General features: G+C 65.0%; 48 protein-coding genes, 3 pseudogenes and 1 riboswitch (1 of these 52 only partly in view). Of the genes and pseudogenes, 28 read left to right on the top strand and 23 right to left on the bottom strand.

Translation table 11 applies throughout. The features are described from left to right. Positions 1–1,026 carry the 3' portion of a serine hydrolase gene (locus tag ASF16_RS20260; RefSeq protein WP_056171522.1) on the top strand. It extends 297 nt beyond the left edge of the window, so the window shows 1,026 of its 1,323 coding nt (coding positions 298–1,323); its start codon lies beyond the left edge, outside the window; its stop codon occupies positions 1,024–1,026. A gap of 158 nt (positions 1,027–1,184) precedes the next feature. On the opposite strand, the gene ASF16_RS20255 is transcribed toward ASF16_RS20260, so the two are convergent. After that, the gene (locus ASF16_RS20255; protein ID WP_056171519.1) at positions 1,185–1,622 is read right to left on the bottom strand and encodes an OsmC family protein; all 438 of its coding nucleotides are present in this window, start codon (positions 1,620–1,622) and stop codon (positions 1,185–1,187) included. A 131-nt stretch (positions 1,623–1,753) separates the two neighbouring features. Continuing rightward, on the bottom strand, positions 1,754–2,005 hold the full coding sequence (locus ASF16_RS20250) for an ATP-binding protein (protein WP_056171757.1): 252 nt from the start codon (positions 2,003–2,005) through the stop codon (positions 1,754–1,756). A 220-nt stretch (positions 2,006–2,225) separates the two neighbouring features. Between ASF16_RS20250 and ASF16_RS20245 the strand changes: the two genes are divergently transcribed. After that, positions 2,226–2,537: an acylphosphatase gene (locus tag ASF16_RS20245; RefSeq protein ID WP_056171755.1), complete on the top strand. Its 312-nt coding sequence runs from the start codon at positions 2,226–2,228 to the stop codon at positions 2,535–2,537. Positions 2,538–2,642: 105 nt separating this feature from the next. Here ASF16_RS20245 and ASF16_RS20240 read toward each other — a convergent pair whose 3' ends face one another. Beyond that, on the bottom strand, positions 2,643–3,059 hold the full coding sequence (locus ASF16_RS20240; protein WP_056171517.1) for a YkgJ family cysteine cluster protein: 417 nt from the start codon (positions 3,057–3,059) through the stop codon (positions 2,643–2,645). A gap of 194 nt (positions 3,060–3,253) precedes the next feature. Between ASF16_RS20240 and ASF16_RS20235 the strand changes: the two are divergent. Beyond that, positions 3,254–3,578, top strand: a pseudogene (locus ASF16_RS20235) (hypothetical protein); the annotation flags it as partial. Positions 3,579–3,837: 259 nt separating this feature from the next. Here ASF16_RS20235 and ASF16_RS20230 read toward each other — a convergent pair. From ASF16_RS20230 to dnaA, 10 genes are all read right to left on the bottom strand, one after another. Beyond that, on the bottom strand, positions 3,838–4,941 hold the full coding sequence (locus tag ASF16_RS20230; protein ID WP_056171515.1) for a suppressor of fused domain protein: 1,104 nt from the start codon (positions 4,939–4,941) through the stop codon (positions 3,838–3,840). Between the two features lie 67 nt (positions 4,942–5,008). Beyond that, complete coding sequence (locus ASF16_RS20225) at positions 5,009–8,047, bottom strand: type I restriction endonuclease subunit R (protein ID WP_056171514.1); 3,039 nt, start codon at positions 8,045–8,047, stop codon at positions 5,009–5,011. Between the two features lie 34 nt (positions 8,048–8,081). Beyond that, positions 8,082–8,684 (bottom strand): hypothetical protein, encoded by a 603-nt coding sequence (locus ASF16_RS20220; RefSeq protein WP_056171511.1) that lies wholly within the window; start codon positions 8,682–8,684, stop codon positions 8,082–8,084. Positions 8,685–8,703: 19 nt separating this feature from the next. Continuing rightward, positions 8,704–10,011, bottom strand: coding sequence for a restriction endonuclease subunit S (locus ASF16_RS20215; protein WP_056171509.1), 1,308 nt, complete (start codon positions 10,009–10,011; stop codon positions 8,704–8,706). Beyond that, entirely contained in the window at positions 10,011–12,230 is a 2,220-nt protein-coding gene (locus ASF16_RS20210) for a class I SAM-dependent DNA methyltransferase (protein ID WP_056171508.1), read from the bottom strand. The genes ASF16_RS20215 and ASF16_RS20210 overlap by 1 nt, the downstream gene beginning before the upstream one ends. A 192-nt stretch (positions 12,231–12,422) precedes the next feature. After that, positions 12,423–12,809, bottom strand: a complete 387-nt coding sequence (locus ASF16_RS20205; RefSeq protein WP_235507453.1) for a nucleotide pyrophosphohydrolase — start codon at positions 12,807–12,809, stop codon at positions 12,423–12,425. An 11-nt stretch (positions 12,810–12,820) separates the two neighbouring features. Further along, positions 12,821–13,072 (bottom strand): hypothetical protein, encoded by a 252-nt coding sequence (locus ASF16_RS20200; protein WP_056171506.1) that lies wholly within the window; start codon positions 13,070–13,072, stop codon positions 12,821–12,823. Positions 13,073–13,150: 78 nt separating this feature from the next. After that, positions 13,151–15,766: a DNA topoisomerase (ATP-hydrolyzing) subunit B gene (gene gyrB, locus ASF16_RS20195; RefSeq protein WP_056171504.1), complete on the bottom strand. Its 2,616-nt coding sequence runs from the start codon at positions 15,764–15,766 to the stop codon at positions 13,151–13,153. 181 nt (positions 15,767–15,947) lie between these two features. Next, positions 15,948–17,066 carry a DNA polymerase III subunit beta gene (gene dnaN / locus ASF16_RS20190; RefSeq protein WP_056171502.1) on the bottom strand — a complete coding sequence of 373 codons (1,119 nt, stop codon included), beginning with the start codon at positions 17,064–17,066 and terminating at the stop codon, positions 15,948–15,950. A gap of 166 nt (positions 17,067–17,232) precedes the next feature. Next, a complete protein-coding gene (gene dnaA, locus ASF16_RS20185) occupies positions 17,233–18,657 on the bottom strand; it encodes a chromosomal replication initiator protein DnaA (RefSeq protein WP_056171500.1) in 1,425 nt (474 codons plus the stop codon). A 488-nt stretch (positions 18,658–19,145) separates the two neighbouring features. Here dnaA and rpmH point away from each other — a divergent pair, with 488 nt between their 5' ends. The 7 genes from rpmH (at position 19,146) to ASF16_RS20150 (ending at position 25,355) form a co-directional block, all read left to right on the top strand. After that, complete coding sequence (rpmH, locus tag ASF16_RS20180) at positions 19,146–19,280, top strand: 50S ribosomal protein L34 (protein WP_005798102.1); 135 nt, start codon at positions 19,146–19,148, stop codon at positions 19,278–19,280. A 73-nt stretch (positions 19,281–19,353) separates the two neighbouring features. After that, positions 19,354–19,932, top strand: a complete 579-nt coding sequence (locus tag ASF16_RS20175) for a ribonuclease P protein component (protein ID WP_082517059.1) — start codon at positions 19,354–19,356, stop codon at positions 19,930–19,932. Next, a complete protein-coding gene (gene yidD, locus ASF16_RS20170; protein ID WP_056171749.1) occupies positions 19,929–20,231 on the top strand; it encodes a membrane protein insertion efficiency factor YidD in 303 nt (100 codons plus the stop codon). Before ASF16_RS20175 ends, yidD begins: the two co-directional genes overlap by 4 nt. After that, positions 20,228–21,943 (top strand): membrane protein insertase YidC, encoded by a 1,716-nt coding sequence (yidC, locus tag ASF16_RS20165; RefSeq protein ID WP_056171498.1) that lies wholly within the window; start codon positions 20,228–20,230, stop codon positions 21,941–21,943. Before yidD ends, yidC begins: the two co-directional genes overlap by 4 nt. 90 nt (positions 21,944–22,033) lie before the next feature. Next, positions 22,034–23,515, top strand: coding sequence for a tRNA uridine-5-carboxymethylaminomethyl(34) synthesis GTPase MnmE (gene mnmE, locus ASF16_RS20160; protein WP_056171497.1), 1,482 nt, complete (start codon positions 22,034–22,036; stop codon positions 23,513–23,515). 188 nt (positions 23,516–23,703) lie between these two features. Further along, entirely contained in the window at positions 23,704–24,195 is a 492-nt protein-coding gene (locus tag ASF16_RS20155) for a Crp/Fnr family transcriptional regulator (RefSeq protein WP_056171495.1), read from the top strand. A 110-nt stretch (positions 24,196–24,305) separates the two neighbouring features. Next, entirely contained in the window at positions 24,306–25,355 is a 1,050-nt protein-coding gene (locus ASF16_RS20150; RefSeq protein ID WP_056171493.1) for a hypothetical protein, read from the top strand. Between the two features lie 204 nt (positions 25,356–25,559). Here the strand turns inward: ASF16_RS20150 and ASF16_RS20145 are convergent, their stop codons facing one another. Continuing rightward, positions 25,560–26,114, bottom strand: coding sequence for an adenine phosphoribosyltransferase (locus ASF16_RS20145; protein WP_056171491.1), 555 nt, complete (start codon positions 26,112–26,114; stop codon positions 25,560–25,562). Positions 26,115–26,403: 289 nt separating this feature from the next. Here ASF16_RS20145 and ASF16_RS20140 point away from each other — a divergent pair, with 289 nt between their 5' ends. After that, entirely contained in the window at positions 26,404–29,457 is a 3,054-nt protein-coding gene (locus ASF16_RS20140) for an EAL domain-containing protein (protein WP_056171489.1), read from the top strand. A gap of 67 nt (positions 29,458–29,524) precedes the next feature. Here ASF16_RS20140 and ASF16_RS20135 read toward each other — a convergent pair whose 3' ends face one another. Further along, positions 29,525–31,510, bottom strand: a complete 1,986-nt coding sequence (locus tag ASF16_RS20135; RefSeq protein ID WP_056171487.1) for a monovalent cation:proton antiporter-2 (CPA2) family protein — start codon at positions 31,508–31,510, stop codon at positions 29,525–29,527. A gap of 128 nt (positions 31,511–31,638) precedes the next feature. Here ASF16_RS20135 and ASF16_RS20130 point away from each other — a divergent pair, with 128 nt between their 5' ends. The 4 genes from ASF16_RS20130 to ASF16_RS20115 all read left to right on the top strand — a co-directional run bounded on the left by ASF16_RS20130 (position 31,639) and on the right by ASF16_RS20115 (position 34,833). Then, positions 31,639–32,640, top strand: coding sequence for an SIS domain-containing protein (locus ASF16_RS20130; RefSeq protein ID WP_056171484.1), 1,002 nt, complete (start codon positions 31,639–31,641; stop codon positions 32,638–32,640). A 109-nt stretch (positions 32,641–32,749) separates the two neighbouring features. Then, positions 32,750–33,310: an HAD family hydrolase gene (locus ASF16_RS20125; protein WP_056171482.1), complete on the top strand. Its 561-nt coding sequence runs from the start codon at positions 32,750–32,752 to the stop codon at positions 33,308–33,310. 22 nt (positions 33,311–33,332) lie between these two features. Further along, on the top strand, positions 33,333–33,995 hold the full coding sequence (lptC, locus tag ASF16_RS20120; protein WP_056171480.1) for an LPS export ABC transporter periplasmic protein LptC: 663 nt from the start codon (positions 33,333–33,335) through the stop codon (positions 33,993–33,995). 61 nt (positions 33,996–34,056) lie between these two features. Continuing rightward, positions 34,057–34,833, top strand: a complete 777-nt coding sequence (locus ASF16_RS20115; protein WP_056171478.1) for an SDR family oxidoreductase — start codon at positions 34,057–34,059, stop codon at positions 34,831–34,833. A 257-nt stretch (positions 34,834–35,090) separates the two neighbouring features. Here ASF16_RS20115 and ASF16_RS20110 read toward each other — a convergent pair whose 3' ends face one another. Together ASF16_RS20110 and ASF16_RS20105 are read right to left on the bottom strand one after the other, a co-directional pair. Beyond that, positions 35,091–35,627, bottom strand: a complete 537-nt coding sequence (locus ASF16_RS20110; RefSeq protein ID WP_056171475.1) for an RNA-binding protein — start codon at positions 35,625–35,627, stop codon at positions 35,091–35,093. 369 nt (positions 35,628–35,996) lie between these two features. Beyond that, a complete protein-coding gene (locus ASF16_RS20105; protein WP_056171747.1) occupies positions 35,997–36,425 on the bottom strand; it encodes an RNA-binding protein in 429 nt (142 codons plus the stop codon). A 329-nt stretch (positions 36,426–36,754) separates the two neighbouring features. Beyond that, positions 36,755–36,928: riboswitch (yybP-ykoY riboswitch) on the top strand. Between the two features lie 22 nt (positions 36,929–36,950). On the opposite strand from ASF16_RS20105, the gene ASF16_RS20100 reads away from it, so the two are divergent. From ASF16_RS20100 to ASF16_RS20085, 4 genes are all read left to right on the top strand, one after another. After that, positions 36,951–37,520, top strand: a complete 570-nt coding sequence (locus tag ASF16_RS20100; protein ID WP_056171473.1) for a TMEM165/GDT1 family protein — start codon at positions 36,951–36,953, stop codon at positions 37,518–37,520. A 239-nt stretch (positions 37,521–37,759) separates the two neighbouring features. After that, positions 37,760–38,890, top strand: coding sequence for a homoserine O-acetyltransferase (locus ASF16_RS20095; protein WP_056171471.1), 1,131 nt, complete (start codon positions 37,760–37,762; stop codon positions 38,888–38,890). Next, positions 38,887–39,471 carry a methionine biosynthesis protein MetW gene (gene metW, locus ASF16_RS20090; protein WP_056171469.1) on the top strand — a complete coding sequence of 195 codons (585 nt, stop codon included), beginning with the start codon at positions 38,887–38,889 and terminating at the stop codon, positions 39,469–39,471. The genes ASF16_RS20095 and metW overlap by 4 nt, the downstream gene beginning before the upstream one ends. Positions 39,472–39,678: 207 nt before the next feature. Then, positions 39,679–40,818: a glycerophosphodiester phosphodiesterase gene (locus ASF16_RS20085; protein WP_056171467.1), complete on the top strand. Its 1,140-nt coding sequence runs from the start codon at positions 39,679–39,681 to the stop codon at positions 40,816–40,818. Here ASF16_RS20085 and ASF16_RS20080 read toward each other — a convergent pair. Together ASF16_RS20080 and ASF16_RS20075 are read right to left on the bottom strand one after the other, a co-directional pair. Beyond that, on the bottom strand, positions 40,799–41,500 hold the full coding sequence (locus tag ASF16_RS20080) for an NAD(P)H-dependent oxidoreductase (RefSeq protein WP_082517076.1): 702 nt from the start codon (positions 41,498–41,500) through the stop codon (positions 40,799–40,801). The genes ASF16_RS20085 and ASF16_RS20080 overlap by 20 nt on opposite strands. Before the next feature lie 102 nt (positions 41,501–41,602). Next, positions 41,603–42,073 carry a MerR family transcriptional regulator gene (locus tag ASF16_RS20075; RefSeq protein WP_056171465.1) on the bottom strand — a complete coding sequence of 157 codons (471 nt, stop codon included), beginning with the start codon at positions 42,071–42,073 and terminating at the stop codon, positions 41,603–41,605. 172 nt (positions 42,074–42,245) lie between these two features. Between ASF16_RS20075 and otnI the strand changes: the two genes are divergently transcribed. The 4 genes from otnI (at position 42,246) to ASF16_RS20055 (ending at position 47,193) form a co-directional block, all read left to right on the top strand. Further along, on the top strand, positions 42,246–43,094 hold the full coding sequence (gene otnI, locus ASF16_RS20070) for a 2-oxo-tetronate isomerase (RefSeq protein WP_056171463.1): 849 nt from the start codon (positions 42,246–42,248) through the stop codon (positions 43,092–43,094). Positions 43,095–43,295: 201 nt separating this feature from the next. Then, positions 43,296–44,537: a GGDEF domain-containing protein gene (locus ASF16_RS20065; protein ID WP_056171461.1), complete on the top strand. Its 1,242-nt coding sequence runs from the start codon at positions 43,296–43,298 to the stop codon at positions 44,535–44,537. 118 nt (positions 44,538–44,655) lie between these two features. After that, positions 44,656–46,128: a M20 family metallopeptidase gene (locus ASF16_RS20060; RefSeq protein ID WP_056171745.1), complete on the top strand. Its 1,473-nt coding sequence runs from the start codon at positions 44,656–44,658 to the stop codon at positions 46,126–46,128. A 198-nt stretch (positions 46,129–46,326) separates the two neighbouring features. Beyond that, positions 46,327–47,193, top strand: a complete 867-nt coding sequence (locus ASF16_RS20055) for an alpha/beta hydrolase (protein ID WP_056171459.1) — start codon at positions 46,327–46,329, stop codon at positions 47,191–47,193. Between the two features lie 67 nt (positions 47,194–47,260). Here the strand turns inward: ASF16_RS20055 and ASF16_RS20050 are convergent, their stop codons facing one another. The 4 genes from ASF16_RS20050 to ASF16_RS20035 all read right to left on the bottom strand — a co-directional run bounded on the left by ASF16_RS20050 (position 47,261) and on the right by ASF16_RS20035 (position 50,557). Continuing rightward, entirely contained in the window at positions 47,261–47,629 is a 369-nt protein-coding gene (locus ASF16_RS20050; protein WP_156372147.1) for a hypothetical protein, read from the bottom strand. A 136-nt stretch (positions 47,630–47,765) separates the two neighbouring features. Beyond that, positions 47,766–48,200, bottom strand: coding sequence for a DUF2628 domain-containing protein (locus ASF16_RS20045; protein ID WP_056171455.1), 435 nt, complete (start codon positions 48,198–48,200; stop codon positions 47,766–47,768). Between the two features lie 214 nt (positions 48,201–48,414). Beyond that, a complete protein-coding gene (locus ASF16_RS20040; RefSeq protein ID WP_056171454.1) occupies positions 48,415–48,897 on the bottom strand; it encodes a YidB family protein in 483 nt (160 codons plus the stop codon). Positions 48,898–49,192: 295 nt separating this feature from the next. Next, a complete protein-coding gene (locus ASF16_RS20035) occupies positions 49,193–50,557 on the bottom strand; it encodes a M20/M25/M40 family metallo-hydrolase (protein WP_056171452.1) in 1,365 nt (454 codons plus the stop codon). 160 nt (positions 50,558–50,717) lie between these two features. Here ASF16_RS20035 and ASF16_RS20030 point away from each other — a divergent pair, with 160 nt between their 5' ends. From ASF16_RS20030 to ASF16_RS20025, 5 genes and pseudogenes are all read left to right on the top strand, one after another. Continuing rightward, a complete protein-coding gene (locus tag ASF16_RS20030) occupies positions 50,718–51,623 on the top strand; it encodes a LysR family transcriptional regulator (protein WP_056171449.1) in 906 nt (301 codons plus the stop codon). Between the two features lie 479 nt (positions 51,624–52,102). Beyond that, a complete protein-coding gene (locus ASF16_RS27210) occupies positions 52,103–53,626 on the top strand; it encodes an RHS repeat protein (RefSeq protein ID WP_156372145.1) in 1,524 nt (507 codons plus the stop codon). Continuing rightward, positions 53,529–53,845 (top strand): annotated as a pseudogene (locus ASF16_RS27205) (hypothetical protein); the annotation flags it as partial. The gene ASF16_RS27210 and the pseudogene ASF16_RS27205, both read left to right, overlap by 98 nt. 29 nt (positions 53,846–53,874) lie before the next feature. Next, positions 53,875–54,170: pseudogene (locus ASF16_RS27200) on the top strand (hypothetical protein); the annotation flags it as partial. A 1-nt stretch (position 54,171) separates the two neighbouring features. Further along, positions 54,172–57,121: RHS repeat-associated core domain-containing protein (locus ASF16_RS20025; RefSeq protein ID WP_369817181.1), on the top strand; the 2,950-nt coding region annotated here is incomplete at its 5' end. Positions 57,122–57,390 lie beyond the last annotated feature (269 nt).

Here is a 57,390-nt window from a genome sequence, read left to right as displayed (position 1 = left end):
CGCCCGCTGAACGACACACTGCCCCTGCCCGACGGCCAGGGCGGCACCACCACGCTGGCCGACTGGCAAAAGGCCACCTACACCGACGGCCTGCTGGTGCTGCACCGCGGCCAGGTGGTGTACGAGCGCCACCACACCGGCATGCAGCCCCACCAGCCGCACGTGCTGTGGTCCATGAGCAAATCGCTCACCGGCCTGCTGGTGACCGAGCTCATCCACGAAGGCGTGATCGACCCCACAGCGCTGATCCCCCGCTACCTGCCCGAGCTGGCCACCAGCGCCTGGGCCGACGCCACCGTGCAGCAGACGCTGGACATGACCACCGCCGTGCAGTACGCCGAGAACTTTGCCGACCCCGCGTCCGGCGTCTTTCAGTATCTGGCCGCTGCAGGCCTGCAGCCCGCGCCGCCCGGCAGCAGCGCGCCCAAAAGCATGGCCGAGTTCTTGCCCACGCTGAAGAAGGACGGCGAGCACGGGGCCGCGTTCGCCTACAAGTCGGTGGACACGGAAGTGCTGGGCTGGCTGCTGCAGCGCGTGACGGGCCAGAGCTACGCCACGCTGCTGTCCGAGCGCATCTGGTCGCGCCTGGGCGCGCAGGAAGATGGGTATGTGTTTGCCGACCCCAACGGCGGCCAGTCCACCAGCGTGGGCGTGAACGCCACGCTGCGCGACCTGGGCCGCCTGGCAGAAATGCTGCGCGCCAACGGCCGCTACAACGGCCAGCAGATCATCGCGCCGGCCACCATCGCAGAGCTGCGCAAGGGTGCGGAGCCGGCCCGCTTCAGCAAGGCGCCCGGCACAGCCATGCGCGCGGGCTACTCGTACCACAACCAGTGGTGGGTGCCGCACGATGCGGACGGCACGCTGGAAGCCAAAGGCCTGATGGGCCAGCACATCCACATCAACCCGGCGGCGGAGCTGGTGGTGGTGAAGCTGTCCACCCACCCGGTACCCAACACCGCCTTCACGCATGCGGTGGACCGGCAGGCGTTTGCCGCGCTGGCCGCAGCGGTGCGGGCGCGGTGACGAAGACGATCGGGAGTGCTGCGTAGACGGCAAAACGCAGCGACAGGCGTGTGCACCTGCGCTGCGTTGTGGTCCGATCACCGCGTGGGCGTCGGATGCATGTCGCGGGCCGGGGCTGGTGTGCAGACCGCGCTGCACGCTCCCCCCGCCCGGCGCAGTTATTCCACCAGCTTGGCGGTCAGCGTGATCTCTGGCACCGAAGCCAGGGCCTTGGACAGCGGGCAGTTGGCCTTGGCATCGGCTGCCAGCTTTTGAAACGCCGCATCGTCCAGGCCCGGCACCTTGGCCGTCAGCGTGAGCGCAATGCGGTCGATGACGAAGCCGTCGCCATCCTTGGACAGGCGCACGCTGGCCGTGGTGTCCACGGTTTCGGTGGCAATGCCTGCCTTGTCGGCAGCGAATGAAAACGCCATGGTGAAACAGGCCGCATGCGCCGCGCCCACGATCTCTTCGGGGTTGGTGCCCTTGCGGTCGTCGCCGAAGCGGCTGGCAAAGCCGTAGGGGTACTTGTTCAGCGCGCCGGTTTCGGTGCTGATCTGGCCTTGGCCGGCCTTGCCGGCGCCCTCCCAGTGAACGCTGGCTTTCTTTTCAGACATGGCGTGGCTCCTTGTGCATGGTGCATGCAGTGGTGGTGGGTGAACGGCCGGGCCAAAACCCGGGGCCCTGAATCACACCACAGGCACAGTGCCCCGGCTGTGGGACAAAACCGCTTCGTCCTCTGCCCCTGTCAACCGTTGTGCACGCCAGGCGCAGCACCCGTGCGCACCATGCGGATCGCATCGAACGGGCAGCGCACGGCGCACAGCGCGCACCCGGTGCAGCCCGCCGCATCGTGCAGCGCAGACCGCTTGGGCCCCCAGCTGGCATCGCCCTGCACCTGCAGCGACAGCACATGCGGCGCACACACCGCCACGCACCAGCCGCAGCCCGTGCAGCGGTCGGTGTCGATGGCGGGCAGGGCTTTGCGGGGTGGGGTCATGCGGTGGGGCATTCAGGGCGTGGTTGGGGGCCTGGGCCTGTGTACAAGGCGCGTAGGGTGTGCAGGGTGTGCAGGGTGTGCAGGGTGTGCAGGTTGTGCAGAGGCGGGGCAGAGTCCACGGCTGCGCCACAGCTTACCGCGCTGCACCGCCCGGGTCGAGCACCGACACGCCAGGCCTGTCTGTGGCCTACCGCGCCCGGCTGGCGGTACAGTGCCGCCCATGCAACCCCACAGCGACCATCCTCACGCCGACGTCACCCAGCACCTCTTCATCCGCGGCCACGTGCAGGGCGTGGGCTACCGCTGGTCCCTGGTGCAGGCTGCCCAGCAACGCGGCCTGCAAGGCTGGGTGCGCAACCGCCGCGACGGCAGCGTCGAAGCCCTGGCCACCGGCCCTGCAGACGCTGTGCAGTCCCTCATCGAGTGGGCCCACCACGGGCCGCCGCAGGCGCGGGTGGATGCGGTGGAGGCGCGCAGCGTGCCTGCCCCTTCGGAGCCTGTGTCAGGGTTTGTGCAGCGCGATACCGTGTAGCCAGCGGGGCTGTGGCGTAGGCATGCCTGCAAGCCTTGTCGCAACATCGGCCCACCTGCTGCCTGTGCGGGCCAACAGCCCGCATGCAGGCCAGGCCCAGCGCTCTCACCAGCCCTTGCGCTTCAAGTCCCGCGCCCCGTAGGCGCAGTACCCCGGCTTGGGGCTCTTCGTCTGCGGGTGCAGGCGGCACGTCTCGGGCCGCTTGTCGTATACCGTGCACCGCCGTGTGGCCGGGTCCAGAAAATTGCAGTCCCCACTGGCCCGCCGCGCCATCGTGAACACCGCGTTCTTGTGGTTGAAGTGGTCGATCAGCCGCGCCTTCTGAAGCCGCTTGGCAATGTGCCGCAGCTCTTCATGCTCGGCCTCGAAAGGGTCCACCAGCTCCAGCCGCACCAGGTCTGGCAGTTGCACCTCCAGCGGCATCGTGCAGCAGTTGGCCGCACAGGTATCGCACAGGCCCGCGCGGTAGCGGGTCCAGGTGTCCAGACGGTCAACGTCGACGATGGCAATGGGGGAACGCATGGGGCTGCAATTGTGCCTGGGCGGCTGGCCCCACGCAGCCATCGCGGTCACCCGCCCGCGCTGGGTGCAGCGACTATCCGCGCCACGGTCTCCAAACCTGTCGCCGCCTGTGGCGCTTGGCCTACGCCAGCGTGGCGCATTGCTGTGGAACATGGAGTTCTGGACGTATGCACATCTACCAACAGGAGACCACCATGACCCATCCCCAAGACCCCACCCGCGACATGAACCTGGACCCCATCACCAAAGAACCCGGCGCCCATCCCATCGGCACGGGCATCGGTGCCGCAGGCGGCGCCGTCACGGGCGCAGCCGCTGGCTCCATCGGCGGCCCCATCGGCGCGGCAGTGGGTGCCGTGGTCGGTGCCGTCGTGGGCGGCCTGGCCGGCAAGGGCGCGGCCGAAGCCGTCAACCCCACGGATGAAGACGCCTACTGGCGCGACGCGTATGGCCGGGAGCCGTACTACTCGGATGCCTTTACCTACGACGACTACGCCCCTGCGTACCGCCATGGATATCAGAGCGTGATCGACGGACGCCACCGCGACTGGAACGACGCCCGCGACCATCTGCAGACGCGCTGGGACACTGAACGCGAGAGCAGCCGTTTGAACTGGAAGGATGCGGAGCCTGCAGCCAAGGCGGCTTGGGAACGGGCGGATCGGATTTGGAAGCAGACGAAGCAAGAATAAGAGAGCGGCACACGCTTGCGGTTAGCGGGATGTGTGGTGCCTCAGCAGCGGCCACACCGCTGCCCGCATTACAAGCCGGCATTTAATCAGCCGATGACATCGACCACCTTGCCGGCCGAATCCTTGATCGTCGTTTTTTCCACCACCCACTCCACCTGCGGCAGCAGCGGCATTACATAGCTGCCCTGATGCGGCCGCAGCGTCTGCGCCAGTTGCTGCACGGTGGCATCGGTCAGGCGCATTACCACGACATGGTCGCCCTCGCCCTGCCACTCCACCGCATTGTTGCCGTAGGCGCCAGCAGGCTCCAGCACCAACTGCCACTCATGCCCCGCCACGCGCAGCGGGCGGCCAAACGGCAGGCGCAGCGGCAGCAGGGTCACCAACTCGTCTACCTGGCGAGCGCCCACCGTGACCTGCGTGATCGGCTTGCGCAGCAGCCGCTTCACTTGCTTGAGGCCCAGCACATCGGTGAAAAGGACCCCGCTGGCAGACCCATCGCGCCTCAAGCCCTCGGCCACCTGCTGCTTCACCGCCGGGTGGGCCAGTAACGACGCGCGGCCCAGGTCGGTCACCCACAGCGGCATGTGCGGCAGCAGCACCTCCAGCAGATTGCGCGTGCGCCACTGCTTGGCTGCGCGCTCCTCCTCCACCGTCAGGCCCACCACCTGCAAGAACTCCACAGAGCCATTGGGCGTGGCCAGCGGCTCGGCCAGCTCCGGGTCAGTCACAAAACCCATTGAGCAGATCTGCGTGGTCCGCCCCAGCGCAATCGGGCCGTTGGCGGTCATCCAGTGCCCATCGCGAAACACATTGCCGCTCTGGAACACATAGCGCGCCAAATTCTGCAAAAAGTTCAGCGCCCATGTTGGCGGCTCGGCATTGGCATCGGACAACTCGCTGGGCTCCATGGCCAGCCGAAAGGTCAGCTCGAAGCCATAGCCGCTCACTTCCGGGTCATCGGACTCCTTGGCATACAGCTCGCTGAACCCATAGGTCACAAAGTGCCAGTGCGGCACCGGGTCCGTGCGCCGCCATGCACTGATGCCGTCCAGCGAGTCCGGCCCGCCCAGCATGTGCGAGATCAGCGTGCCAAAGTGCTTGGGCTCCTGGCCGGGGTAAAGCTGGGCCAGGCGGGCGGAGATGGAGTCCCAGCCGGGGGAGGGGGCGTCGTCAGCATCGGTGTTCATAGAACTAATGTCTTGGATGGCAGGGTCGCGCTGCTTCTCAGTCCAGCACATCGAAAATTGATGCGATTTACTTTGTCTCTGAACTTGCTTTTACTTGTTGGTATACCGTCCGCATCAGGTGGCCAGCTGCAACATTCCTGAACGCTTCATCATTCATCAACCTAACAAAGATCTCTTCATTGCCATCCATCCGTTCCACCAGTAGGTTTTCAAGCTGCTTATTGAATACGGGTTCGAAGTTCTCAATGCTGTTCGCCATGACGGCTTGCCGCAATTGATCATTGGCGACCGCAGTTTCTCGGACTTGATCGAAAAAGAGCTGGTCTGCGGGTGCAAATTCAGTTCCGAATCGCTCATTGAGCTTCCCCACCAAAGTTGACAGCTGAACATCCTCGTCAGCTTGACCTGTACCCACGTTGACCGGGCCATACAGAGTTTCAGGTTCGCCGACCATAAGGTTTATGGCTCCCTCACTAATTTTTTGTAGCCGGTAGTACTTAAGTTCAACTTCATCATCGACCTGTACTGTCCGCTTGTCCGTGGTGCGCGGCATCTTGGTAAGCAGGAAACGAGCGTAGGTGTACAGCTTCTCGTGATCGGAGTCTTGATAAGGCACGATCTGGGAAACAAAGCCATACAGATTGCGGAAGCTAACCAGCTGCCCCTTGAACAGGTTCTGGTCTTCCTCCCCGAACTTCTTGAATCGCTCAATCGCCAGATCAAGCAGGCCATTCAATTTCTTGTGCTCGCCGCCAGTGGGGTTCAGCCGATTGCGGAACCAGATTTCGCACCAAGCACTGACCTCGGCTTCGGTATAGATTTTCCAATTGGCGAGTGTGTGCGCCAGCGTGTTGAGTTGTTGTGGGTCGGTATCGTCGCCCTTGTCTGTCGCTTCGTAATAGGGCTTGAAGGCGGTGTAGATGTCCGCAGGCTCGTTGACAAAATCGAGTACAAAGGTGTCGGTCTTGCCTCGTGTCGTTCGATTCAGGCGCGAGAGTGTCTGTACTGCCTGGATGCCAGACAAGCGCTTGTCGACGTACATGCTGTGCAACAGCGGCTGGTCAAAACCCGTCTGGTACTTCTCAGCCACCAGCAAGATTTGGTATTCCTCGGTATTGAACTTCTCCGGCAGCTCGGATTCCTTGATGCCGTTGTTCATGCTCACTTCGGTGAACTTCTTGTCGGCGAATTCTTTGAGCGTGATTTCACCGGAGAAGGCCACCAGCGATTTAACGTCGGTGTAGCCCTTGTCCTTGATGTACTTGTCGAACCCCAGCTTGTAACGCACGGCGTGCTCACGCGAGCCGGTTACCACCATCGCTTTGGCCCGGCCGCCAATCTTGTGACGGGTATGGGTGCGGAAGTGCTCTACGATCACTTCGACCTTTTGCGCGATCTCGTAGTCGTGAAACTCGACGAAGCGAGCCAGTGCGCGGGCGGCCTTGCGGCGTGGCACTTCCGGGTCTGCCTCCACCTTCTGGATCAACTTGTAGTAGCGCTTGTAGCAGGTGTAGTACGCCAACACGTCGTGAATGAAGCCTTCCTCGATGGCCTGACGCATGCTGTAGTGGTGGAACGGCGCTTTGCCGTTTAAGCCGGGTTCATTGAAAACAGCCAGTGTCTTGAACTTGGGCGTAGCGGTGAAGGCAAAGAAACTCAGGTTGGGCTGCTTGGCGCGTTTGAGTTGTTCGCGCAGCAGCTCCTTCTTTGCCTCTTCGCTCAAGGCATCGTCGTCCATGTCCAGCAATTGCTCGGCAATGGCGGATTCAATGCCGTCCTTGTTCAGGATCTTGCGCAGCTCCATTGCAGTTTCACCACTTTGCGAGCTGTGCGCCTCGTCCACGATAACCGCGAAGCGCTTGCCTGCTGTCGAGATGGCCACCCCTTTTCCGTTGGCCTCCATCGTGCGAATGGCTTGGGTGATGAAAGGGAACTTCTGGATGGTGGAAATGATGATCGGCACGCCATCGGCCAGCGCCTTGGCCAACTGCTGCGTGTTTTCGTCGATCTTCTGCACCACGCCCAGCTTGTGCTCGAACTGGAAGATCGTGTCTTGCAACTGTTGATCCAGCACGCGCCGGTCGGTGATCACCACCACCGAATGAAAGATCTTCTCGTTGTGACCATCGTGCAGGCTGGAGAGCCGGTGCGCCAGCCACGCAATCGAATTCGATTTGCCTGAGCCAGCGGAATGCTGGATCAGGTAGTTGTGACCCGAGCCATGCGCCTGTGCGTGGTCGGTCAGAGCCCGCACCGCATCCAGCTGGTGGTAGCGCGGAAAGATCATCGACTCTTTGCGATGGCGCTTGATGCCCTTTTCGGTGACGACGGTCTTTTCCTCAACATCCAGATGGATGAATCGAGCCAAGATGTCCATCAGGCTGTCACGCGTCAACGCCTTGTGCCACAGGTAGGTGGTGCGCACATCGCCCGCTGCCGGTGGGTTGCCAGCGCCGTGGTCATTCCCCAGGTTAAAGGGCAGGAAGAACGTGTCCTGGCCTTCCAGCTTTGTGGTCATGAAAACCAGCTCGGTATCCACAGCGAAATGCACCAGGCACCGCTGCTTGAAGGCAAACAACAATTCCTTGGGGTCACGCTCAAAGCGATATTGGTACTTGGCGTTCTCCACATTCCATCGCGTGGCCGACATCGGGTTCTTCAGCTCCAGCGTGGCCACCGGCAAGCCATTCACCGTCAACACCACGTCAGGGATGGCCCCGCTCCTGGTGTTGACCTGCCGTACGACGGTCAAGCGGTTGTCGTCGTAACGCTCGGTACTCGCGGGGTCTAGCCCGGTGTTGGGCGCAAAGTAGGCCAGCCGCACCGTCTTGCCCACGCACTTGAAACCCTCGCGCAAGATCGCCAGGGCGCCTTTGGCAGCAAGCTCTTTCACTAGGCTGTCCATCAGCATCGCGGGCGCTTTGGCGGCGTCCAGCTGGGTCAGGCGCGTCCAGATCTTGGGTTGCGTTTTCTGCACAAAGGCAACGACATCTGCCGGAAACAGCGCCGCTTCCGGGTCGTAGGTGTTTGGGTCACCTTTTTCGTAACCGCCGCTGCTGATCAGTGCGTGCTCGATGTCGTTTTCAAAGTCGATTTCTTTGTGCATCTTCCTCCCCTTTCAATACTTCGGATTCCGCCTATTAGCGAATCACCTCAATATTGCTGTTGTCCAAATCCGCCAGCGCCATGCCATTGAGGTCGGCATAGCGGTAGTGGCGTATCGTGTGATCGCGCTGCAGGTACTTGCCATCCGCATCCAGATAAGGCGTCGGTTCAGGATGGTTGCTCAGTACATACTTGGTAGCGTGAATGGCGCTGCGCTTGGTGGTGTACGCATTGATGGTGGCGTGCAGCGCCTTGAGCCAATCCACACTGGCTTTCAACTGATCGGGTACATCGTGTGGAATGCTCTCTGACTTGAACTCAAGGCAGTACACATGCAGCTTGTTCTTGCGCAGGTTGAATACCACGAAGTCACATCGCTTCGACCAGGGCTTGGCTGTATCGTCCAGAAAGTGAAACAACGGCAGTGATGAGCCGTTCTTCTTGGTGTCCAGCTTGATCACCAGAGTTTCGCCCGTGGTCTGCAAGCTCACCTTGTACTCAATGGGCTTGCTGCCGATTTGGCCGAATATCTTTTCCTTCAATACCACCTCGCTGCCACTCACCTGCGGCTCACCGTAGTGATTGGTATTCAGATAGGACTTCAGGCAGTTGAAATAGCCCTGTGCGTTCAACGCCATTGAGAGCAGCCTCCATTCATTAGATCACCTCTTCGACGGTCGGTGGAATCTCAAAATCACGCACGTCGATTTTTCCGGTTACTGCATTGGTAATAAGTGCCGACCGATATTCGTTAAGTCGATCAATTGCGCCATTTATTCTTGCCACTTGAGCGTCGAGTTGCGCAGTCTTTTTATCAAGGAACTCGACAATCGCTTGCTGCTCAAGCCTGGTGGGAAGTCCAATCAAAATGCAACCAACAGTATCGGTATTGAGATTAAGTTGGGTTCCCATCTTCCCAAGCCCTAAATAAGGCTGGCCACATGCAAACAGGTAGTAAAAAAATTCGTTTGACTCCTGCAAATCGGGGAAGTAGACAAATCCATCATGGATGCAGCATTTGATATTTGTAATTATTGGCTTTCCAACCGTTCCCGCAATACTCAAAAAGAGATCGCCCGGATAGCGCTTCACACTTAGTGAAGACCCTAGTTCGGAAAGACGCTGCGTCGTATTTTCAAGATAACGATCACTGGCCGACACATCAGAGATTCGAACCCAAGCAAATTCCCCGTCATCGTCAAAATACTTGGGATCATCAATGGGGCGTGGAGAAGCACCACGCTTGACCGGGGTTATGTGTTTAATGCGTATGACTTTCCAGTGCGCTGGAATGTCACCAAGCCACGCCACCCCCGAATCCTTCATGGGAACAAACGGATCAAGCCCCTTGGTGACAGCATGGCTGATAAGCGCCGTGCGCTTCTCGGCAAGTTTGTCGAGCAGCGATTTTTTCTTTGCGATCAGGGCATCAATTTGTACGGTTTTGAAATCGAGGAAGCGGGCGATGACCTTTTGTTCTTCTACGTCTGGTAAGAGAACCGGAAGGTTTCCAATGAAATCCCAATTTGCACGCGGCATCTTGCTGCCAAAAGTCGAAGAATCAACAATGTTGATGAAATCACGGGACAGCATGTAGTACTTCAGAAACTCGGCATGCAGCTCATCTTTGCTTCTTACAACCAATGCTTCGCTCGAAATCAGTCCATCCTGCTGAGCCAAGTGAACTTTGGCGAGATATGGGCGTAACTTCCCGAAGAGGACATCCCCCATTACGAACGACGATGCCAGGCCTTCGCTATTGCTAATTTCACCCTCGATCTTCCTTCCGGTCCATGATTCGATGTGTTCCAGGCCGAGATAAGGCAATGGCGAATCTTCGACGCTTACTTTGTTGTTGATGAGATCAGTTGAGAATTTCAGTCTCTTTATTCGCCAATGGATGGGCTTTTTCTGCAACCATGAGATCCCCGAGCTGTCCAGCTCCTTGTATTGCGCGTATCCCATCACACCACCTCACTCAGCATGGCCATGATGTCTTTTTCGAGTTGGCTGATTTCGCCTGCAATCACTTCCAGCGGACGCGGCGGTTGATAGACATAGAAATGCCGAGTCAGCGGGATTTCGTAGCCCACCTTGGTTTTGCTGTGGTCAATCCAGGCATCCGGCACATGCGGCAGCACTTCGACTTTGAGGTAGTCCTCGCAGTGGCTTTTCACCAGTGCTAACAGCTCGTCGTGGCCGGTTTCGTTGTCGTAGCCCAGCGGCAGCGGCAATTCAATGTCGTTCGGCAGGGCCACGATTTCGGTATCGCGCAGATCGGCATCGGGCTCCGGGTTGCCCTTGGCATCCAGACAGATGTCGGCCTTGGGGTCGCGTTCCGACAGCGCCGCCAAGATGGCTTTTTTCACTGGCGCAGGAACCTTGTTGGGTAACTTTTTCAGGGCTGCATCGAGCACAGCCTCGAATGCGGGGCGATTGCGGTACTGCGTTTCACTGTCCATGCCCTGCAGGGTGGCCTTGATGGCTGCCTGTGTTTCTTGGCCTGCCGCGACTTCCGCGCGATAGGCTGCATCGTCTTTACGCTTCTTGCTGCTTGCCAAATTGACAAAGGCGCTCTGCTCATCCAGCTTGGCAATGCGCTCTGCGCTGGCCTGAAAGTTCAGGCGCAGCGGGCGCTCAACGGTGATCTTCAAGAAGCCAAATTCGCGGTTCTCGAAGAGCTTGCTGCAAACCCGACGCTCGGGTTTGCCGTCCACCAGCACTTCACCTTCTGCATCGTGGTCGTGCTCTGCATACAGGCGCACCAATCCCTTGATGTGCTCGTCCGACAGTTCGTTGCGCTTGTTGCCCAGGCTCTTGTCCATCTTTTTGAAATGGCGGGTGCCGTCGATCAACTGCACCTGGCCTTGGCGATGGGCGGGTTTATTGTTGGTGACGATCCAGACGTAAGTGTAGATGCCCGTGTTGTAGAACATCTGGTCTGGCAGCGCCACGATGGCGTCGAGCATATCGCGCTCAATGATCCAGCGGCGGATATTTGACTCGCCTGATCCAGCGTCGCCCGTGAAAAGGGGCGAGCCATTGAACACGATGGCTATCTTGGAACCGTCGCCACCGACGTTCTTGCCCTCGACCAGTTTGGGCGGCTGGTGCATCTTCGAGATCATGTGCTGCAAAAAGAGCAGCGAGCCATCGTTGATACGTGGCAAGCCTGCACCAAAGCGGCCAGAGAAGCCTTGGTCTTCGTACTCCTCACGCACGAAGTCTTCTTCCGGCTTCCACTCCACGCCAAAGGGCGGGTTGGCCAGCATGTAGTGGAATTTCCTGTCCGGGTGGCCGTCGTGCGGCACAAAGCCGTTGGTCTTGTTCTTGGCGTCTTTGATGCCCAGCGTGTCGCCGTAGATCAAATTGTTGATTGGCTCGTCCTTGATCAAAAGGTCTGAGCAACAGATGGCGTAGGACTCGGGGTTGTACTCTTGGCCGAAAAGCTCGATGTTGGCCTGAGGATTCTTGGCCATGGCGGCTTTTTCAGATTCAGACAGCATGCCGCCAGTACCGGCAGTGGGGTCGTACACACTGCGATAGATGCCCGGCTCGAAGATGCCGTCTTCCCCTGTGAGGACCAGTTCAACCATCAGGCGAATGACTTCACGCGGGGTGAAGTGGTCACCGGCCTCTTCGTTGGCTTGCTCGTTGAACTTGCGCACCAGTTCTTCGAACAGGTAACCCATCTGCAGATTGGTGATGGCCTTTGGCGACAAGTTGATGTCTACCGAGCAGAACTCCTTGATGATCAGATACAGGCGATTGGCCTCGTCCAGCTTGGCGATCTCTGTTTCAAACTCGAACTTGTCGAAGATGTCGCGGGCGCGTGGTGAGAAGCCCTGGATGTAGGCGATCAGGTTGCCTGCTATGTTGGGTGCGTCACCTAGCAGCTTCTCAAACGTGAAACCGCTGGTGTTGAACAGCTCCTGCTTGCGGTCGGCGGCGGCGATGCGTGACAGTGCCTTTTCCAGCGCCGGGCCAGTGATGCCTTTGTCTTCTAGGCGCTTTTTTTCGTCCAGTACCTTCTGCTTGTTTTCAGCCAGCACGAGGTCGAAGCGGCGTAGAACAATCAGCGGAAGCATAACTCTACGGTATTGGGGCGGCCGGTACGGTCCCCTCAGCTTATTGGCGATGCTCCAGATGAACGTAATAAGAGCTTGATGTTGAGAGTTCTGCATTTAATTGTTTGGGGACCACAGTTGTGCCCGATGTTGAATTCTCGTTTTGGTTTTTGCGAAACGCAGAACCACCTAACTTATCGTGATGATTTCACGATCGCGTGATTGCTATATAAACAATAGCAAATTGGGCACATTTTGAGCAAAAAAAGCGCTCCATGGAGCGCTTCGCAACATGAATAGGTGAAGGAACTACCTCTCCTTCTTCCTTTGCTCCTGCCCCACCGGATACTTCCCCCCATTGATCTCCATCTTGGCATTCGCCGCCTCGATCAAATCCACATCCAGCGCCGTAGCCATCTGCACCAGGTACAGCAGCACATCCGCCATCTCGTGGGCAACGGCCTGCTTCTTGTCCGCCGGCAGATTCCGGCTCTGCTCCTCGGTCAGCCACTGAAAGTGCTCCAGCAGCTCGCCGGCCTCCACGATCAGGGCCGATGCCAAGTTCTTGGGCGAATGCAACTGGCCCCAGTCGCGTTGCTGCGCGAAGTCCTGCAGGCGCAAGGCCAGTTGCTGGAGTGATGTGGGGGCGGGGTCTCCGGATGGAGACGCGTCCGACGGCATGTTGGGCTGCAGCATCGGGCGGATCACTACAACGGCTTGACGGCAGCGAGTTCGCGCGAGCGCGCTATATCCAACTCGGCATCGACAGCGCCTGGCCAGGCCAGAAGGTCTGCAATACTTTGGCGGCCGCTGCTCAGTGACTGGTACAACCCATGGCTCATGAGCACATGGGTCGTCAGGCCATGGTCCGTGATGAAAACAGGGCCATTGTTTGCGGCTAGCAATGCCTTGCTCGCGGCTTGGTTGAATTCCTGGCTGGATAGGACAGTGATCGTCATGCCTGCACCTCCTTCATGACGCAAGCTGCTGATGGTGGGGAGAGGTAAAAGCAAGGCCTTACCTGCTGCCCGCCATCATCAAACGTCGATATTCCCCGCGCGCAGCGCGTTGGTCTCGATGAAGTCCCGACGCGGCTCCACCTCGTCGCCCATGAGCATGGTGAACACGCGGTCGGCCTCGATGGCGTCGTCGATCTGCACGCGCAGCAACCGCCGCACATTCGGGTCCATCGTCGTTTCCCACAGCTGCTCGGGGTTCATCTCTCCCAGCCCCTTGTAGCGCTGGCGGCTGGTGGTGCGTTCGGCTTCGGTGATGAGCCACTTCATGGCCTGGCGGAAGTCGCCGACTTTTTCTTCCTTTTGCTTCTCGCCTTCGCCGCGCAGGGCCTTGGCGCCCTCGCCCAGCAGGCCGCGGAAGGTTTCGGCGGCTTCGGCCAGGGCTGAGTAGTCGGCGCCGTGCACGAAGTCTTGCGTGATGACGCTGCTCTTGACGTTGCCGTGGTGGCGGCGGCTGATGCGCAGGATGGGTTTGTCGGTGCGCACGTCGAATTCGCCGGCCACTTCGGCGGGGGTGCCGGTGGCGTTCAGCTCGCGCAGCTTGACCTGCAGGGCCACGGCGCTGGCTTCGGCGTCGGCCACGGTGTCGAGTTTCAGGCTCACGCCGTCGGCCACGGCGCGCAGGGCTTCGGCGTCCATGAAGTTGGACAGGCGGTGGATCACGCTTTCAGCGACTTGGTGCTTGCGCGCCAGTTCGGCCAAAGTTTCTCCGGCCAGCACTTGCGGGTTGGCGCCGCCGGTGCTCACGCTGGCGTGGTTCAGCGCAATGCGCAGCAAGAAGCCGTCGAGTGCGGGGCCGTCCTTCAGGTACAGCTCTTCCTTGCCGGCCTTGACCTTGTACAGCGGTGGCTGCGCAATGTAGATGTGGCCGCGCTCGACCAGCTCGGGCATCTGGCGGTAGAAGAATGTCAGCAGCAGGGTGCGGATGTGGGCGCCGTCGACGTCGGCGTCGGTCATGATGATGATGCGGTGGTAGCGCAGCTTGGCCACGTCGAAGTCGTCGCCCCCGGTGGTGCCGCCGGCCTTGCCGATGCCGGTGCCCAGGGCGGTGATCAGCGTCAGGATTTCGTTGCTGGTCAGCAGCTTCTCGTAGCGGGCTTTTTCCACGTTCAGGATCTTGCCGCGCAGGGGCAGGATGGCCTGGAACTTGCGGTCGCGGCCCTGCTTGGCGGAGCCGCCGGCGGAGTCACCCTCGACGATGTAGATCTCGCACATCGCCGGGTCTTTTTCCTGGCAGTCGGCCAGTTTGCCGGGCAGGCCCATACCGTCGAGCACGCCCTTGCGGCGGGTCATTTCGCGGGCCTTGCGGGCGGCTTCGCGGGCGCGGGCGGCCTCGACGATCTTGCCGCAGATGATCTTGGCGTCGTTGGGCTTTTCCTGCAGGTAGTCGGTCAGCAGCTTGCCCACGATGTCTTCCACGGGGGCGCGCACTTCGCTCGACACCAGCTTGTCCTTGGTCTGGCTGCTGAACTTGGGCTCGGGCACCTTTACGCTCAAGACGCAACAGAGCCCTTCACGCATGTCGTCGCCGGTCACTTCGACCTTGGCCTTCTTGGCGAATTCGTTTTCTTCGATGTACTTGTTGATGACGCGGGTCATCGCGGCGCGCAGGCCGGTCAGGTGGGTGCCGCCGTCACGCTGGGGGATGTTGTTGGTAAAGCAGAGCACTTGCTCGCTGTACGCGCTGTTCCACTGCATGGCCACTTCGACGCCGATGTGCGTGCCGGGGATGCCGCCATACGTCTCGGCGGGGCGCTCGCCTGCCGCGTAGAACGATGTGGGGTGCAGCACCGTCTTGCCCTTGTTGATGAACTCGACAAAGCCGCGCACGCCACCGGCGCCCGAGAAGTCGTCTTCCTTGCCGCTGCGCTCGTCCTTCAAGCGAATGCGCACGCCGTTGTTCAAAAACGAGAGTTCGCGCAGGCGCTTGGCCAGGATCTCGTAGTGGAAATCGTTGTTCTCTTTGAAGATCTCGGTGTCGGGCAAGAAGTGCACTTCGGTGCCGCGCTTGTCGGTGTCGTCCAGCACCTGCATGGGCGAGACTTCGACGCCGTTCACGGTTTCGACAATGCGGTTCTGCACAAAGCCCTTGCTGAACTCCAGCACATGGACCTTGCCTTCGCGGCGCACGGTCAGGCGCAGCATTTTGCTGAGCGCGTTCACGCAGCTCACGCCCACGCCGTGCAGGCCGCCGGAGACCTTGTAGCTGTTCTGGTTGAACTTGCCACCCGCGTGCAGTTCGGTCAGTGCGATCTCGGCGGCACTGCGCTTGGGCTCGTGTTTGTCGTCCATCTTCACGCCGGTGGGGATGCCGCGGCCGTTGTCGGTGACGCTGATGGAGTTGTCGCTGTGGATCGTCACCACGATGTCATCGCAGTGGCCGGCCAGGGCTTCGTCGATGGAGTTGTCGACCACCTCGAACACCAGGTGGTGCAGGCCGGTGCCGTCGGACGTGTCGCCGATGTACATGCCGGGGCGCTTGCGCACGGCCTCCAGGCCTTCCAGGATGGTGATGGCGCCTTCGCCGTAGCTTTCGCTGGCCCCTGCCTGGTTGGTGTCGATCTTGGCGAGGGTGGGCTCAACATGGCCGGAGACGCCGGTGTCTTCGGGCTCGGAAGGGATGTTGTCTGCGGTCATGGTGGGCCTTGGGATCCGTGGAGGCCGGGGTCGGCGTCCAATGTGTTCAATAGGGGTCTAATAGCACTCTACCGCTTGTCTATCCTGCGGTAGCAGCTATCATTACAGTAGCAAAAGCGAAGCAGCCCCGTTCAGGCCATGCACATGCGGACGCACAGGCATGCCGGGCCGGGGCCGGTGGCTAGATGCGCATCGGCATCACCACGTACTTGAAGCTTTCGTTGTCGGGGATGGTCATCAGCGCAGAGCTGTTGCCGTCCGAGAGCTCCACCTTCACCATGTCCTGGCCCATGTTGGCCAAGGCGTCGATGAGGTAGGTCACGTTGAAGCCGATCTCGATGGTGTCGCCACCGTAGTCGATGTCGAGCTCGTCCACGGCTTCTTCCTGCTCGGCGTTGTTGGACGCCACGCGCAGGGTGCCGGGCTCCAGGTTCAGGCGCACGCCCTTGAACTTGTCGCTGGTCATGATGGCGGTGCGCTGCAGGCTGGCCAGCAGCGGCGCGCGGCCCAGGGTGATGCTGTTCTTGTGGTTCTTCGGGATCACGCGGTTGTAGTCGGGGAACTTGCCCTCGACCAGCTTGGTGACGAACTCCATGCCGCCGAAGGTGAACTTCGCCTGGTTGTTGGCGAACTGCATCTCGATGTGGGGCTGGTTCTCGCCGCCGGCGTCCGACAGCAGGCGCTGCAGCTCGATCACGGTCTTGCGCGGCAGGATGACTTCCTGCTTGGGCACTTCGACGTCCAGCGTGGCGCTGGCAAAGGCCAGGCGGTGGCCGTCGGTGGCCACCAGGGACAGCTGCTTGCCTTCGGCCACGAAGAGGATGCCGTTGAGGTAGTAGCGGATGTCCTGCACCGCCATCGCGAACGACACCTGCGACAGCAGGTCCTTCAGCACCTTCTGCGGCACGCTGAACGCGGGGCCGAAGGCGGCGGATTCCTGCACCAGCGGGAAGTCTTCGGCCGGCAGGCTCTGCAGGGTGAAGCGGCTCTTGCCGCCCTTGAGGATGAGTTTGGACTGCTGCGACTCCAGGCTCACCGTCTGGTCGCTGGGCATGGTGCGCAGGATGTCGATCAGCTTGCGCGCGCCCACGGTGGTGGTGAAGTCGCCGGTGTCGCCGCCCAGCTCGGCCGTGGTGCGGATCTGGATTTCGAGGTCGCTGGTCGTCAGCTGCAGGGCATTGCCTGTCTTGCGGATCAGCACATTGGCCAGGATGGGCAGGGTGTGCCGGCGCTCGACGATGCCAGCCACGGACTGCAGTACCGCGAGAACCTTGTCTTGTGTTGCCTTCAGGACGATCATGTCATCAACCTCTTGTGGATTTTCTAAAACGGTGCGTCGGCAGCGGCACGGGTGGTGCCCCCCTGCTGCCCAATCCGTCATTTTGCCTTGTAAGAACGTGTTTGCTGCCTCGGCATGGCAACGAACAAGTTCTTACAGAAGCGGGCCTGGCTGGACACACGGGAGTTCAGCCTTTCAGCGTCTGCTCCAGCACGTGCAGCTGCTGGTTCAACTCGGTCAACTGCTGGCGCTCGCCGGAGATCTTGCGCACGGCATGCAGCACGGTGGTGTGGTCCCGCCCGCCGAACAATTCTCCGATCTCCGGAAGGCTCTTTTGCGTCAGCTCCTTGGCCAGGTACATCGCGATCTGGCGCGGGCGGGCAATGCTGGCCGGGCGCTTCTTGCTGTACATGTCGGCGACCTTGATCTTGTAGTAGTCGGCCACCGTCTTCTGGATGTTTTCCACACTGATCTGCCGGTTCTGGATGGACAGCAGATCGCGCAGCGCCTCGCGGGCCAGCTGGATGGAGATTTCCTTCTGGTTGAAGCGCGAGTACGCGAGGATCTTGCGCAGCGCGCCTTCGAGTTCGCGCACGTTGGAGCGCACGTTCTTGGCGACGAAGAAGGCGACCTCCTCGGGCATTTCGGTGCCTTCGACGCGGGCCTTGTTGATCAGGATGGCCACGCGCATTTCGAGTTCGGGCGGCTCGATGGCCACCGTCAGGCCCGAATCGAAGCGCGAGACCAGCCGCTCGTGGATGTTGGCCAGGCCCTTCGGATACGTGTCCGACGTCATCACGATGTGCGACTTCTTGGCCAGCAGGGCCTCGAACGCGTTGAAGAATTCTTCCTGCGTGCGGTCCTTGTTGGCGAAGAACTGTACGTCGTCGATGAGCAGCAGGTCGAGCGAGTGGTAGCGCTCCTTGAACTCGTCGAAGGTGCGGCGCTGGTAGGCCTTAACCACATCCGACACGAACTGCTCGGCATGGATGTAGAGAACTTTGGCGTCGGGCTTGTCCTGCAGCAGGCGGTTACCCACAGCGTGCACCAGGTGGGTCTTGCCCAGGCCGACACCGCCGTAGATGAACAGCGGGTTGTACAGATGGCCCGGCATGCCGGCCACGTGCATCGCCGCGGAGCGTGCCATGCGGTTGGCCGTGCCCTCCACCAGGGTCTCGAAGGTGAGGGCCGCGTTCAGGCGGTTGCGGAAGGCACCGGCCGAGGCGTCGTCGCTGCTGGCGGCGGGCGATTCGGCGGGCTGCGGGGTGTTGGTCGGCTCGGCTGCGGCGGGGCGAACGTAAGTGCGGGCCACGGATTCCCGCTGAGCGAGCGCTAACTCCAGCGTGACGGGCTGGCCGTACAGGCCTTCGAGCAGCGACGCGATGCGGCCCGCGTACTGCGCGCGGATCCAGTCGAGCTTGAAGCGGTTGGCCACCAGCAGGGTGACCTTGGAGAAGTCTTCGGCCACCTGGGCGGTCAGCGGCTTGATCCAGGTGTTGAACTGCTGCTCGGGCAGGTCTTGCGCCAGTTGCTCTACGCAGGCTTGCCACAGGCCCTGGCCGGCGTCGGAGCCGGACGATGGAAGGGTGCTGCGGGAGGGTTCCTCGGTCATTTCGGGGGAATTCTTGTTGTGGATAGGAGGAACGGGGCTGGGCGGGGGATTGTACCTTGTCAAGGAGTTATCCACAATTTGCGGCCTGCCCGCAGCCGGGTGATTCCCGGGGTTGAGTTTTGGTCGTGGCTGTGCTCGCTGGAGGGCTTTCGGGACCCGCTCGTCGGTGAACATATCTGTGCTTTGGCCGCGCGTTTTAGTGGGGCTCAAGGGGTACGACAACCCGCCGGCCAGCCCGGCCAGGCCTGTCTTTCAACGGCCCCGGCCAGTGCGAACAAGGCCCGTCCAGCCGAAAGGCATTGCCAGCGGCCACCAAGCCTGCGATAATTTTGGGTTTCCCTGAATGTGTTCAGGGTGATTTGACCCGGCGCGCCGTTATTTCTGCCCCGTGGGTCTGCCGCCAAGGCGCTGTTTTATATGGTGTGGCTGTGCAGATTGCAGGGGGTTCAAGAGCAGCAGTCCGGAACTGAACCTCAAGGAATAGCACCATGAAACGTACTTACCAGCCCTCCAAGACGCGCCGCGCGCGCACCCACGGTTTCCTCGTCCGCATGAAGACCCGCGGCGGCCGTGCCGTCATCAACGCACGCCGCGCCAAGGGCCGCAAGCGTCTGGCCGTCTAAGGCAGACCCGGTCTACGGCCTGCACGCCGCCTGCTCCCGGTTTGTACCGTCAGGTTCCAAACGGGGCGCTTGCATGCAACGGCTGAAAACCCGTCCGCAGTTCCAGGCCGCCATGGCGGGGGGCACCGTCTCCCGCACTGCGCATTTTGCGTTGCACCGCCTGGTGCTGGGGGCTGAAAGCAGCATAGCCGCTGCCGACTCCGCCAGTGCGGCACCCACAGGGCCCGGTTCCTTGCCTTCAACGCAGGGGCCGCAGGCCCTGTTTGCCGTGCAGGGCGTCTGGCTGGGCGCCATGGTGCCCAAGCGCTGGGCGCGCCGCGCCGTGACGCGCAACACCATCAAGCGGCAGATCTACACCGTGGGCGACACCTTCGAGTCGCGGCTGGAACAGGTCGCGCCGCAGTCCGCCCATGTGGTGCGCCTGCGCTCGGGGTTTGACCGCAAGCAGTTCGTGAGCGCCACGTCCGACCAGCTCAAGGCCGCGGTGCGCGCCGAGCTGCTGCAGCTGTTTGGCTACGCCACGCGGCGTGCGGGCGGCAGTGCGCCGGCGGCCAGCGCTGCCGTCACGGCTGCGGGCGCGACGACTGTGACTGTGACTGCTGCCGCCATGGCCCCGCCCCAGCCCCCGGCCGAGGTGCCTGCGCCATGCTGATGCAGCGCCTGCTCATCGGCGTGGTCAAGGGCTACCGGCTGTTTCTCAGCCCCTGGCTGGGTTCGGCCTGCCGCTTCGAGCCGACCTGCTCGGTGTATTCGCTCAAGGCGCTGGAGTTGCACGGCGCCGGCGTGGGCAGCTATCTCACGGTGCGCAGGCTGGTACGCTGCCACCCCTGGTGTGACGGAGGCCACGATCCGGTGCCTCCGGGCCCTCACGATCTGCCGCGCAGTTTGCGGCTGTTTTCGCGGCTCTCCGATTCCAACACCCAACCATCCTCACCAAAGAAGTCTTCATGAACGACATTCGCCGCACCATCCTGTGGGTGATTTTTGGCTTTTCCATGGTTCTGCTGTGGGACAAGTGGCAACTGCACAACGGCAACAAGGCCACGTTTTTCCCCAGCGCCACCGAAGCCGCGGCACCTGCTCCCGTGGGCACGGCCTCCGGTGCGGCGGGTGCGGCCAGCGTGCCGTCTTCGTCCAGCACCCCGGTCGCGGCCACTGCAGGCGCGGCGGCAGTGCCCGGCCAGCAGGCACCCGCTGCGGTGCCCGCTGCCCCGGCCGCGCGTGAGCGTGTGCAGGTGACCACCGACGTGTACCGCCTGACGTTCGACAGCGAAGGCGGCTCGCTCACCCATGCCGAGCTGCTCAAGCACGCCGACATGGCGGACAAGGCCCGCAACTTCCTGCTGCTGGACGAGAGCGCACAGCGCGTCTACGTGGCGCAGACGGGCCTGATCGGCGGCAACTTCCCCACGCACAAGACCCCGATGACGGTGGTGCCCGGCCCGCGCGAGCTCAAGGACGGCCAGGACGAACTCAGCATCCGCTTCGAATCGCCCGACCTGGGCGGCCTGAAGCTGGCCAAGACCTGGACGATCAAGCGCGGTGTCTACGACATCGCCGTCAAGCACGAGGTGGTCAACACCGGCACCGCAGCTGTGTCGCCGCAGCTGTACTTCCAGCTGGTGCGCGACGGCAACAAGCCGCCGGGCGAGTCGTCGTTCTACTCCACCTTCACCGGCCCAGCGGTCTACACCGAAGCCAAGAAGTACCAGAAGATCGAGTTCAAGGACATCGAGAACGGCAAGGTCGACATCCCCAAGGATTCGCCCAACGGCTACGTGGCCATGGTGCAGCATTACTTCGCCACGGCCTGGCTGCTGGCCGACGGCACGCAGCGCGAGCTGTTCACCCGCAAGGTCGACACCAACCTGTACTCCGTGGGCATGCTCACGTCGCTGGGCGCCATCGAGCCCGGCGCTACCAAGACCGTGGATGCGCGCCTGTTCGCCGGCCCGCAGGTCGAGACGATGATGGAAAAGCTGTACCCCGGCCTGGAGCTGGTCAAGGACTACGGCTGGCTCACCATCTTGTCCAAGCCGCTGTACTGGCTGCTGGACCAGCTGCACAAGCTCTTGAACAACTGGGGCTGGTCCATCGTGGCACTGGTGCTGCTGCTCAAGATCGCGTTCTACTGGCTCAACGCCAAGGCGTACGCCAGCATGGCCAAGATGAAGGCCATCAACCCCAAGATCATGGAGATGCGCGAGCGCCTGAAGGACAAGCCGCAGCAGATGCAGCAAGAGATGATGCGCATCTACCGCGAGGAAAAGGTCAACCCGATGGGCGGCTGCTTCCCCATCATGATCCAGATCCCCGTGTTCATCGCCCTGTACTGGGTGCTGTTGTCCAGCGTGGAAATGCGCAACGCGCCCTGGATCGGCTGGATCCACGACCTGTCGGCCCCGGACCCGTTCTTCATCCTGCCGCTGCTGATGACGCTGTCGTCGCTGCTGCAAACGGCCCTGAACCCCGCGCCACCAGACCCGATGCAGGCCAAGATGATGTGGTTCATGCCGCTGATCTTCAGCGTGATGTTCTTCTTCTTCCCGGCCGGCCTGGTGCTGTACTGGCTGACCAACAACATCTTGTCGATTGCGCAGCAGTGGCTCATCAACACCCGCATGGGAGTACCACCGCAGTTCAATTTGCCGAGCTTCAAGTGACCTTGAGTCGCTGAGACAGCACGAACCCCGAAGGCCGCGCAAGCGGCCTTTTTCATTCCACCTGCACCCTACCCTTGTAAAGTCGCCCCCATGCTTGCCCGCCACCAAGACCCCATCGTCGCCATCGCCACCGCTCCGGGCCGGGGTGCCGTCGGCATCGTGCGGGTGTCCGGCCGCGCCATCGGTGGGCTGGTGCAGGCGCTGTGCGGCCGGGTGCTCAAGCCCCGTGAGGCCACCTACCTGCCGTTTCGGGATGCGCAAGGGCAGGCCATCGACCAGGGGCTGGCGCTGTACTTCCCCGGCCCGCACAGCTACACCGGTGAAGACGTACTGGAGTTGCAGGCCCATGGCGGCCCCGTGGTGCTGCAGCTGCTGCTGGCCCGCTGCCTGCAGGCGGGCGCCGCGCCCGACGCTGCCACCGGCCAGCCCTGCCTGCCCGGCCTGCGCGTGGCGCAGCCCGGCGAGTTCACCGAACGCGCCTTCTTGAACGACAAGATCGACCTGGCCCAGGCCGAGGCCATCGCCGACCTGATCGACGCGAGCACCGAGGCGGCGGCCCGCAGCGCCAGCCGGTCGCTGACGGGCGCGTTCTCGGCCGAGATCCACGGCCTGCGCGACGCGCTCATCCACCTGCGCATGCTGGTGGAGGCCACGCTCGACTTTCCGGAAGAAGAAATCGACTTCCTGCGCAAGGCTGATGCGCACGGGCAGCTATCGAATCTGCAGCAGACGCTGGCGTCGGTGATGCAGCGCGCACGCCAGGGCGCGCTGCTGCGCGAGGGCATCAAGGTGGTCATCGCCGGCCAGCCCAATGCAGGCAAGAGCTCGCTGCTCAACGCGCTGGCGGGGGCCGAGCTGGCCATCGTCACGCCCATTGCCGGCACCACGCGCGACAAGGTGCAGCAGACCATCCAGATCGAGGGCGTGCCCCTGCACATCATCGACACCGCCGGCCTGCGCGACAGCGAGGACGAGGTGGAGCGCATCGGCATCGCCCGCGCATGGGACGAGATCGCCGGGGCCGATGCCGTGCTGTTCCTGCACGACCTGGAGCGTGCCGATGCTATTGAATACATAGCTGCTGACGCTGACATAGCAAGCGCTATCGCCCAAAGGCTGCCCGCTTCCATCCCGGTCATCGACGTCTGGAACAAGCTGGACCGTGCACCGGCCGCACCGGCTGCGACGCTGCCCGCGGACACCACGGCGGCAACGTCCACTGCCGCTGCGGTGCCAGCCCCCGCCAATGCCGGCGCGCGGCCCAGCGTTCGTCTGTCCGCCCGCACCGGCGAGGGGCTGGACAGCCTGCGGCGCGTTCTGCTGGACGTGGCCGGGTGGCAGTCGGCGCCCGAGGGTATCTACATCGCCCGCGCCCGGCATGTCGAGGCGCTGCAGGCGGTCGGCGCCCACCTGCAGGAGGCCGCCGACCAGCTCGGCGCCCAGGGCCCGGCGCTCGACCTGCTGGCCGAAGAGCTGCGGCTGGCGCAGAACGCACTGAGCGCGATCACCGGGGAATTCACTTCCGACGACCTGCTGGGCGTGATCTTCTCGAGCTTCTGCATCGGCAAGTGAACGGTCGACCGGCCGCTTTTGGGTCTAGCCGGCCACTGCCTGCGCAGGGTCGAAAATCAGGCCGCCACCCTTGGCCCCGCCCCGGTTTGCCCCGTAGAACAGCCCCAGGCCGCCGCCTGTCGCTAATGTTGTAAACGGACGTAAACAGCGCTTGTGTCCAACCTGTAACAAGGGTAGCTTCGCGCCCCATGAACGTTTCCTCTCCATTGGCGCCCAAGGTTGACCTGCAGGGCCTGATCGACGCCATCGCGCAGGCCAGCGCCGATGACAGCATGACCAACCCCTTGACCCCCGCGCAGTGGGAAATCCTGTCGTCGTACCTGCTGCCCGTGGTCATGCCCGCCGGGCAGGTGCTGTTCTCGCAGGGCGCGACGGACCGCACGCTGTATCTGGTGGAAAGCGGCAGCCTCAGCGTGCACTACCAGGACGAAAAAGAGCGGTTGCGCCTGGCCATCGTCGGCGCGGGCTCCGTGGTGGGCGAAGGCGCCTTCTTCTCGCACCGCTCGCGCAGCGCCACCGTGCAGGCCAGCGCGCCGTGCAAGCTGTGGAGCCTGCCGGCCCTGCGCTTCACCGAATTGACCAACCGCCAGCCCGCCATTGCGCTCGGCCTGGTGATGGCGGCCGGGGCCGTGCTGGCCAAGCGGCTGGGTAACCGCCGCCGCCGCGTTGCGGCCACCTGACAGGCGGGCGGTTCAGGCGGGCCTGCGGGCTTTTGCGGGGCGATATCGGGTGTACACCGCGTTACACTCAATTTTCGATTTCCCCGGGCGCCATCTGTAGAAAGCAAGTCATGTCCCTGTTCAGCTGGTTCAGCCGCAAACCTGCCCCTCCCAAGCCCCGCCCGGCCGCCGAGCCCTCGGGCTTGCTGAATGCCGACGCCACCGTGCCGCTGTCCCCGGGCCGCCTGGGCAAACCGCTGCTCGAACCCGTGCCGCCCGAGCATGCTGCCAACCGCAAGAACGAGCGCATGGAGCGCCGCGAGCTGCTGTACACCGTGGTGCGCGACGCGATGGTGCGGGCCGGCGTGCTGTCGGCCAGCTACAAGTTCAAGGTGCTGTCGCTGGACCAGCGAGGGCGCCAGTTCCTGGTGATGATGGACCTGGCCCGCGAATATGGCGGCGAGACGGTGCGCCTGTCCGAGATCGAGGCGCTGATCGCCCAAACGGCCAAGACCCGCTACGACATCCTGGTGACCGCCGTGTACTGGCGCATCAACGACCACGTGGCGGTGGGCATTCCGCAAAAGGGCGTGGCGCCGCTGGGTGCCTCGCTGCAGGGCACGCCGGCGCCTGCCGTGCGCCGGCCCGCGCCGGTGGTGGCCACGCCGACGCCGCCAGCCAATCCTGCTCCGACCCTGGCGCCCGCACGCGTGGCCGCCGCAGCGCCAGCGGTGCCAGCCCCAGCGCCGGTAGCGCGCCCCGCGGCGCCAGTGCTGGCGGCATCTGCACCGGTAGCTGCTGCTGCACCTGTTGCCGCCCCGGCGTTCCCTCCGATCCGGCCCGCGGCACCCACCCTGGCATCCCAGGCCACCGCGCCCGCGCCGCTGCTGCCGGCCACACCCGCCCCCGTCGCTGCACCGGCGCCTGCAGCGCGCCCCGCACCGCGGTACGAGCCCATCGAGGCGGACGAAGTCGCGGCCTTCAAGCGCGCACTGGCCAATGCGGCAGGCGCCAGCGCTGCCGCAGCGCCTGCAGCTGCTGCCGCCAAGCCCGGTGTGCCGGTGCGCTCGGGCCCGCTGTTGCCAGCGTCCCACCCCACGGGTTTCGAAGACACGGAGATGCCCGGTTCGGACGGCCCATCGCCCGACCTGAGCAGCACGCAGTACGGCGAACTGAACTAGGTTTTGAACTGAGCTGAGTTGAATGGAGCCGAATCGGCGGTGTCTCGCGCTAGCGCCCGGACCCCGCCGGTGATGAATGCAAGCCCTCCCCGCGGAGGGCTTTCTTTTTTCACGCTGGGCGGTTGCCATGCCCCGCACGCCCCGGAGCCCCCGCACACCGTCCCGGCGCCCCCATCCCGACGCCGCGGCATCAATGCCGCAGTCTCAGTGCCCTGCGAAGTCCACCAGCGTGAACAGCGGCAAGCCCGCGTCGCGCAGGCGCTGCGAGCCGCCCAGCTCGGGCAGGTCCACGATGGCGGCGCCTTCGGTCACGGTGGCGCCCAGCTTTTCCAGCAGCTTCTTGCCGGCCATCATGGTGCCGCCGGTGGCGATCAGGTCGTCGATCAGCAGCACGCGGTCGCCCGCCTTCACCGCGTCGGTGTGCAGCTCGACCGTGGCGCTTCCGTACTCCAGTTCGTAGGTCTCCTCGACCGTGGTGTAGGGCAGCTTGCCCTTCTTGCGGATGGGCACGAAGCCCACGTTCAGTTCATAGGCCACCACTGCGCCCAGGATGAAGCCGCGCGCGTCCAGCCCGGCCACCACGTCGGGGCGCAGCGCCTTGTCCATGTAGCGGTGCACGAACGCGTCGATCAGCACACGGAACACCTTCGGGTCCTGCAGCAGCGGCGTGATGTCGCGAAACTGCACGCCCGGCGCGGGCCAGTCGGGCACGGTGCGGATGTGCTGGCGAAGAAAGTCGTTGACGCTGAGTGGCTGCATGAGCGGGGGTATCGAACAGGGTGAGACGGGACGTGAGGGTACGGGACGGCAGGCAACAGCGGCACCCGGGCGATGCCGCCGGACCGTGCGCCAGGGCCGCCGTGGGCCGGCAGGAAAAGCCAGCGTGGGACGTGCGCGCCGGCCTGCACAGAAAGGCTGGAGTGTAAACACGGGACAACGCTCGGCGTTGAACGTCGCACGCGAGGCTGTCAACCGCCATAATGTTTCTTTGCTGTTACAACCTTGGCCAGCATCTTATGCTGCACCCCTCCAGACCAAAGATCGGCACATGCCCATCACCGTCCTGCTGATTGAAAACGACCACGCCCATGCGCAGGCGGTGGCGGACGCATTGGCGGACCCGTGGTCGGGGTGGCGTGTGGATGTGGTGCAGTCGCAGGCCGAAGCCATCGACTACCTGCGGCGCAAGCGGCCCGACATCGTGCTGGCCGCGCAGCGCACGGTGGGCGGGTCGGCCTACGACCTGCTGCAGTCGCTGGACGGCGTTCCCGCCATGATCCTGGTGCGCATGGGCGCCGAGACCCATGCCGCGCAGGCGATGCGGTACGGGTTTGAAGACTTCGCGGTGCAGGATGCCGCGCTCGAATACCTGCTGGCCCTGCCCGCGCAGATTGACACCGTGCTCGAGCGCTGCTCCAGCGCCCGGGCGCGCCAGGTGGCCGAGGCCATGCTGGCCCGCCAGCACCGCCTGCTGCAGGCCATCTCGCGCGCGCAGGCCATGTTCATTGCCAGCTCGGGCCCGCGGGCCGCGTTCGATGCGTTGCTGCAGGAGCTGATGTCGCTCACGCAAAGCGCCTTCGGCCTGGTGGGCCAGGTGGTGCGTGCGGACGACGGCCACCCCTTCCTGCGCGTGCATGCGATGACGGACATCAGCTGGGACGAGACCTCCCGCGCCCTCTACGCCCAGCACGCCGACGAAGGCATGGTGTTCGACAACCCGCACTCCCTGCTGGGCGCGGCGCTGGTGTCGGGCGAGCCCGTGCTCACCAACGATGCGCTCCAGGACCCGCGCAGCGCCGGCACGCCGCCGGGCCATCCGCCGCTGAGCACGTACCTGGGCCTGCCCATCCATGCCGCGGGCGAGCTGGTGGCGCTGGTGGGCCTGGCCAACCGCAGCGAGGGCTACACCGCGGCCGACGTGGAGTTTCTGCAGCCGCTGCTCAACACCATCGGCCAGCTGGAGATGGCCCGCCGCGCCGAGCTGGCCCGCCGCAAGGTGGAGGCCGAGCTCGAGCGCACCAGCATGCTGCTGGCGGACAAGACGCGGGCACTGGAGGCCACGCTGGCCAGCGTGTCGCAGGGCATCACCAACGTGGACGCCGAGGGGCGCATCCGCGTCTACAACCGCCGCTACTTGGAGCTGCTGGACCTGCCCGAAGCGCTGCTGGCCACGCAGCCGCGCTTCGAGGAAGTGGTGCGCTTTCAGACCGCGCGCGGCGACTTCGGGCCGGGCTTTCAGTACATCGAACCCATGGCGCGCGGCTATGTGGCGTCGCAGACCGAGACGCCCGACGGACACGTCAACATGCCCGCCACCTATGTGCGGCGCACGCACACCGGCCGCTACATCGAGGTGCGCACGCGCAGCCTGGAGCAAGGCGGGCGGGTGCGAACGTTCACCGACGTGACCGACTACCTGAGCACGCTGGAGGCCCTGCGTCTGAGCGAGGCGCGCTGGCGCAGCCTCACGCACCTGTCGTCGGACTGGTACTGGGAGCAGGACGCGCAGTTTCGCTTCGTGCGGCTCGACGGCAACACCTACCGCGAAGCGGGCGTGCCGGACGAGATGCACTACGGCCGCACCCGCTGGGAGCTGCCCGACACCTTCGTGACCGACGGCCAGTGGCGCGAACACCGTGAGGCGCTCGAAGCGCACCGGGTGTTCCACGACTTCGAGATGCACCGCCTGACCGAGGACGGCAATCCGGTGTGGGTGTCGATCAGCGGCGAGCCCATCTTCGACGGCGAAGGCCGCTTCACCGGCTACCGCGGGGTGGCGCGCGACATCACCGAACGCAAGCTGGCCGAGGCGGAGATCCAGCGCCTGGCCTTCTACGACGAACTCACTGCCCTGCCCAACCGGCGCCTGCTGATGGACCGGCTGGAGCGCGCCGTCACCGCCTGCGCGCGCGAGGGCTGCCACGGCGCGCTGCTGTTCCTGGACCTCGACAACTTCAAGGGCGTGAACGACACCATGGGCCACGAGTGGGGCGACCGGCTGCTGGTGCAGGTAGGCCACCGCATCAGTGCCTGCGTGCGCGCCACCGACACCGTGGCCCGGCTGGGCGGCGACGAGTTCGTGGTGGTCATCCAGGGCCTGCACGCCCAGGCGGATGAGGCCGCCGCAGAGGCCGAGGCCGTGGCACAAAAGGTGCTGGCCTCGCTCAACCAGCCCTACCTGGTGCAGGGCAGCGAAGTGCACAGCACGCCCAGCATCGGCATCGCGCTGTTCCGCGACGTGGAGCTGCCGGTGCAGGAGCTGCTCAAGCGCGCCGACCTGGCCATGTACCAGGCCAAGGCCCAGGGCCGGAACACCATGTGCTTCTTCGACCCCGCCATGCAGGCGGCTGCGTCGGCGCGGTCGGCGCTGGAGGGTGACATCCGGCAGGGCATCCTGCGCAGCGAGTTCGTGCTGCACTACCAGCCCGTGGTGGACGAGACCGGCCAGGTGCTGGGCGCCGAGGCCCTGGTGCGCTGGAACCACCCGCAGCGCGGCATGGTGCCTCCGGGCGAGTTCATCTCGCTGGCCGAGCAGACCGGCTTGATCCTGCCCCTGGGCCGCCAGGTGCTGGGCATGGCCTGTGCGCAGCTGGCGCGGTGGGCCGGCACACCGCACACCGCGCACTGGAGCGTGGCCGTCAACGTGAGCGCGCACGAGTTCCGCCAGGCCGACTTCGTTCAGGAGGTGCTGGCGGTGCTGAACAGCTCGGGCGCCGACCCGCGCAAGCTGAAGCTCGAACTCACCGAAAGCCTGCTGCTGCAGGACGTGGAGGACAGCATCCGCAAGATGCAGGCCCTGCGCACGCTGGGCGTGGGGTTCTCGCTGGACGACTTCGGCACCGGCTACTCGTCGCTGTCCTACCTCAAGCGCCTGCCGCTCGACCAGCTCAAGATCGACCAGAGCTTCGTGCGCGACGTGCTCACCGACCCCAACGACGCCACCATCGCCTGCACCATCATCACCCTGGCCCACAGTCTGGGCCTGGACGTGGTCGCCGAAGGCGTGGAGACACAGGGGCAGCACGCCTTCCTGCTGCGCAACGGGTGCAAGCACTTCCAGGGCTACCTGTTCGGCCGGCCCGGACCGGCGGAGCTGCTGTAGATTGCTATAAAAAATATAGCTGCTTGCGCTTGATAGGCAAGCGGTAGCGGCCTTTTTTTATCAGACCCTAACCGCGCAGCAGCTTGTCCTCTGCCAGCGACAGTGCCGCCGGGTGCCCCGACAGCACCAGCGTGTCGCCCGCTGCCAGCAGCGCGTCGTCCACGGCCGAGCTCATGTGGCCGCTGCTGCGCCGCAGGTTCACCACCCGCACGCCCATGGCCGACAGCGCCAGCTGACCCAGGCTCTGGCCCAGCGCGGTGGAGCCGGGCGGCAGGTTGATGGTGGACAGGCGCTCCTGGTCGCGCTCGTTGGCGGTGTCGTCGTCGGCACCGTGAAAGTAGCCGCGCAGCAGGTTGTAGCGCGCATCGCGCTGATCCTGCACCAGCCGCAGCACGCGGCGCATGGGCACGCCCACCAGCGCCAGTGCGTGGCTGGCCAGCATCAGCGAGCCCTCGATGGCCTCGGGCACCACCTCGGTGGCGCCGGCGGCCTGCAGCTTGTCCAGATTGGCGTCGTCCTGCGTGCGCACCACCACCGGCACATGGGGTGCATGGGACCGCGTGTTGGCCAGCACCTTGAGGGCCGCAGGCACGTCGATGTAGGTCACGGCCACGGCACTGGCGCGCACCAGGCCCGCGGCCATCAGCGCCTGCAGCCGGGTGGCGTCGCCGTACACCACCGAGTCGCCGGCAGCGGCGGCCTGGCGCACGCGGTCCGGGTCCAGGTCGAGCGCCATGTAGGGGATGCCTTCGTGCTCCAGCATGCGCGCCAGGTTCTGGCCGCAGCGGCCGTAGCCGCAGATGATCACGTGCTTGCTGGTGTTGATGGACTTGCGCGCGATGCTCGTCATCTGCAGCGACTGCTGCAGCCAGTCGCTGGCCACCAGCTTCATCACGATGCGGTTGCTGTACATGATGAGGAACGGCGTGGCCAGCATCGACAGCACCATGGCCGCAAGGATGGGGTTCATCAGCGCCGGCTGTACCAGGCCGTTGGCCTGCGTGAGCGACAGCAGCACGAAGCCGAACTCGCCCGCCTGCGCCAGGTACAGCCCCGTGCGAAGCGAGATGCCGGTGGTGGCCCCCATGCCGCGCGCCAGCACCAGGATGACCACCAGCTTGAGCACCAGCGGCACGGCCAGCAGCCCCAGCACCATGGCCCAGCGGTCTACCAGAATGTGCCAGTCCAGCATCATGCCGATGGTGATGAAAAACAGGCCCAGCAGTACGTCGTGAAAAGGCCGGATGTCCGTGCCCACCTGGTGGCGGTACTCCGTCTCGGACACCAGCACCCCCGCGATGAACGCCCCCAGGGCCAGGCTCAGCCCCGCCACCTCGGTCAGCCAGGCCAGCCCCAGCGTGATCAGCAGCAGGTTGAGCATGAACAGCTCTTCGCTCTTGCGCCGCGCCACCAGCGTGAGCCACCAGCGCATCACCCGCTGCCCCCCGGTGAGCAGCAGGCCCACCAGCACTGTGGCCTTGATCAGCGCCCAGCCCAGGGCCGTGAGCAGCTGGTCGGGCGATGAGCTCAGCGCCGGGATCAGCACCAGCAGCGGCACCACGGCCAGGTCCTGGAACAGCAGGATGCCCATCACGCGGCGGCCGTGTTCGCTCTCGAGCTCCGCGCGCTCGGCCATCAGCTTGACCACGATGGCCGTGCTGCTCATGGCGATCACGCCCGACAGCGCCAGCGCCGTCTGCCAACCCATGTCCCACACGCCGCCCACAAAGCGCGACAGCAGCAAGGCCGCGCCGGCCACGATGGCCATGGTCAGCACCACCTGCATCAGCCCGAGGCCAAACACCTGCCGGCGCATGGCCCGCAGCTTGGGCAGGCTGAACTCCAGGCCGATGGCGAACATCAGGAACACCACGCCGAATTCGCCCAGGTGGCGCACGCCCTCGGAGTTCTGCGCCAGCGCCAGCGCGTGCGGGCCGATCAGCACACCCGCGGCCAGATACCCCAGCATGGGCGGCAGCTTGAGGCTGCGGCACGTCACCACCCCCAGCACGGCGGCCAGCAAATACAGCAGGGTGAGGGCGAGCGAAGACATGGTTTCGATGCTATCCGAGGCGTGGGGCGTGGTTACAGTTTTTTCGGCCCTGCATGCATGCGCCGTGCCACCGAAGGACAAAATGCTGTCGCCGCGGGCGGGCCTGCCCCGCTCGATAGAATCGCCGGATGACTCCCGCCCCTGCCGCGCTGCCCCCCTTCGATGCCGAACAGGCCCTGCGCCTGGCCCGCGAGACCTTCGACATCGAGGCCGCCGCCCTGAACGGCCTGTCGGCGCGCGTCGACGGTGTGTTTGCACAGGCCGTGCTGCTGGCGCTGCAGACGCGGGGCCGTGTGGTGGTCATGGGCATGGGCAAAAGCGGCCATGTGGGCCGCAAGATCGCTGCCACGCTCGCGTCCACCGGCACCCCCTCATTCTTCGTGCACCCGGCCGAGGCCAGCCATGGCGACCTGGGCATGGTCACCGGCGACGACCTGGTGCTGGCCATCTCCAACAGCGGCGAGAGCGGCGAGCTCACCGCCATCCTGCCCGTACTGCGCCGCCTGGGCGCCCCGCTGATCGCGATGACCGGCGGGCTGCAATCCACCTTGGCGCGCCACGCCGAGCTGGTGCTGGACACCAGCGTGGAGCGCGAAGCCTGCCCCCTGAACCTGGCGCCCACCGCCAGCACCACCGCCCAGCTGGCCATGGGCGACGCGCTGGCCGTGGCCCTGCTGGACGCCCGGGGCTTTCGCCCCGAAGACTTCGCCCGCTCGCACCCCGGTGGCGCGCTGGGCCGCAAGCTGCTGACCCACGTGAGCGACGTGATGCGCACCGGCGCCGAGATCCCGCGCGTCGCGCCCGAAGCATCGTTCAGCGACCTCATGCGCGAGATGAGCGCCAAGGGCCTGGGTGCCTCGGCCATCGTCGACCCGGCGGGCCAGGTGCTGGGCATCTTCACCGACGGCGACCTGCGCCGTCGCATCGAAGCCGGTGCCGACCTGCGCACCGCCACGGCTGCCCAGGTGATGCACGCCGGCCCGCGCCGCATCGCACCCGACGCGCTGGCCGTGGACGCCGCCGAACTGATGGAGGCCCATGCCATCACCAGCGTGCTGGTGGTGGATGCCGCCGGCCTGCTGGTGGGCGTGGTGCACATCGGCGACCTGATGCGAGCAAAAGTTATATGACCCCCTGTGTCGCTTCGCGCCTTCCCCCAAGGGGGACCCACCCCGTGGCCCGGCTAAGCCGGTTCCACGGGTGCGCTGGCATCGGCCGTGCCTGTTCAAACGCTGTGTGATGACATCTGACGTGACCTTTCCTGTGCTGCAATTTCCGCCCGAGCTGCTGCTGCGCGCACAGGATGTGCGCGTGGCGTTCTTCGATGTCGATGGCGTGCTGACCGATGGCAGCCTGTACTTCAGCGAGGCGGGCGAGACGATCAAGCGGTTCAACACGCTGGATGGGCATGGGCTCAAGCTGCTGCAAAAGGCGGGCATCACGCCCGCCGTGATCACGGGCCGCGACTCGGCGCCGCTGCGCGTGCGGCTGAAGGCCCTGGGTGTGGAGCACGCGGTGTTCGGCACCGAGGACAAGCGCCCCGCGGCCGAAGACATCCTGGCGCGGCTGGGGCTCACCTGGGCCCAGGCGTCGGCCATGGGCGACGACTGGCCGGACCTGCCGGTGATGCGGCGCAGCGCGTTCGCGTGTGCACCCGCCAACGCCCAGGCCGAGGTGCGCCATGCCGCGCACTTCGTCACCCAGGCGCGCGGCGGCGACGGCGCGGCGCGCGAGCTGTGCGACCTGCTGCTGGTGGCCTCGGGCCGCTATGCAGCGCTGCTGGCGGAATACACCGCATGAAGAAGGGTGCACCGATGAGCCAATGGCTGCAGACCGCCCGCCCGGCGCGCGCGGAGGGTTGCCTGTGAACCGCGTGGTGCGCCAGGGCTGGGACCAGTTCTCGCTGTATTTGCCCGTGGTGCTGATGGGCCTGCTCGCGCTGGGCACCTGGTGGCTGGTGCGCAACGCGCCCGCGCCGGTGCTGCCCACCATCGAGCGAACGCAGGGCCACCAGCCGGACTACTTCATGAAAGGCTTTTCGGTGAAGAGCTTCGACGCCTCCGGCCGGCTGCAAAGCGAAGTGCAGGGCGAGGTGGGCCGCCACTACCCCGACACCGACACGCTGGAGATCGACAAGGTCCGCATGCGCTCGGTCGCCCTGGACGGCCGCATCACCGTGGCCACGGCCGAGCGGGCGCTGTCCAATGCCGACGGCTCCGAGGTGCAGCTCTTCGGCAACGCCATCGTCACCCGCGAGCCCCTGCCCGCCAAGCCGGGCAAACCGGCCGAGCCCCGCCTGGAGTTCCGCAGCGAGTTCCTGCACGCTTACACCAACACCGAGCGGGTGCGCTCGGACAAGCCCGTCGTCCTCACCCGGGGCAACGACCGGTTCACGGCCGACGGCATGGACTATGACAATCTGGACCAGGTGATGCAGATGCGCGGCCGTGTGCGCGGCGTGCTGCAGCCTGGCCCCGCCAAGTAGGCTTAGGCCGCAGCTTTTTTTCTGCGCTGAGTCCCCCACCCTGCCCCTCGCCGGAGCCTGCATGACCACCCCTCTCGTTTTCATCACCGGCGCCTCCAGCGGCATCGGCCAGGCGCTGGCGCTGCGCTTTCACCAGGCCGGCTACCGCCTGGCCCTGGCCGCACGCCGCACGTCTGAGGTCAAAACCTGGGCTGCCGCGCAAGGGATCAGCGCTGACAGCTATGAAATTTATAGCGCAGACGTCGCAGAGACCGACAGCATCGTCGCTGCGGGGCGCGACTGCCTGCAGCGCCAGGGCGTGCCCGACGTGGTCATCGCCAACGCCGGCATCAGCGTGGGCATGGACACCGCCGTGCGGGACGACCTGGACGTGATGGCCCGCACCTTTGCCACCAACAATCTCGGCATGGCCGCCACGTTCCATCCGTTCGTGGACGCCATGGTGCAGCGCGGCAGCGGCACCCTGGTGGGCATCGGCAGCGTGGCGGGCATCCGCGGCCTGCCCGGCCACGGCGCCTACTGCGCCAGCAAGGCGGCCGTCATCAGCTACTGCGAAAGCCTGCGCGGTGAGATGCGCCCGCACGGGGTGCGCGTCGTCACCATCTCGCCCGGCTACATCGACACCCCGCTCACGCAGCAAAACCGCTACGGCATGCCGTTCCTGATGCAGCCCGGCGACTTTGCCGACCGCGCGTACCGCACCATTGCTGCAGGGGTGAGCTACCGCGTCATTCCCTGGCAGATGGGCGTGGTCGCCAAGCTGCTGCGCCTGCTGCCCAATGCAGTGTTCGACAAGCTGCTGGCAGGGCGCCCGCGCAAACGCCGAATGGACGAATAGCCTCCCTCGCGGCCCCCTGTCGCGCTTCGCGCCTTCCCCCGCAGGGGGGCGCTCCCGGCGCGACGGCCTTGCGCAGGAGCACTGCTGTGCCGCGCCAGGTGGTGGGTAGTCGCCTTTCTTCCGCCTTGTGGCCACGGCACCGCGCAGGACGAGCCTGTGGCGCAGTGACATGACGGACGTCCCCGCTCCCTGAAGCGTTCCGGCCATGAAAAAAGCTCCCGAAGGAGCTTTTCTCAAGAATGCAGTATCCGCGAGGTTCAGTAGCCGCTGTTGCCGCCGCCGCCGTAACCGCCGCCGCCACCATTGCGCCCACCGCCGCCGCCGCCATTGCGGGAGCCCGAGCCGTAGGGGCTGCGAAAGCCGCCTTCGCCGCGGCCACCACCACCACCGCCATACCCGCCGCCACCGCCGTCGCGCCCACCGCCGCCGCCACCGTAGCCTCCGCCGTCACGGCCACCGCCGTAACCGCCACCACCACCGCTGCGGCCACCGCCGCCGAAGCCGCCACCACCGCCGCCAAAACCACCTGTGCGGGGTGGGCGGGCTTCCATGGGTCGGGCTTCGTTCACCACGATCGAGCGGCCACCCAGGGGCTGGCCGTTCATGCCGTTGACGGCAGCCTGGGCTTCTGCGTCACTGCCCATCTCCACAAATCCAAAGCCCTTGGAGCGACCCGTGTCGCGCTCCATCATGACCTTGGCGCTGGTCACAGCACCAAATTGGCCAAAAGCTTGTTCCAGATCGCTGTCGCGCACCGAGTACGGCAGGTTGCCGACATACAGTTTGTTGCCCATCGAGGGACTCCTCAAAAACACATGGATAAAGCGAAGGGAGTCCCGAAAACGCAGCCAGCTGATCTCAATGACATTGTTAGCGCGAAACTGACGGACACCGCAGACTTGGGAGAACGGGGAAAACCCCGCCAGCACACTATGCTCCACACTTTGGATGAAATTGCAAGCGTAATTGCAAGCTGTAGCGAGTTTGCCGCGCAGGCAAGGGCTGGCTACAGCAGATGCTGCTGCATGGAGAGGTCGCTGCGGGGTGGCCACCAGCCGACAGGGATGGTGCGGCCATGAAAAAAGGAGCCCAAGGGCTCCTTTGTTTTGCCTTCAGCAGACACCGTGAGGGGTCTGCCGACGAGGTCTTTCAGTAGTAGTAGCTTAGTAGCTGCTGCGGCCACCGCCGTAGCCGCCGCCACCACCTTCACGGCCACCGCCGTAACCACCACCACCGCCGCCGCCGCTACGGCCACCGCCGTAACCGCCGCCGCCGCCACCACCGCCGTAGCCGCCGCCACCACCGTTGCCGCCGCCGAAGCCGCCGCTACGTGGAGCGCGTGGCTCCATAGGACGGGCTTCGTTGACCACGAGGTCACGGCCGCCGAAGTTTTGACCATGCACGCCTTGGATAGCGGCTTGGGCTTCGGCATCGCTGCCCATTTCCACAAAGCCGAAACCCTTGGAACGGCCGGTGTCACGTTCCATCATGACCTTGGCGCTGCCAACGGAGCCGAATTGGCCGAAAGTCTGTTCCAGATCTTGGTCGCGGAACGAATAGGGCAGGTTGCCCACGTAAAGTTTGTTGCCCATGAAGGACTCCTCAAAAAACACAAAAACGCGATGGAGTCCGACGCAATCAACAAACCTGTGACGACTTCAGAGACGCGAAACTGACCATACACCGCTAAGCTATTTGCCCCCTGCAAAGCAGAGGAGCGGATTCATTATCAATCACTTTATGGGCCCCGTGGGTGTTTATTTGGTCATCGGTCGACTGAATCCGCAGAAAGTTGAAGGCATTGGGGTGTTTTTTCGCTGAATCTGCGGGGAAACCCGTAAAAGCTGGGGCTGCTTTGCCACAGCGCCGCGCGCCGCCGTCCAAAACCCCGAAACGGCGGGCCGCCTCACTCTGGTAAAATCCGCCGGTCTTTGGGGAGTAGCCCGCCCGGTGCGCAACGCGCCGGGGGCATGCATCAACAAACTTGGGTTCGGTGAACCTATGGTGCATGCGGTTTTTGAGCTGGGCGAGACCATTGACTGCATGCCGATCCAATGGCCGGAGTCGGGGTGCAGTCAATGCGTTGTCTATAACTATCCGGCCGGATAGCCCCCCACATGGAACCGTTCTTCATCTCCACCGCCATCGTCGCGCTCGCCGAAATGGGCGACAAGACGCAGCTCCTGGCGCTCGTTCTCGCCGCCCGCTTTCGCAAACCCTGGCCCATTGTTCTGGGCATCCTGGTCGCCACGCTGGTCAACCACGGCCTGGCCGGCGCAGTCGGCTCCTGGGTGACGACGTTCGTCGGGCCGCAGGTGCTGCGCTGGATCCTCGGGGCCTCGTTCATCGCGATGGCCGTGTGGATGCTGATCCCCGACAAGCTCGACGAAGGCGAGGCCGACGGCTCGCCGCGCTGGGGCGTGTTCGGCACCACGCTGATCGCATTCTTTCTGGCCGAGATGGGCGACAAGACGCAGATCGTCACCGTCATGCTGGCCGCGCAGTACAACGCTTACCTGTGGGTGGTCGCCGGCACCACGCTCGGGATGATGATCGCCAACGCACCCGTGGTCTGGCTGGGCGAGCGCATCACCCGCCGGGTGCCGATCCGCGCGGTGCACGTCGTGTCGGCCATCATCTTCCTGGTGCTGGGGTGCCTGGCCATCTTCATGCCTGCCGGCACCTGATGGATGGACGAAGTGGCAGGCGCTTTGGTATATTTGCCGCCAGCGCCGATTTGCCACAGCTTGCGGGCGCTCTATAAATTCTGCTAAAGACCCGTCCGACGTACCTGCCCGGCCTCGTTTTTAGCGACGCCGGGTATTTTTTTGCCGTGGGCTGCCAGCCAGCCCCGGCCAAAGCGGCTCCTGCAGGGAGCAGTCGGCGAATGCAAGCGGTGGAACGTGAGGGCTCACCAGTTCCAACTATGTCGTTCATCGCCACACCCCAGACCATGCACTTTGCGGAGGTGCTGCCGCTGCAAAGCGGCGCGACCATCCGCGCCTTCGACCTGGCCTACGAGACCTACGGCACGCTCAATGCCGACCGCTCCAACGCCGTGCTCGTGTGCCACGCGCTCAACGCCTCGCACCACGTGGCGGGCGTCTACGCGGGCCAGGACAAGAGCGAAGGCTGGTGGGACAACATGATCGGCCCGGGCAAGCCGGTGGACACCGACCGCTTCTTCGTGATCGGCGTGAACAACCTGGGCTCGTGCTTCGGCTCCACCGGCCCCATGCACACGCACCCGGACACGGGCGAGGTCTACGGCGCGGACTTCCCGGTGGTCACGGTGGAAGACTGGGTCAACGCCCAGGCCCGTTTGCTCGACCGCCTGGGCATACGGCAACTGGCCGCCGTGCTGGGCGGCAGCCTGGGCGGCATGCAGGCCCTGAGCTGGACGCTGCAGTACCCCGACCGCATGCGCCACGCCGTCGTGGTGGCCAGCGCGCCCAACCTCACGGCCGAGAACATCGCCTTCAACGAGGTCGCCCGCCGCGCCATCGTGACGGACCCGGACTTCCACGGCGGCCACTTCTACCGCCACGGCGTGATCCCCAAGCGCGGCCTGCGCATCGCGCGGATGATCGGGCACATCACGTATCTGTCTGATGACGTGATGAACGAGAAATTTGGAAGGCAGCTGCGCGAAGGCCTGGAGCTGAAATACAGCACCCAGGACATCGAATTTCAGATCGAGAGCTACCTGCGCTACCAGGGCGACAAGTTCAGCGACTACTTCGACGCCAATACCTACCTGCTGATCACCCGCGCGCTCGACTACTTCGACCCCGCCCGCGCGCACGCCGGCAACCTCACGCGGGCCCTCGCGCGGGCCACGGCGCGGTTCCTGCTGGTGAGCTTCACCACCGACTGGCGCTTCTCGCCCCAGCGCAGCCGAGAGATCGTCAAGGCCCTGCTCGACAACCGCCGCAGCGTGAGCTACGCCGAGATCGACGCACCCCACGGCCACGATGCCTTCCTGCTCGATGACGCCCGCTACATGGGCGTGATGCGCTCTTACTTCGATAGCATTGCCAAGGAGGTGCAGCCATGACCGACAAAGCCGCCATGGAGGCGCTGGCGCGCCTGGTGCCCCAGGGCAGCCGGGTGCTCGATCTGGGCTGCGGCAACGGCGCCATGCTCGACTACCTGCAGCGCGAGCGCGGCTGCAGCGGCTACGGCGTAGAGATCGCCGATGCCAACGTACTGGCCTGCGTGCAGCGCGGGGTGGACGTGATCCAGCTCAACCTGGACGAAGGGCTGGCCATGTTCGGCGACAACAGCTTCGACGTGGTGCTGCAGATCGACACGCTGCAGCACCTGCGCAATGCCGAGGTCATGCTGCGCGAGACCGCCCGCGTGGGCCGCACCGGCGTGGTGGCCTTTCCCAACTTCGCGCACTGGCCCAACCGCATGTCCATCCTGCGCGGGCGCATGCCTGTCACGCGTCGGCTGCCCTACCAGTGGTACGACACGCCCAACATCCGCGTAGGCACGTACAAGGACTTCGAGGTGCTGGCCACCAAGAACAGCCTGCGAATCCTGGAGTCCTTCGGCCTGCAGGACGGGCAGGAAGTGCGCTGGCTGCCCAACGTGCGGGCCAGCACCGCGGTCTTTCATTTTGAACATGCGTAGCAATTCGGCGTCCATCGGCTTGAGCCTGTCGCGCTGAGCACGGTCGAAGCGCCGCGCAAGGCTTCGACAGGCTCAGCCCGAACGGTGGGTGCGAGTGCGAAGAGTCCCATGCCATGGCTCCCGAGGTGCGCGAAGCGACGCGACACGCCGCTGTCAACCGCATCGGCTAAGGTGCGCTCTCCCCGCAAGGACTGAAGGAGACCCCGCATGAACCGCATTGCACTGCGCACCGTGGCCGCCGCCGCGCTGCTCGCTACCTGGGCCCTGGGCGCCACAGCGCAACAGGCCTGGCCGCCCACGCCCACCGTCATCGCCCACCGCGGCGCGTCGGCCCTGCGGCCCGAGCACACGCTGGCGGCCTACCAGAAGGCCATCGACGACGGCGCCGACATCATCGAGCCTGACCTCGTGATCACCAAGGACGGCGTGCTGGTGGCGCGGCACGAGAATGCCATCGCCATCCTGGGCGCCGACGGCGCGGTGAAGGAAGCCACCACCGACGTGGTGGACCGCCCCGAGTTCGCCGCGCGCAAGGCCACCAAGACCATCGACGGCCAGTCCATCACCGGCTGGTTCACCGAGGACTTCACCCTGGCCGAGCTCAAAACCCTGCGCGCCCGCGAACGCATCCCGGCGCAGCGCCCGGCCAATGTGGCCTACAACGGCCAGTTCGAGATCCCAACGCTGCAGGAAGTGATCGACCTGGCCAAGGCCCAGAGCACCAAGACGGGCAGGACCATCGGCATCTACCCCGAGACCAAGCACCCCACCTACTTCCAGTCCATCGGCCAGCCGCTGGAAGTGCCCTTGCTGGCCGTGCTGGAGAAGAACGGCTGGAACCACAAAGACGCGCCGGTGTTCGTGCAGTCGTTCGAAGTGACCAACCTGCAGGCCATCCGCAAGCTCAGCACCGTGCGGCTGGTGCAGCTGGTGGCGCCGTCGGGCCGGCCCTACGACTTCGTCGCCCAGGGCGCGGCCAACACGCGCAACTATGCCGACCTGCTCACGCCGGGCGGCCTGCAGCAGGTGGCTGCCTACGCCAATGCCATCGGCCCGTTCAAGACCCTGGTGATACCGGTCAAGGACGGCCTGCCCGGCGAGCCCACGGGCCTGGTGGAGCGCGCCCGCGCCGCGGGCCTGGCCGTGCACATCTGGACGCTGCGGCCCGAGAACGCGTTTCTGCCTGCGGGCCTGAAGAAAGCGCCCGCCACCGACGGCACGCAGCGCGGCGACAGCGTGGCCGAGATCACGGCCTACCTGAGCGCCGGCATCGACGGCTTCTTCACCGACGACCCGGCCGTGGGCCGTGCCGCTGTGCAGGCCTTCATCACTTCGCCGAAGAAGTAGTCGTTACTGCGGAGGTCGTCTTGCCCGCGGCCTGTGCTGTGGCCTGAGCCGTGGCCAGCAGGGCGCCCGGCACGGCACCACCACGGCGCGGTGCGCGCTGCGCCTGCCGCGCGCCCAGCCCACGCGCCGCATCCACCCACTGCGCCAGCCGCGCGGTGCTGGCGCTGCGCACCGGGCCGAAGCTGTGCACACGCACCGGCCGGATGCCGCAGAACTCCAGGATGGCCTTCTTCATCTGGTGGTGCCCCGGCATGCGCGTGACCCAGCGGAAGTACCACGGCGGCGAGTCCATCGTCACCAGCAGCTCGGCCGACCGCCCGGCCAGCAGCTTGTCCCACAGCGACGAACCGGGGCGGTATTTGAATGCGTACCCGGGCAGGAACACCCGGTCGATGAAGCCCTTGAGCAGCGCCGGCATGGCGCCCCACCAGATCGGGTAGACCCACACCAGGTGCCCCGCCCAGGCGATGTCGGCCTGCGCGGCCGCGAGGTCGGGCTCCAGCGGCTGGGCCGCGCCGTAGCCCTGGAACCGCGGGTCGAACGCCAGCTGCCCCAGGTTGAGAAGCCTCACCTCGGCGCCCGCCTGGCGCGCGCCATCGGCATACGCGTGCGCCATGCCGGCACACAGGCTGTCGGCCGACGGGTGGCCCAGGATGATGAGAATGCGCTGCTGCTCTGCCACAAAACCTCCATTCGCCTGCACGGCGTGAGAGCCTGCTCAGGCTCTTGGTTGTCGATGCAGGCATGGTCACCCTGCCCCGCGGGGCAGAGTCAAGCAGCGGGATCAAACCCTGGCGACAAAGCCGCGTGGCGGGTTGGTGCGCGCAGACTTTGTGGCGGGCCTCGATGGAGGTGGGGGCGGTGGCGAGGCAGGCTCCACCGCGCAGGCCGCAGCGCTCGCGGGCACGGCCTGGGCATCGCACTGCAGCAGCTCCCGCTCCAGCTGCGCCAGTTCGGCATCGAGCAGGGCCAGGCGCGCGCGCTCGGCGGCCACGGCCGCGCGGCGGTCGGCGATGAGCTGGCCCACGGCGTTCCACCCCGTGGCGGAATCGAGCGCAGGCAGACCGCCCAGCTCCGCCAGCCGAAACCCCAGCGCCTGCGCGCGCCGGATCAGCAGCACCCGCGCCACATCAGCCTCTCCATAGTCGCGGTAGCTGCCCGCGCGCGCCACCGCGCCCATCAGGCCGCGTGCCTCGTACAGGCGCACGGCCTTGGGGGTGGTGCCGGTGCGTTGGGCGAGTTCTCCGATGCGCATCGAGGGTCCTTCACGGTGACTGGAAATAGTGATGCTATGAATTTGTGAGCTGCTGGCGCTCGTCCATCAAGCGGTAGCGGCCATTTTGGCTTGTAGGTGTCGGTGTGCCGTGCTGCAGCCTGCCTGCTGCACGATAAGCTGCCGGGTCCTGAACGCCACTGCACCCGCTGCCATGCCCCAGTTTGCCGCCAACCTGACGCTGATGTACACCGAGCTGCCCTTCCTGGACCGCTTTGCCGCCGCGGCGCGCGACGGTTTCAGCGCGGTGGAGTTCCAGTTCCCGTACGCCTGGGCCGCGGGCGACATTGCGGCGCGGCTGCAGGACAACGGCTTGCAGCTGGTGCTGTTCAACGCGCCGGCGGGCGGCGCCGACCCCGCCGGCATGGCCGCCGCCTGGGACCAGAGCGCGCGCGGCACCGCCGCCCTGCCCGGGCGCGAAGCGGAGTTCCGCGCCGGCGTGCAGGAGGCCCTGCGCTACGCCGACGTGCTCGGCTGCCCGCGCATCCACGTGCTGTCGGGCATCGTGCCGCCGGGCGTGGAGCGCGAGTCGCTCAAGGGCCTGTGCGCGGGCAACCTGCGCTGGGCGGCGGACGAAGCCGCGCGCTCCGGGCGCGAGATCCTGATCGAACCCATCAACCTGCGCGATGTGCCGCGCTACTTCCTGAACCGGCAGGACCACGCGCACGAGCTGCTCGACGCGGTGCAGGCCGACAACCTCAAGGTGCAGATGGACCTGTACCACTGCCAGATCGTGGAGGGCGACGTGGCCACCAAGCTGCGCCGCTACCTGCCCACCGGCCGCGTCGCGCACATCCAGATCGCGGGCGTGCCGCACCGGCACGAGCCCGACCAGGGCGAGCTCCACTACCCCTACCTGCTGGACACCATCGACGCGCTGGGCTACAGCGGCTGGGTGGGCTGCGAGTACCGGCCTGCTGCGGGCACCACCGAAGGCCTGGGCTGGCGCGACCGTGCGCTCGCCCGCGTCGCCGCCGCGAAGCCCCTGTCTGACCCTGCCTGACTCTGCCGCGGTGACCTGACCCCGTCGGGGCTCCAAGCGACGGCCGTCCCGCCGCAGGCCCGCCCGTCCCGGGTTTGGCCCCCGCGCACGGCGGGGCGCCCTGCGCGGCACTCCTGCGCGGCTGCGCATTTGCCGTTTACCGCGCCGCGATCCTTGGTTTATGCTGGGCCGACCTTCACCCCGCACCCACCCCAGCGCTCCATGGCTGCCCACGTCCCCACCATGCTGGCAATGATCATTGTCAGCTCGCTCATGATGGCGGCCGCCATGGCCGTGGTGGGCTGGGGCCGGCGGCGCGACGGCCTGGCGCGGTGGGCCGGGGCGCTGCTGGTCAATGCCATCGGTCACAGCCTCATCATGCTGCGCGGCGTGGCGCCCGACTTCGTGTCGGTGGTGCTGGGCAACCTGCTGCTGTCGAGCGTGTTCGTCGGCATGATCGCGGCGATCTACCAGTTTCAGGGCCGCCCGGTGCACTGGCTGCTGTTGCTGGCACCGCCCGCGCTGGTCACGGGCGTGGTGACGGTCTTCATCGACAACTTTTCGGCACGCGTGAGCTTTGTGAGCCTGGTGATCGGCCTGCAGGCCGTGTGGACCCTGCTCACCGCGCTGGAGCGCCGCCACGCCACGGTGGGGCGCGGGCAGTGGCTGCTGGTCGCGGGGCTGGGCGTCGAGGCTGCCGTGCTCGGCGGCCGCGCGCTGCTGGCGCTCAGCAGCCATTCCACCGCCATGAGCATCCTGCAGGGCAGCGTGCTGCAGACGCTCACCTTCATGGGCACGTTCGCGGTGGTGCTGATCAGCACCATGGGTTTCGTCTTCATGGCGCGCGACCGGGCCGATGAAAACAACCGCATCATGGCCGCGGTCGACCCGCTCACCGGCGTGGCCAACCGCCGCTCGCTGATTGCCGCGCTCGACCGCGACGCCTCGCGCGCCGTGCGCACGCGCGAATCCATCGCACTCATGATGGTGGACATCGACCACTTCAAGCGGGTGAACGACCGCTACGGCCACCCCGCCGGCGACCAGGTGCTGTGCCATGTGGTCAACGTGCTGCGGGCCCGCGTGCGCGCGCAGGACCTGGTGGGCCGCTACGGCGGCGAAGAGTTCATGGTGCTGCTGCCCGACACCACCCTGCTGGGCGCCGAGCAGCTGGCGCGCGAGCTGTGCCGCGAGGTGGCGGACTCGCGCTGCCGCATCCGCGCGGCCGACGGCACCGAGGCCAGCGAAGGCGTCAGCATCCCCGTCACGGTAAGCATCGGCGTCTTCGGCGGGCGGCTTGAGCCCGGCGACAGCTGGGACATGCTGATTGCCGCCGCCGACCGTGCTCTTTACGAGGCCAAGGAAAAAGGGCGCAACCGCGTCGAGGTGGCCACCACCTTGCGCCGCGTGGCAGGCCAGAGCGCGCAGCGCGGCCCGGACACCCACCCCGCATCGATGTACTGACGCCGCCTGCAGAGCGCAGGGCCATGCGCAGTGGGCCGTGGCGCCCGCGCAGGCGTTGTGTTGGAATGGCGGTTTGGTCCACGAGACCGACCCCCACACGCACCAGGAGAGCCGCCCCATGAACGCCCGCATTCCCGCCCACGCCCTGCAACCCGACCTGGCCCTGGAACGTGTCAGCCAGGCGTGGGACAACGACATCGTTCGCCAGCTGACCGACTACATCGCCATCCCTGCCAAGTCGCCGATGTTCTCGCCCGACTGGGCCGAGCAGGGCCTGCTCGACACCGTGGTGCGCAACGCCGCCGCGTGGGTCGAATCGCAGAAGGTCGCAGGCCTCACGCTCGAGATCGTGCGCCTCCCAGGCCGCACCCCCGTGCTGTTCTTCGAAATCGAATCCACGCAGGCAGGCTCTACCGACACCGTGCTCATGTACGGGCACCTGGACAAGCAACCCGAGTTCAGCGGCTGGCGCAACGACCTGGGCCCCTGGACGCCCAAGTACGAAGACGGCAAGCTCTATGGCCGCGGCGGTGCGGACGACGGCTACGCGGTCTACGCCAGCATCGCCGCCGTGCAGGAACTGAAGCGCCAGAACGTACCCCACCCCCGCATCGTCGGCCTGATCGAAACCTGCGAGGAAAGCGGCTCGCGCGACCTGCTGCCCTACATCGATGCGCTCAAGTCCCGTATGGGCAATGTGGCGCTGGTGGTGTGCCTGGACTCGGGTGCGGGCAACTACGACCAGCTGTGGCTCACCACCAGCCTGCGCGGCATGGCCACCGGCACGCTCAAGGTCGAGATCCTGACCGAAGGCATCCACTCCGGCGACGCCTCGGGCCTGGTGCCCTCGTCGTTCCGCATCATGCGGCAGGTGCTCGACCGGCTGGAAGACAGCGCCACCGGCCGCCTGCTGCCGCACAGCTTTCATTGCGAGGTGCCTGCCGACCGCCTGGCCCAGGCCCGCGCCACGGCCGCCATCCTGGGTGAAGAGGTGTACAAGCGCTTCCCCTGGGCGCACTACGACTGCGGCGGCGCCACCACCTTCGCGCTGCCCACCACCACCGACCCGTTGCAAGCCTTGCTCAAGCGCACCTGGGAGCCCACGCTCAGCGTGACCGGCGCCGAGGGCTTCCCCGCGCTGCAGGACGCCGGCAACGTGCTGCGCCCGTACACCGCGTTCAAGCTCAGCCTGCGCCTGCCGCCCCTGGTCGATGCCGGCCAGGCCGTGCAGGAACTCAAAGCCCTGCTAGAAGACAACGCGCCCTACCAGGCCAAGGTCACTTTCCAGGGCACCAGCGGCGCCACGGGCTGGAACGCCCCCAGCGCCACGCCGTGGTTCGAGCAGGCGCTCAACGACGCATCGCAGGCCCACTTCGGCGCGCCCTGCGGGCACATCGGCCAGGGCGGCACCATCCCGCTCATGAACATGCTCAGCGAAGGCTTCCCCACCGCGCAGATGATGGTCTGTGGCGTGCTGGGCCCCAAGAGCAACGCGCACGGCCCCAACGAGTTCTTGCACGTGCCGTACGCCAAGAAGCTCACCGCCGCCGTGGCGCAGGTGATCGCGGCATTGCCGGTGGCGTCGGCCTGACACCGGCCCACCCGCGCGCCTTCGATCCCACAAACCTCCGCTCACGCCGAGCCGCCCCGGCGCCGCGCAGGCCTGGGCCTCGGTGCGCACGGGTGGGCGGATGGAGGAAGGGCACATCCCGGTGCGCCGCCGCGCCCGCGCCTGTCCCCGCCCCCACCCTGATCCTTCCTGCTTTTATTGCCCCCTCATCGCTTCCCTATGTCCGAACTCGCCGTCTCGACCCTGCGCACCTTCACCGCCGCCGATGGCGAAAACCTGGCCATGCAGGACTGGGCCCTGGCGCCCGGCGAACCCTGTCGCGGCACGGTGCTGCTGGTGCACGGCCTGGGCGAGCATGTGGGCCGCTACGACCCTGTGGCCCAACGTCTCAACAGCTGGGGCTTTGCCGTGCGCGGCTACGACCAGTACGGCCACGGCGAGTCGGGCGGGCCGCGGGGCGGGCTGACCAGCGACATGCGCCTGCTGGCCGACCTGGCCGACATGGTGGACGCCACCCGCGCCCGCATGCCGGCAGGCCAGCCGCTGGTGCTGCTGGGCCACAGCATGGGCGGGCTGGTGGCGTCGCGTTTCGTGTCGCTGAACCTGCGGCCGGTGGATGCGCTGGTGCTGTCGTCCCCCGCGCTGGATGCAGGGCTCGGCCCCGTGCAGAAGCTGCTGCTGGCCACGCTGCCACGCCTGGCGCCCAACCTGCGCGTGGGCAACGGGCTCGATGCGCAGTACCTCTCGCACGACCCGGCCGTGGTGGCCGCCTACCTGGCCGACCCGCTGTGCCACGACCGCATCAGCGCACGCCTGGCGCGCTTCATCGCCCAAGGCGGCCCAGCCACCGTGGCCTGCGCGGCGCAGTGGACGGTGCCCACGCTGCTGATCTGGGCAGGCGCTGACAAGCTCGTCAACCCCGCCGGCAGCCGCGCCTTTGCCGCCGCGGCACCCGCGGCCGTGGTGCAGTCGCACTGCTTCGAGCCGCTGTACCACGAGTTGTTCAATGAATGCCCCGAGCTGGCGGAGCCGGTGTTCGAGCGGCTGCAGCGGTGGCTGGTGGGGCGCTTCCCGGCGGCAGCTTAGGGCCAGCGCGGAATTCGATCACCGGGTGATCGCCTGGTGTGGCCACGCTGCAGAGCGCGCGCCAGCACTACCCGTGCGCGCTGCCCTGCACGCGGCGGAGCCGGTGCCAGGCCACCGTGCCGTAAACCCCCGCTGCATAGAGACACACCAGCACGCCCGCCACGAACAAACCGCCGCTGAGGCAGGCATCCAGGCTGTCCACGACATCGGCCCAGGCCACGCCGCCATCGTCGTCCTGAAGCAATAGGTCGTTCCACACCCACAGCGCCTTGGCCACCAGGAAGTAGGTCAGCATGAGCGCGGCAGCCACCCTGCTGCGCCTGTAGATGCCGGTGGTCAGGCCCGCAGAAATCAGCACGTCGAGCAGCATGGTCCACGTGAAGTCCACCTCGTTCGTGCCCATCGCAGCGCCTGCCGTGACAGCGCTGGTGAGCACGGTGGTCAGCAGTCCGGTGGCCGCAGCCGCATGGATGCAGCGCTGCGCTCTTCGCAAGGCCGGTGACGTTGGCGCTGCCTGCGTTGGCTGCGGGGGCTGTTGTGGTGGCGGGTGAGAGGTTGCGGGCGCAGGCAGGTCAAAACCACCCGTTGTCATTGAGAACGACCTTCTTGTAGTAGTCGCGGTTGGCCATCGCGCCGTACACCCCTGCCCAGGCGCCGCCGAAGTGCACGCCACTCAGCATGTCATCGAGCCCGGCCAGCGTGGCAATCAAGGCCAGCAGCAGCAGGCCGACAAAGGTCATCACCCAGTAGACCAGTCCCCGCTTCCACATGCCCTTGGAGATGTAATAGAAGATGCCGAAGATGGCCGCCCAGCCGTTGAACGTGCAGTTCATCCGCTCGAAGAAACTCAGTTCCTTGAACTTGGTCATCTTCAGGCCACCCGCGCGCTCCATCTGCGCAAAGCGCTTTTTCCAGGTGTCCGACAACTCCACCGTGTTGGTGGCGTGGGCCGGGGCTGCGGGGTCGAAAGACGGCGTGCCGGTGTGCTCAGCGTTGGGTTGGCTCATGCTGGAAATCCCTCTTGTTGGTGTTGTGACGCGACGCGCCTGCGCTATGGCAGATACTGCGGCACGCGATGCTAAGCGCACCATCCTGACGAGGGTTGTGAGAACTTCTCTGAGCTGTGAGCATCGGTAACCAGGTCCCGATGCAGCTACGCAGCCAGCCTCAAGTTGGGGTCAGAGTTGACCCCGGCGCTTGCTGCTCAAGCGCTGTAAGCTACTACTTTTGTAGCAAAACGCCCAGCATTCCGAACAGGTCGTTGGCGTTGCCAAACCCCGCCTGCGGGGCTTGGCCTTGGGGGCTCAACTGATCCACCAGGCCCGGCAGCACCTGCGCCAGTTGCCCGGCTGCGGCGCCGGAGCCCACACCCAGCTGCGCCGCAATCTGCGACAGCGGGCCGCTGCCCAGCACCTGCGACAGCTGCTCGCCCGAGATCGCCTGGTTGGGGCCGGAGCCCAGCCACGACGCAATCACATTGCCCAGCCCCGCCTGCTGAAACTTGGCCATCAGCCCCGGCAGCCCGCCCACCGGGCCGTCGTTGCTGATGAGGGACATCACCGCCTGGATGAGCTGCGGGTTCTGCGCGGCCAGGCTGATCAGCCCGCCCAGTCCACCCGCTGCACCGCCGTGGCTGGCAGCGCTGGCGCTGCCCTGCGACGCGTTGTTGATGACGGCACCCAAAACGGAATCGAGCAAGCCCATGGCGATCTCCTGCGCAAGACAACAAAAGGCAGATGTTACGCAGTCGGGGACACGCCCTGTGTCAACAAAGGTGAATTCAGTGCTCTATCGCCCTGCATGTCTGGCGGCGCAGCGCCCTGGCTTCGACAGGCTCAGCCCGAACGGGTTGCGTTGGTTCAGCAACACAACGGCGGCACCCCTGTCCGCGCACGCCCGTCGACACCGGCGCGGCCCAGGCCAGTGCCGCCGCGCAAGGGCCGCCCCGCCGCGCTGGCGGCGTCCCCCTTGGGGGAAGCGGCGAAGCCGCTCAGGGGGGCTACCTTTTCTGCCGCTTTTCCAAAAGCGGTTCGCTCACCCCCTGCACACCCACCAGGCCCAGCACCGTGACCAGCGAGGTCTGCGCGCCCTTCCAGGCATCGGTCAAATCGATCCATTCCGACAGCGCATGAAAGCCGCCCGTCTTGCCCCCGCCCCCGATCACGATGGCCGGGATGCCCAGCGACATCGGCACATTGGCATCGGTGCTCGCACCGCCCAGCACCGTGGTGCGGCCGAACGCGGTGTTGGCGCGCACGGCGGCTTCCACGATCACCGAGTCCGCCGCCGTGCGGCCACCGGGCCGGTCGCCGATGAGCTTGGTCGATGCGGTGAGCGTGTTCACGCTCCAGCGTGCGTTCTCTTCCGCCACGGCGGCGTCGATGGCCGACAGCACCTGCTTTTCGGTGGCCAGCAGCGGCGCCATCTCGTCGGAGCGGATGTCCACCGCCATGCGCGCATCGGGCGCAATGGTGTTCACCGACGTGCCGCCGCCCACCGTGCCCACGGTGAAGGTGGTCTTGGGTGTGGCGGGCGTGCGGATCTCGGCAATCTTGGCGATCGCGCGGCCCATGCCGTGAATGGCACTGGGCACCTGACCGAAGGCCGCGTAGCTGTGGCCGCCCGGGCCCTTGAAGGTGACCTCGTGGCGGTGGCTGCCCGTGCCCAGCACCAGCACCGTGCCGTCCGGCGCGGGCTCCAGCGCCACCATGCCGTCGATGTCCAGGTGCTCCTTGAACAGGTGCTTCATGCCGCGCAGGTTGCCCAGCTCTTCCTCGCCCACATTGCCCACGAACACCAGGTCGCCCACGGTGGCGATCTTCTGGTCGTTCAGCACCTTGAGCCACGACAGCAGCACGGCCAGGCCGCGCGTGTTGTCCGAGATGCCGGGCGCGTACAGCTTGCCGTCACGCTCCTTGACCTTCACGTCGGTGCCGGCCGGGAACACCGTGTCCAGGTGCGCCGATATCACGAGCTTGGGGCCGTGGCCCGTGCCCTTGCGGATGCCCACCACGTTGCCTTCGGCGTCGATGGCGGCACTCGTCAGGCCCAGGGCCTTCAGGCGCGCGAGGAACGCCTCGGCGCGCTTTTGCTCCTTGAACGGCGGCGCCTCGATCTCGGTCAGCATCTTGAGGTCATCGGTCGCGCGGTCATGGTCGGCCTTGACGGCGTCGAGCAGGCGTGCGACCTGCGGCGCGGCCATGAGCTGGGTGTAGGCCTTGTCCACCGCCGGGCGCAGCGTGGTGGGCGTGGGCGCGACGGCGCCCTGGGCAAGGGCGGCCACGGGGCCGAGCAACGCGGCAGCGGCCAGGGCCGCGGCGCCAGCCAGGGGAGTGAAGCGAAGGGTGCGGGCAGGGTTCTTCATGGTCAGACAAAAGAGGGCGAGACAAGGGATGCAGGCCAGCATGGCTTCATCGATGAAGCCCGTGGCACAGCACAAAATGCCATGCAATTGTTGGACCGATTCGCACCCGCCGGTTCTGCTTTAATCTGCCGAGCCGGCAGTTTTTCTTACACCTCAAAGCATGCGCCACCACATCCCCAGCACCCGCGCCCTGCTCGTCTTCGATGCGGTGGCGCGCCACCACGGCGTGAGCAAGGCCGCCGAAGAGCTGTGCATCACCCACAGCGCCGTCAGCCAGCAGCTGCGCCTGCTCGAAGGGCAGCTCGGCCTGCAGCTGGTGCAGCGCGGCGCGCGGGGCTCCACGCTGACCGACGTGGGCCGCCGCTACCACGCGCAGATCGTGGGCGACCTGCTGCGCCTGCAGAACCACACGCTCGAAGCCATGGCCCAGCGACCCGACGGCACGCGGCTGCTGGTGGGCTGCGTGCCTGTGTTCGCCGAGCGCTGGCTGCTGCCGCGCTTGCCCACCTTTCTGGCCGCGCACAAGGGCTGCAGCGTGCACCTGCAGGTCTACCCCACGCAGATCTACATGGCCGAGATCCCGTTCGACGTGGCCGTGCAATACAACGACGCCGCCTGGCCTGGCGTGCAGCCTGCGCCGCTGATGAGCGAGGTCTGCGTGGCGGTGTGCGCACCCGCATCCCGCCACCGCCGCGCCATGGAGCGCAAGGACTTCCGCGCCGTGCCGCTGCTGCAACTGAGCTCGCGGCTGGGCGCGTGGGATGCGTGGTTCGCCCGCGCCGGCATCACCCGCGTGCCGGCGCACAGCTTGGGCGGCCACCGCTTCGATCTTTTCTCCATGCTGGTCGAAGCCGTGCGCGCCGACCTGGGCGTGGGCTTGGTGCCGCGCTACTTCGTGGAGCGCGAGCTGCAGTCGGGCGAACTGGTCCTGGCGCACCCGCACCACGACAGCGACGCGCGCGGCTACAGCCTGTTCGTCGCGCCCGACCGGCGGGAGGACGCGGCCGTCGATGCCTTCGTGCAGTGGCTCATGGCCGCGGTGCAGGACCAGGGCCCGACCGGATAGCGCTCTGCCGCTGCACCGCCAGCCATGCGAGGGCCAAACTCGCGATGGCCGTGGTGTGACGGGGAGTGGGCGGGCCGTCCGCAGGCTACGTGGGGCGGATAACCAAAGGCCGTGGAAATAGGCTCAGCCCCTCAGCGTGTCAATGATTGCCAGTTTGAACCTGCTTTGCTTTGCTGTATTGCAGCTTGCAGATGATGGTGGCAACTATTAATTATGAGAGTCTGACGCAAGGTAAGCTCGCATCTCGCTCAATCAATCGTTTTCGCCCCCATGCTAAAGGCCTCGGGCCTCGCGAATAGTCAGCCACTTCGGCGATCTTCGCTCAACAGCGGGTATCCGATATTTCATCAGATCAATTCAAGTTGGTATTTCATGCTTAAAACGAGCGCGCTTCTTGCCCCCAAGCTAAGCACGGCTGAGTATGTGTCCCTGACCAGCCGCATGGGCCTTTTCGTCATCGTCGCAATCCTGGGGGTCGCATGGCTAATTTTCAGCGCCTGATCGCGTCGTTCATTCTGTTCTTGGCCTCCTCGGCCTTCGCTGACGGTACGGTGCCCGTGCATTCGGCATGGACCATCGGATTCGGAATTGGACAGCTTGTCACGGGTGCAAGCGTGGGTGAGGTTTGCGCCAACTTCGGATCTGCAGCGACCGCAAACACGGGCGGCGCGATTGCTCACGTCATTACCAGCACCAGTCAGGATACTCTGACCACTGGCAGGTGCTTCTACGATCAGGTGTACTACGGCAGCATCCTCCAATCCGCCGCTATATCGACGCAGCGAACACTGTCCTGTCCCGCTAACAGCGTGCTTCAAGGCGAAACCTGCACCTGTGCCGCTGGCTACAACGCATTGGATGACCAGTGCAGGCCTAAGAATCCCTGTCCTGCAGGCCAGCATGAAGAGGGCGGCGTTTGTGTTCCAAACGATTGCCAGGCCGATGAAATCCGCGTCGACGGGCAGTGCGTCAAGAAACCGGAATGCGAGCCGGGAGATACTGACGATGGCAGTTGCACTCCACCGGCTAATCCACCGCCGCCTGAGTCACCGCCTCCTACAGAGCCGCCGCCACCAGTGCCTCCCATGCCGCCGGAGCCTCCGTCTCCCCCCACTCCGCCTGATAACGGCCCGAACCGTCCAAGCGGTCCAAATAATCCAGACAATTGCAGCAAGAGCGGTACCAGTGTTGGCGCACCCATCATGCCGGCCATTGCGGCCAAGGTGCGGACAGAAACCGATTGGGCCACTAACAAGCCTACGGGCTTGCACTTCACCCGCTACTACCTGAGTTCCTGGGGACTGACGACCTCATCCCATTTCTCCACAATGGGCAAGGCTTGGAGGCACAACCACGACATCGAGTTGTCACAGCACGCCACCGCTACCGGGACAACCGTTCGTATCCTTGCAGGTGACGGGCATGTGCGTTCGTTCGCCCGCACCGCAGGCTCAAGCACCTGGACTCCTAGGGCACACAACGATCAACTGACCCTGGATTCATCGGGAAAGTGGACCTACCGCCGTGCCGACACAGACACCACACTCGTGTTCGATGCCACCGGCAAGCTGCTGTCCACCACTGCACGCAATGGCTGGAAAACGGACTATGCCTACGATACGGCCGGGCGCTTGACCACCGTGACCGATTGGCTGGGCCAGGTGCTGGCGTTCTCCTACAGCAGCAGTGGCCAACTGGTGTCTGTGGCGGCGCCCGACGGCCAAGTCATCGCATTGGGCTACGACGATGGCCGCCTCAAACAGGTCACCTACCCAGACACCCGATGCCGCCTGGTAGGTCTGGGTGCTCACGTATCCAACCACCGGTACCAGTCCCGTCTCGGTCACCGACCCGCTGAGCGCCATTCGCAGCTTTGTTTACGGCACACGCTCCGGCAAACTGGCCGTGCTGGGCGCAAGCAGCCCCGACCCACTGGGTCAGCCCGATGCAGCAAGCCGCGTGCAGAACACGCTGGGTTTGATCGAGTCAGAAACCGATTTTAGGGGCAACAGCACTGTCACGAGTTGGGATACCAACCGTCGCGTCCCTGTGAGCCAGGTGGAGGCCACAGGAACTGCTCAGCAACGCACCGTGGCTACCACATGGCATCCCCAATGGAATCTACCGACCAGAACCACCGAGCAAGGCCGCAGGACTGACTACACCTACGACAGCCAAGGTAACTTACTCACCTTGACCGTCGAGGGCACTGCCAGCCGGACNGCGGGCCGCCCTTTTCGGCACTGCGCTCCTGCAGCTCGTCCAGAAAGGGAATCTGCCGACCAGAACCACCGAGCAAGGCCGCAGGACTGACTACACCTACGACAGCCAAGGTAACTTACTCACCTTGACCGTCGAGGGCACTGCCAGCCGGACCTGGAGTTGGACATACAACGCCCAGGCGCTGGTTGCCACCAGCACCACGCCCACTGGAGCAGTTACCAGCTACCTGTACGACACTGCTGGCAATCTCACCAGCCGCACGAGTCCTCTGGGGCATACAGAAAGCTATACCTACGATGTAGCTGGCCGCATGTTGAGCCATACNCCTGTACGACACTGCTGGCAATCTCACCAGCCGCACGAGTCCTCTGGGGCATACAGAAAGCTATACCTACGATGTAGCTGGCCGCATGTTGAGCCATACATCGGCCAGTGGTTTGTTGACCGAGTACACCTACGACGCTCGCGGGCGCATGCTCACTTTGCAGCGCGACGGGCTTGGCGCGACATACACCTACCGCGCCAGCGGCCAACTGGCCAGCATTGCTGTTAGCAGCGGCTACACCATCGCTTATCAGTACGACGCGGCTCAACGCCTGACGGGCTGGAGCGACAACCGGGACGCCTCAGGCACCTACGTGCTGGACGCCATGGGCAACCGCACTTCTGAAGTGGTGCGCAATGCCCAGGGCCAAACCGCGTGGACGCTGGCCCGCAGCATCAACAGCCTGAACCGCGCGCAAACCACTACGGTGGGGCCTCAGGCCGCCACCACGTACGGTTACGACGCGAATGGCGACCTGACCAGCACCACCAACGGCTTGGGAGAGTCGACACAGTACGGACTGGATGCCCTGCGCCGCGTGCAAGCCATCGCTGATGCGCAAAGCGCCACCGCCAGCCTGACGTACGACGCCTTGGACAGCGTCACCCAGGCCAGCGACTTCAAGGGCGTGGCCACCCACTATGAACGCAACGAAGTGGGCAATGCCAAGACAGAAACCAGCGCTGATTCGGGGACACAAGTTATTCAGTACGACGGACTGGATCTGCCCGGCAGCATCACCAACGCTCTGGGTGGTGTGACCAATATCGTGCGAGATAGCGTGGGCCGCCCCATCCGTATCATCTACAGCACCGCCCTCCACGCTCCCAGCCAAGACAGCCAGACCACCACCCTGCGCTACGACCTGCCGGGCAACGACTACAACCAGAGCGGCCAGCCCAACGCCAGCAAGGGATCGCTGAGCGAGATCGTGGACGCCAGCGGCACCACCAGCTACCAGCGTGATTGGCACGGCCGCATCGTGCGCAAAACCCAGCAACTGAAGAACGGCCACACCAGCACCGTGGGCTACAGCTACGCCCCGAGCGGCCTGCTGGCCAGCATCACCTATCCCGATGGCAAGGTACTGCAGCACCAGTACGACAGCACAGGTCTGCTCACAGGGCTGGTATGGAACAACCAGCCACTGGTCAGCGGCATCACCTGGAACCCGCTGGGCCAGCCCACCGGCTGGACCTGGAACCTGCAAGGCAGCCAGGGCAGCACCAGCCTGAGCGTGGCGCGCAGCTACAACACCGCAGGCCAGCTTACGAACAGCGAGATCGCCAGCTACCAGTACAACGCGGCGGGCCGCATCCAGAGCCTCACACAAAACCTGTGGGCCCCGACCAGCGCCAACCCGCTAGATCAGACAGTGCAAGAGTCCCCCGTGACTTGGAACGTGCAATACAGCAGCACGGGCCGCATCACGGGCTTTACCCGCCAAGCCATTGCCGGAGCTGGGGCGGACAGCACCACGTACCAATACGACGCCAACGGCAACCGCACGGGCAGCACCAGCCAACAGACCCTGGCGGGCAAGCCCACGGTCACCAGCCGCAGCTACAGCACCAGCGCAAGCGACAACCGGCTGCTGGGCTTTGCGCAAACCCAAAGTGCCACCGACCCAGCCACCGGCCAGGTCAGCACCGCCAACACCAGCGTGGCCTACAACTACGACGCGGCGGGCAACCAGCAGGGAGACGGCCTTCACGGCTACCAGTACGACAGCGAAGGCCGGCTGGAGCGGGTGACCCTGGGCACTGGGGCGGGAGCGTCGAGCGTGCAGTACGCGCACAGCGCATTGGGGCTGCGCGTGTTCAAGACCGACGTGCTGGCAGGCGCGAGCACCAGCACCAGCCAGGGCAGCACGAACACCACCACGACCAAAGCCGATCAGCCTCGGATCACCCTGCTGGGTGACGACGGCGAAGAGCAATCCGCAACCGGCCTCAAGTCCACGGGTCTGTTGCAGGACCTGCAGAACTTCTGGCTGCGCCTGTGGAGCCCGCAGACCGACAGCACCCAGGCCCAGGGCCGGGCGTTCGTGTACGCGGAAGACGGCAGCCTGCTGGGCGAATACCCCATGGAGGCCAACCCGACGACGGCACCGACAAAGGGAGCGCAGCACATCTGGCTGCCCACGGCCAACGGCCCGATGCCGATTGCGGTGGTGGGTGAAGGCCGGCAGTACGCAGTGCATGCGGACCACCTGAACACCCCGCGGCGCCTGACGCAGGAAGACGGCAAGGTGGCGTGGCAGTGGGCATACAGCGCGTTTGGAGAAGATGCGCCGACGACGGCGTCCACGCGGTTCACGAGCGAAACAACGAGCCCGAACACGGGGTCAACGGCGGTTCCGCTGGTGCAGTACAACCTGCGGTATCCGGGGCAGTACTTTGACGAGGAGAGTGGGCTGCATTACAACCACTTCCGCAGCTATGACCCGAAGAACGGCGGGCGGTATACGCAGGCTGATCCTATCGGGCTGGAGGGTGGGTGGAATCGGTTCTCCTACGTGGGCGAAAATTCGCTCTTGGCGATTGACCCACATGGTCTAGCTACCCTTACGTTAACCGGCGGCGGTAGCGCGGTAATTCTCGGTGGCGGGGAGGGGAGTTTTGGATTTTACATAAGCACAAAACCAAATGATATTGGAATTGTTGTGTCGGGAGGCATGGGTGTAGGTGCAAATGTAGGCTTAAGTGCTCAAATTGGATATATTCCTGGTGCATTATCCAATGTCTCTGGAAAAACGCAGAATACAAACTTATCTTGTGGTGTTGGAAGTGGGACGTGGATGACCGATCCAAATACAGGAAACTTTGCTGGCTTGACCCTGAGGCCAGCAGGTAGGCTTGGCGCCTCTATGACACATGCGCAAACAGAAACTTGGGGGCTTCGAGGACTTCTCGATCGATTGTTTGACAGGATGGGTGGACTTAAATGAATACTTCACCTCGAAAAATATTTGCGTGCGGAATGGTTCTATTTATATTGGTAGGAATTGCAATAGGAATTGCAGCTGCAGAAATTAAAATTTATTCGCTGAAGTGGATATTTTTGGCATGGATTGTCATTGGCTCGTTTTGCCTGCTTAAAATTCGATGCCCAAAATGTAAAACTCCTGTCGCGTATCAAGGGAGATTGGGAAAGATGTCAATATACGCAGGTTTTGTTCGGAAGAAATGCTTGAATTGCGGACATGATCTTACTGAA

Source organism: Acidovorax sp. Leaf78, assembly GCF_001422735.1.
GTDB lineage: Bacteria > Pseudomonadota > Gammaproteobacteria > Burkholderiales > Burkholderiaceae_C > Acidovorax.
The sequence above is the reverse complement of the archived record's forward strand: the minus strand, read 5'-3'. Positions and strand labels throughout refer to the sequence as shown.

Coding starts and splice junctions, on each gene's coding strand:
- ASF16_RS20255 (WP_056171519.1), bottom strand. CDS start 1,622: ATGTCTGAAAAGAAAGCCAGCGTTCACTGGGAGGGCGCCGGCAAGGCC.
- ASF16_RS20250 (WP_056171757.1), bottom strand. CDS start 2,005: ATGACCCCACCCCGCAAAGCCCTGCCCGCCATCGACACCGACCGCTGC.
- ASF16_RS20245 (WP_056171755.1), top strand. CDS start 2,226: ATGCAACCCCACAGCGACCATCCTCACGCCGACGTCACCCAGCACCTC.
- ASF16_RS20240 (WP_056171517.1), bottom strand. CDS start 3,059: ATGCGTTCCCCCATTGCCATCGTCGACGTTGACCGTCTGGACACCTGG.
- ASF16_RS20230 (WP_056171515.1), bottom strand. CDS start 4,941: ATGAACACCGATGCTGACGACGCCCCCTCCCCCGGCTGGGACTCCATC.
- ASF16_RS20225 (WP_056171514.1), bottom strand. CDS start 8,047: ATGCACAAAGAAATCGACTTTGAAAACGACATCGAGCACGCACTGATC.
- ASF16_RS20220 (WP_056171511.1), bottom strand. CDS start 8,684: ATGGCGTTGAACGCACAGGGCTATTTCAACTGCCTGAAGTCCTATCTG.
- ASF16_RS20215 (WP_056171509.1), bottom strand. CDS start 10,011: ATGGGATACGCGCAATACAAGGAGCTGGACAGCTCGGGGATCTCATGG.
- ASF16_RS20210 (WP_056171508.1), bottom strand. CDS start 12,230: ATGCAGAACTCTCAACATCAAGCTCTTATTACGTTCATCTGGAGCATC.
- ASF16_RS20205 (WP_235507453.1), bottom strand. CDS start 12,809: ATGCTGCAGCCCAACATGCCGTCGGACGCGTCTCCATCCGGAGACCCC.
- ASF16_RS20200 (WP_056171506.1), bottom strand. CDS start 13,072: ATGACGATCACTGTCCTATCCAGCCAGGAATTCAACCAAGCCGCGAGC.
- gyrB (WP_056171504.1), bottom strand. CDS start 15,766: ATGACCGCAGACAACATCCCTTCCGAGCCCGAAGACACCGGCGTCTCC.
- dnaN (WP_056171502.1), bottom strand. CDS start 17,066: ATGATCGTCCTGAAGGCAACACAAGACAAGGTTCTCGCGGTACTGCAG.
- dnaA (WP_056171500.1), bottom strand. CDS start 18,657: ATGACCGAGGAACCCTCCCGCAGCACCCTTCCATCGTCCGGCTCCGAC.
- rpmH (WP_005798102.1), top strand. CDS start 19,146: ATGAAACGTACTTACCAGCCCTCCAAGACGCGCCGCGCGCGCACCCAC.
- ASF16_RS20175 (WP_082517059.1), top strand. CDS start 19,354: ATGCAACGGCTGAAAACCCGTCCGCAGTTCCAGGCCGCCATGGCGGGG.
- yidC (WP_056171498.1), top strand. CDS start 20,228: ATGAACGACATTCGCCGCACCATCCTGTGGGTGATTTTTGGCTTTTCC.
- mnmE (WP_056171497.1), top strand. CDS start 22,034: ATGCTTGCCCGCCACCAAGACCCCATCGTCGCCATCGCCACCGCTCCG.
- ASF16_RS20155 (WP_056171495.1), top strand. CDS start 23,704: ATGAACGTTTCCTCTCCATTGGCGCCCAAGGTTGACCTGCAGGGCCTG.
- ASF16_RS20150 (WP_056171493.1), top strand. CDS start 24,306: ATGTCCCTGTTCAGCTGGTTCAGCCGCAAACCTGCCCCTCCCAAGCCC.
- ASF16_RS20145 (WP_056171491.1), bottom strand. CDS start 26,114: ATGCAGCCACTCAGCGTCAACGACTTTCTTCGCCAGCACATCCGCACC.
- ASF16_RS20140 (WP_056171489.1), top strand. CDS start 26,404: ATGCCCATCACCGTCCTGCTGATTGAAAACGACCACGCCCATGCGCAG.
- ASF16_RS20135 (WP_056171487.1), bottom strand. CDS start 31,510: ATGTCTTCGCTCGCCCTCACCCTGCTGTATTTGCTGGCCGCCGTGCTG.
- ASF16_RS20130 (WP_056171484.1), top strand. CDS start 31,639: ATGACTCCCGCCCCTGCCGCGCTGCCCCCCTTCGATGCCGAACAGGCC.
- ASF16_RS20125 (WP_056171482.1), top strand. CDS start 32,750: ATGACATCTGACGTGACCTTTCCTGTGCTGCAATTTCCGCCCGAGCTG.
- lptC (WP_056171480.1), top strand. CDS start 33,333: ATGGCTGCAGACCGCCCGCCCGGCGCGCGCGGAGGGTTGCCTGTGAAC.
- ASF16_RS20115 (WP_056171478.1), top strand. CDS start 34,057: ATGACCACCCCTCTCGTTTTCATCACCGGCGCCTCCAGCGGCATCGGC.
- ASF16_RS20110 (WP_056171475.1), bottom strand. CDS start 35,627: ATGGGCAACAAACTGTATGTCGGCAACCTGCCGTACTCGGTGCGCGAC.
- ASF16_RS20105 (WP_056171747.1), bottom strand. CDS start 36,425: ATGGGCAACAAACTTTACGTGGGCAACCTGCCCTATTCGTTCCGCGAC.
- ASF16_RS20100 (WP_056171473.1), top strand. CDS start 36,951: ATGGAACCGTTCTTCATCTCCACCGCCATCGTCGCGCTCGCCGAAATG.
- ASF16_RS20095 (WP_056171471.1), top strand. CDS start 37,760: ATGTCGTTCATCGCCACACCCCAGACCATGCACTTTGCGGAGGTGCTG.
- metW (WP_056171469.1), top strand. CDS start 38,887: ATGACCGACAAAGCCGCCATGGAGGCGCTGGCGCGCCTGGTGCCCCAG.
- ASF16_RS20085 (WP_056171467.1), top strand. CDS start 39,679: ATGAACCGCATTGCACTGCGCACCGTGGCCGCCGCCGCGCTGCTCGCT.
- ASF16_RS20075 (WP_056171465.1), bottom strand. CDS start 42,073: ATGCGCATCGGAGAACTCGCCCAACGCACCGGCACCACCCCCAAGGCC.
- otnI (WP_056171463.1), top strand. CDS start 42,246: ATGCCCCAGTTTGCCGCCAACCTGACGCTGATGTACACCGAGCTGCCC.
- ASF16_RS20065 (WP_056171461.1), top strand. CDS start 43,296: ATGGCTGCCCACGTCCCCACCATGCTGGCAATGATCATTGTCAGCTCG.
- ASF16_RS20060 (WP_056171745.1), top strand. CDS start 44,656: ATGAACGCCCGCATTCCCGCCCACGCCCTGCAACCCGACCTGGCCCTG.
- ASF16_RS20055 (WP_056171459.1), top strand. CDS start 46,327: ATGTCCGAACTCGCCGTCTCGACCCTGCGCACCTTCACCGCCGCCGAT.
- ASF16_RS20045 (WP_056171455.1), bottom strand. CDS start 48,200: ATGAGCCAACCCAACGCTGAGCACACCGGCACGCCGTCTTTCGACCCC.
- ASF16_RS20040 (WP_056171454.1), bottom strand. CDS start 48,897: ATGGGCTTGCTCGATTCCGTTTTGGGTGCCGTCATCAACAACGCGTCG.
- ASF16_RS20035 (WP_056171452.1), bottom strand. CDS start 50,557: ATGAAGAACCCTGCCCGCACCCTTCGCTTCACTCCCCTGGCTGGCGCC.
- ASF16_RS20030 (WP_056171449.1), top strand. CDS start 50,718: ATGCGCCACCACATCCCCAGCACCCGCGCCCTGCTCGTCTTCGATGCG.
- ASF16_RS27210 (WP_156372145.1), top strand. CDS start 52,103: ATGGCTAATTTTCAGCGCCTGATCGCGTCGTTCATTCTGTTCTTGGCC.